Raw genomic sequence first — 57,671 nt, forward strand, 5'->3', positions numbered from 1 at the left:
TGTAAAAGAGTAACTTCCGTAATCATCATGTTGGTGATCATCGTCTGCAGGACTTAATTTGTCGATCACTTCTTGGGTTGCGACATCTTTTAGTTTTTCCGTTAATTCATTTCTGCTTAATGATTTATCAATGGCCAATTGACCGAACTCTTCTGCCGTCTTTCTTTGTGCTTCAGTGACTTCCTCTTTTGCTTTTGTGCCATCTTGTTGCTTCAGCTGATCGATTTCTTGGTTTTTCTCATTGATGGTTTGATTTAACTTGTCGATCTTTGCCTGCGCTGAAGAGGAATTTTTTTTGAGCTTCTCAGACGCGTTTTTAGCCACTTCTTCAATTTTATAGGTATTTGTCGCTTGTTCCTCTTTCAGCTGCCAAAACAACGCGATATTGCCGATTAAACTAACGCTAATTGCAGCTGTTAAGACGATTTTTAAAGTTTTATTTTCCATATTTTTTCTCCTGATCTATTTTTTGCTGCTATTCAAAAATGGTAATGGATCGATCCATGTACCATCATCTGTGAATGCGTGTCCTTGTGCTTGACGCCAATCCATTCGAGTGAAGCCTAAATGCAAGTGTGCTGTATCTCGTATCCCGATTACTTGACCAACTTTCACTTGATCGCCTACTTTCACACGAGAATTTCCTGTACTATTCGCAAATTCTTGATACACCATATTCAAGCCATCGTAATTGATCACGATCACACATGCGCCTAAACCTGAAATACCAGGATTTCCAACGTACACGACTTTTCCACCATGAACCGCATGAATCTCACTTCCTGGATGATCAACTGAACCAAAGTCTAATCCATCATGGAAGCCATTCGGACGGAATTCACCGCCTGGATTCGTTCCAAATAATTGACCACCGCTGAAGGAACTTTTATCTAAACTGCTGCCAGGGAATGGATTCGTCCATTCACCAGTAATTGTGCCATTATCATTACCACCTTCACCCCAATGTTTCATCGCGAATTCATCATATTCGGTTAATTTATTAGAAGTGATAATTGACATACAACCTGTATAATACGGACTATCTTCAGTAATTCCTGCAGCGGCATAACCACCTCGTCCTAAGATCAATAAGCTTGCGCCAGGGCTTTTATTTCCTACACATGCATTAAAATTTGATTGTGTGGCTACCATAAAGCCGTAATAGGAGAATGCAGCTTTTGAGTTGGGAAACTTCATGTACCAGCCCCCTTCAATGCCACCAATTCCTCGTGCAGTTCCTTTAGGAAACAAACAACCATCAAACCAAGTAATCCCAAAATAGTTGAGATCATTTCTTGCGGACGCCGACGTACCAAACGCTGATTCATAACCGTATTGCGAAAGAATCACACTTGGTAATAATTTATATTTCACTGCTGCACCTACAGCATATTGCGCAATCTCATCAGAAAAAGGGCCTCTTCCTTTGATTTCTTTATAAATGGGTAATCCTTCCGAATATTCTCCTGTAAAAGCTTCGCCACCACTACTTGAATCTGAATCAGAATTATCAATCGAACCCGCCGCAAGTATTAGAAAAAGGGTCACGAACACAGTAATCAAAATAGTAATCAAACCTGCAGAAGTACCAAACAACCACAAAAATAAGCGTCGCTTTGCACGACGCTTAACATACTGCTTGATTAAACTTTCATTTTGGTTTTCCATTATTTTCCTCCATCAAACAATTTTAATTGACGTTTGTTCGGACTAAAATGAACACGAATGGTTTCTTTTGAGCCAAAATTGATCACAGCGTCTCCTTGATTTTGTTGAGGAATGGATTCTAATTCTGAGTTCGTCATTGATTTACCAACTAATCCTTCTATATGACGTAAAATAGATTCATCCATACGCATAAAGATCTTCGTAGAAGAAAATTCAAAGACTTTCTTCAGTTTCGAGAAGTTATCAGAAGACATATTTTCTGGCACCATTTCTTGTGGGGATTGTGTAGCTAAAACAGTCATTGCTTCTACTTTACGCATTTCTCGTTGAAAGTTTGTGACATAATTTACCGTTTCAATAAAATCTGGATTAATCGCATTATGGCACTCATCAATCATCGCCAAGAAGCGTTTGAAGTCTTGTTCTTCCATTTGTTTTTCTTTAATTAAACGTCGTTGTCTTCTTCCTTGAATCAATGCCTGATTCCAAATCAACGTCATAGCCATGTACATCTGACATTGTTGTACCCCACGATCTAAACCTGTAATAGAGTCAATGTCAAAAAAGACCAACTGTTGTTGGTCAAGGTGTCGAATCGTACTGTGACCATCAAAAATCATGCCATACGTCTCACATAAGGATTCTACGATGGATTCCATTTCTTCTTTTCGATTCTTTTTCTCTTGGGAAGCACCTGGTAATTCCAGTTGTCCTAAAAAGTCTAAAAATTCTTTGAACGTCGGATAAGCTTCTGGATCTTTCCCTGTGACTTGCGTCTCCGTATTTGAACGCGAATTTGAGGAAGTAAAGCCGCGTGGTACTGTTCCATACTCTTCATAAAAACGATTTAAGTAGGTCTTAAATTCTGCTTTCATCGTTCCTTTTAGCTGAGGACTCACTAACTGTACCTGATAGACCACTTTGTCTAAGTGTGTTTGATAGGACGCTGCTTCATTGATCTTCAAATCTTTGACTGATCCATCGTCATATAAACTGGATGCTTCATCATACGTCCGTGTGGCAAATATTTCTAAAGGATTGATCATCCCGTCAGATCCGTCTAAGCGCACCATAATACCGTTATATTCCTTTAAGAAAGGAATAAAGTCTTTTCCCTTTTCAAAGCCCCAAATAAAGTCTCCTGCAGCTAAATGGGCTTCCGCGATCATTTTAAGAACGGTCGATTTACCAGCTCCCATCATTCCTAGAAGCAAGGTATTAGTAGACAACCGTACACTATTTTTATACGTCGCATTCCAGACAAATGGGCCGCCTGTCATGGTTTCCCCATATTGTGTACCTCCTGGATCTTTTAGCGTTTGGTGGTGGAACGGGAAACCTCCGCCAATGTTTAACGATGGTAGTGATTGCCCTTTGATATTTCCGAACCATTCAGCTTGTTCATCGAACATGGTAAACATCGATTGCCAATCTCGTTTGGTTTTATGCAGATAAGTCACCGCACGATAATCCATCCCTTTGAGATTTTCGATCAGTTCCTGCGCTCGTTCATCTACTTCTTGAATCGTGTTTCCGTAAACATGTACTCTCACTTTGACTTGTTTAGAAATTTCCCCATTAGAAGTCAATTTTCGGGCATATTCCGCTAGTTCCAGGTATTCTTCCGCGCTTTTATTTCGGTCAGTCGCTTTTCGTTCATTATCTGATCGATCATTTAATTCATCTAATGCGCGATTGATTTGATCAATCACTTTTTGCTTTTCATCTGTGCTAACATCGAGTGTGGCCACTGTATGAGGATTGTTCATGAGATTGGCCAACCAAAAAAGAGTAGGATTTTTTGTGTAGTGATAAACTGTCACACACCGTGAATAACCATTTCCATAGGTCACATACTCTTCATCGAAATTTAATCCACCTTGTGGCATCACTTGTTTTAAAAAATCTAAATCATACCCTTTGGATTTTAAAATTTCGATTTCCCGATTTCCTAGTTGTTTTAACGGATCAAGTACCTTTTGATTATCCTGTGGTGCAAAAACTGATTTGATTGTCTCTAGCATCAACGTTCACCTCGTTTGGATGGATTCATTCTTAAATTCACAGTGTTTCCTCTTCCTAATTTGCCTAGAATGAATACGTGTGGATATTTTTTATCCAATTCTTCTTTTGAATCGACTACTCCCCCACTAAATTTACAGTCTATTACATCTAACCATTGAAAATGATTATTCATCTACTTGCTTCCTCCATTCTTATTCATCACCTATCTAAATAGGCTGGGCAATGAACGCCTAAATCAATAAAAAAGAAGCCTATTTAAAATAGACTTCGCTGACTTCTTTTTACGAGTGATTATTTATTTTGAGATATACAAATGAATCATATTCTTTGCCAATTTTAATAACTCTTGATTTCGATTGTCTTCATATTTTTTAGATGAAGCTAAATTTGAAAAGTACACTGATTCAATAGGCAAAGTTTTACTGAATATTATGTCATCTTCTTCCAATCGATTCTCTCTAAAAACTAAAAAATCCATCGTTTCATGTATTTCTTCTTCTACAACGCATGTTTCGTGGTTTAAAAAGGTAAAATACAGTGTAACAAACATTCCTTCCTGATTCTTTATTTGAACGTAATCAGAAGAAAAAGATGCAGGTACGAATTGAACTTCTGGACAATTTTCTTGAATTACCTGATGAAGCTCACTATTTTTTTGAATCATCCTTCCAAATAGAGGAATCGCAGGACTACATTGTCCAAAAATCCATGGAAGATTGTTTAAAGTTGCTTCCTTGTATAACCACCCTTCGTTTTTTAAGTAAGTGATAAGCATCTCTTTTGCTAATTTTTTGTTGATAAGAAGACCAGTTTGTTTTTTTAATATATAAATAATACGATCAAACTGTTCTTCTAATGTTAAAAGAATACGATTTGCTAGTGGGCTACTTGTACTTCTTCTTCCAGACGTTTTTTTCCACTTAGAGTTAGAAAATGGACATTCCAAATAGTCTTCTTCTGAATACTTAGCTAAATATGGAATTGTACCTTTATGATGCTTGCCATATGGTTTTCTTCCAGATTCCCGTGTTTCTTTATATAATCCAATAATTTGAATTGGATTATCGCACTCCGGACAAACGGCATAATAAGAATCCCTTCCTTCTCTTTCTAGTACGTACGGTCTTCTTTTTTTGTTTGTTTTTCATAGTTAGCAGGCGTTATCCTATACACTTTACTAAATCCTACTTTAGTTTTAAAAGAATCCATTCGATCTCCCTTTCCCATCAAATTTGACGAATTTGAAGCCACCAATCATCTGACAAAGGCGGAACATACCCTTCTTTTTCTGCAATTGCTAAACACTTTAAAACAGTTGATAATCCTAAAGAAAATTCATGATATTTATCTTTCATCATAAACATCAATTCCTCCACACATTCTTCACCTTGTGTATGATCCTCTACTTGCCACATTCCTTTTTCAATTTTAGGCATTGCTTTGTTATGATAGCTATTATTCATTTTATCTGACATGTTTTCCTCCATTTTATCACATCCATATAATTGTTGTTATTTTTATATTCAGTCAACTACTACTCATCATTCATATTGTTCATTCGATAAAGAATCTTGATCAATTCTTTTTTGTAGAGCGGTTTTAACCCTAAAATGCCACTGGATCGCATTAATTGACGGTTTCTGGTTTGTAAATCCTTGATTGTCTTTCCTTCAATGATGAAAAAGAAGCTTAAGTCAGGACGTTCCTGTTCTGCTCGTTTCAATTCCTGGATTTCCTCTACTAATTTCTTTTCATATTTTCTTAATCGCTGTAGATTTCTTCCTAAGGATTGTTCCATACGATTCTTATCTAATAACTGCCGCTTTTGTACGATTTGCTCCGTTAGATCCGTTTCTGTGGTCAAACTAACTAACTTAATTGTTGGCACATACGTACGCATGACGGTGGTCAACTGATTCATTCGTTCCAGTTTCTCTTGTTCATTTAATCCCTCCACGTCAGTGGAAACTACACGATAATAACGTTGAAAATGATCTTCTTTAGTAACTAAGACCCCCTCTTCTGTACAGGATTTATAAGGAAATAAATCCAAGATCGATCGTTCTTCTGGTTTTCCAAACTGAAAAATGGATTTCTTATCAACAGAGTTTTGTCCTTTGACTCGCATTTATTCATCCTCCTTATACGTACCATGATAATTTCGGTTAGGATCTAGGGCATGGTAATGGTTCTTGTCCGTAAAAAAAATAGATTCGATAATCGCAAAAATCTGGCGTTGACCTGGGTTATTATAGGGTCGCCAAACAATCACTAGAGCTATCGCAATCCATAAGCCATAATTCAAGAGTGCAAAAAAGAGTGGTAAGTGGACAAGATTATTGACTATTTTCGCCCAAAAAAAGCAACCACCAAGCGTTAATAGATCTAAAAAGAAAAAGGCGAAAAACTTCCATTCCCCACTAAATCTTGGAGGATTTTTCATGTTAATATATTTATCCATAAATGATTTCTCCTTTTCATACATAGAAAAAAGGCCTAACTTGTAGGCCTTTTATGGTTTGATATCCTGTTTGATATCCCGCAATAGTTGTTCTTTCAATTCATTGTTCCTGTTTTTAGTTTCTCGTGTCACTTTTATTTTTGTTGGTGCAGTAAATGCCACATTTGCTGGCTTGTAACCTGTGTGAACTTTTTGAATAGGTTGTGGTGCAGCTTCTCTTGTCACAACATTTTGAACGGACGCATTCCCTGTCTCCCCACTTTCAGATAAATTGTAAGAAACAGTTGTCAGATTTCCATTTTCAGGCAAACGACTTGGTTTCATTTGAACATTACCTGCAGTTGATTGGTGAACAAAGCTTTGATCATTCTCCTTGAATTGATTCCAACGACTATCTTTCATTGGTAAATTTTGTGTCTTAGGCAAACCAATTTTAGTTGATTTTTCAGTTCCAACTTCGATGCCATTATCATTTGGCAGATCGATGGAATCCTCATCCGTTTGTACTTCTTGATTTCGTTTTGGTAAATCTGAAATGCGTTTTTCGTTTTCAGAATTAATGTTAGATTTATAACGATATTGTTCTGGATCGGTTTTTGGTAACTGACCATGTTGTCCTTCTTCTGAATCTTTTTCTCCGATCGAATTTTCGTTAGAATGTAACTCATCTTGGTGATCTTTGGCTGAAGGAATCGCTGCACCTTCTTGATTTTCTTTTTCACTTGTTGTATTTGCCTTCACTGCTGCATTGACTTGTCCTTCACCATACGCATCTTTTAGTCCTTCTTTGACTTCTGAAGCTTTTTCTTTTTGTTTTTCTAGTGCTTCGGACGGATTCTTCACAGCTTCAGCCAATTCTTTGGCTCTCGTGCCGTCTAATTTTTCTTCTAAGGTGTCTTTGGCTTTTTCTGTAAGATCTTCAGCTGTTCCTTTTAACCCACGTTCATTGACGTAACCAAGACCTTCTGCGGCTTTAGAAACACCATTCTTCGCTTTCCCGAACATTTCGGAAACTGTCTTTTTACTATTAGGTACTGTTGTAGCTTTATCGTCTGGTTGTTCTTCCCCGTTATCAGGAGTACCATCTTTTCGATTGCCAAATCCATTTTTACGAATATCATTTAAATTGCTTAAACCACTCTTACCAGCACTTGCAAGGTTTTTAGCCCCACTACCCACATTTTTCGCAATATTTCCTAAGGCAAACATGCTAAGAAGAGAATTGCTGCCGTTTTTCAGACTCGTATCAACGCCGAAAATTTTCGTAACTGATTGAGAGCCTTTGAATAGCGCAATGGTTAGTACAATTAAAGCGACAACATACAAGAATCCATTGATCTTTCCTTCCGCATGCAAATCACCGATACCTGAAAGCATTAATGTATAGATTCGTAATTCTAAAATCGTAAATGCCAATAACAAGAAGGATTGAGAAATATCTTCTATCGCACTTTTCATCCGTTGTCCTGTCTCAAAGTCCGTTGACGCGGCAATCACTAAATAGAATTTTTTAAATACCAGCTCAATAATGCAAGTAACAATCGTAAACAAGATAAATAAATAGGCCACCGCCAAAGAAGATTCACCAGCTAAAATAATCCCTGGACTACTAATGTATCGACGATACCCTGAAGTATAAACATATTTGGCTAAGCCTTCATCACTGATTTGCACAGGAATTTCTTTTCCATTATCATCCAGTTCCAGTCGGTATTGTAACGCTCTTAACCGATCCTTTTGTAAATCTGATAAACCACTCTTATCTTTATCCGCCATTTCTTTAGCTTGTTTAGGAGTAATAATCCCATTGATATTCGCTGTTTTAAAATTTTTCGCTGTTAAAGCATTTCTTTTGTCTGTTGGCAGGGATTCTACTTTATTCGGGTCAGTTGCTAGTAATGTACTGACATCGATCACATTATTTTGAATAATTTGAAAAGCAGGTGAACCCGTTTTATCTGCTTTATTTGCTGCAGTCACGTCTCCGTAAAAGTTTTTACTAATATTTAGCCCTTCATCGATTAAAGAATTACCACCAAAAATCAAAATCATGGCCATAAATAGATTAACCAAGATATTTTTGATTTTTGGTGGATGTTTACTCATAAAAAATTTTAAGCCTAAATAAATTAATGTGACGACACAAAAAAGAGCCAATACCTTACTAATCAAACTTTGAAACAGTTCATTAACACCAGCGGCGTTCAATAAGTCTTTTAAATCAAAGCTTTGATAAATTGTTTTTTCTAGTAAAGTATTGAGATTATATAACCCTTTAATCAAACCCCATAAAAAAGTATTACAAATCCAACTGAATACATCTTGATACTGCAGATAATTACCATAATCTTGTAAGACTTTCGTTACGGTTTTGGGATCTGCATCCCCATCTCCAAATAAGCCTGACCACCAGTCGGCAATGCCGGAAAATATTCCTCCAATGATCATTCTTTCACCGCCTTTTCAGCTTCTAGCAAAAGTCGTTTCCTTATAACCTCTGTAATTTCTTCATTTTGACGCAATTTTTCAAGGTATTCTTGCAAACGATCTATTTGCTTCTCTTCATAAAATTGAATAAGTAACTTTTGTGCCGTTGAGTTGTCTAAAGATTGAACGATTTTAATAAAAATGTTTTCTTTAGCTTCCTCTTCTATTTGATCGTGCATATTGTGATAAAGTCGACGTGCATAGATATCAGGTAGAAAATAATCGTAATCAATTTGTAAAGCCTTAAGATCCAAGTCCGCATGTGTACAATGTATGTCTATATCATTGATATCCCACGATGGATTGAAATCTTCAATATATTGATAAGCATAAGGAAGATTCGTTTCCCCATGATTAAAAATAGGATACGGCCGTATTTTATGACCTTTCAAATCTTGTCGTTTTAAAGGAGCGAGTACAATCGTTTCACCTTCTAAAAAAGTAGAAATTCTTTCAGGAGTTAAGATACGATCTGAATCAACATTGCGATTGATATGAGTATTCATACCTAATGAATTGATGGTACTGTTTTCTTGTTCAACCGTCTTATTCCCCACTTTTTTGGAAAATTCTTCGATGGTATTATCGTCTGTCGACATAATATAAATATGTGTCTGACAATTTTCTTTGATAATCGCTGCGTTTTGTTCCCCATACTTCGCATAAAGTTGCTGATAAGATTGAATAAACAGATCCCACAACATGTTTCTACCAGCTGTGACTGTCATGATTCCTTCCATATTATCCATTGGTGGCATATTCCCAAATTCATCTAAAATAAAATGAATCCTACGGTGACATTTATCTCCTTTAGTCTTAACACATTGCGTAGATAATTCTTTATACAACTGACTAAGAAAAATACTAACAATGATATGGTTAGATGGATCATAATCAGGTGTGAGCATAAAAATAGCCATTGGTTTATCGGTATAGTGCATCCGAATAGACTCTACTAATAAGTTACTTTTATCCTCATCTAATGTTAGAACGGCTTCTTTTTCTAATTCTGGCAAATGGGTTTCTCCTCGTTTTTTTCGATAAACGATATTTCCCTCTTCGTCTTTCAATACTCTTTGAGAAAACTCATACCAAGCAACATATTCTTTTCCTCGATGATCATATTTTAAGCAAACATGATCTCCCTGTTCTAAATGACAATCAAAGTTAATTTCACAAAAACCTCTATAGCCTACTTTGACACGTTCCTCATGAAATTTTTTTCCTTGATGATAAAACTCTACAACAATTCGCTGGTTTAACAGACTCTCGTGTAGTTTGAGATCCAAATACTTCGGAAAACCAATGGACTTATAATCAATGGTTGATTGAGAAGTCATTTTCGCAATTTTCGTCAGTGTAAATGGATTTAGTCCTGTGATCGCTGTCGATAGAATGTTGCCTTTCGCTTTATCAGAACCAATTTTTGTTGCCCCATATTGTTTTTTTGCTATGTTTCCAGGTGGTAACTGATTCATAAATTCATCTAAAGCATTGAGCTGCTTGAATTCATTATCAGGATCTTGGTAATTAAAACCACCAATCTCAGAAAGAAGTTCGACGAGATTATTCGGTGTTAATTTGGAGTAATCCCCTGTCTGATCCGCTTGTTCCAATAACGCAAAAATAAGCGCATTGACAGCTTTTTGCGCATTTTCGTTAAAGTATTTATTGTCTGAAGCGTTGGCATCATAATAAATCGTATTCGTGAAAGTATTGGTTAACTGTGTCGCTGTGTCTATGTCTCCTCGCTTCCAGTATTTCACGATGAGTGCCAATGGATTATCACTCATTGATTGCAGTGGATCGGTGATATTAAATGCATACACATCATACCCTCTAGCTTCTAGTTCATCTTTACTAGCAACATATAATTCTGTTTTTGGATCATTAACAACCATTGAACTTTGTCTTTCTGCACGAGACAAATTGTCAATGGTTGCTAAAACTTCTATCTGTCCTTTCCCTGAACGGGAAGTACCAACAATACAAGTATTTACTGTATCCGTCTGAATATACCAGTACTTTTTATAATGAGTAATTGGTATTCCGCCATAACCAGGAAAACCTCCCTTTGATTCTGGTATTTGCGGATAAATTTGTTGGATTTCCTTTAACGTTTTTAATCGGTTATCTCCTTTTTGCCCATCTGCTAGAGGACGAAACCACATGTCCATTTTCAATCCCATAAGTACAGCTGGAACAACACAAATCGTAGAAACAACTAAACGTGTGCCTAAACTTGTTGTTGGGGTCAAAGGATTCCAAAAACCAGTTGAATCAAAATGGAATAACTGCGGCATTTCTTGTAACTGAAAAATATTCACTCCTTGTAAACTTCCTGGAATAATCTCAAATCGATGAAATGCTTCTGGTATTCTTGTAACAACATAGTTTAAAGGAAGATAAGCTAAGCCACTATAAAAAATCTTTTGAGAAATACGTTTGTCATGTTTTTCTGGTAGCTCTTCTCCTGAAGGAGTATAGCGATAGAAATGAGAAAGATACCTATTCTTTTCTAAATTGAATCGTTTGTCTTTTCGTCTCGTTGTTTCTCTAACACGCATTATTTCACCTCATTTGATTCTGAACTTTCGGAAGTGTTTGATTGTACAGTTGAATCGCTTGATCCTTCTTTAGCCTTACTAGGATCACTCTCTTTGCTATTTTCCATACTTGACTCTGTTGTTGACTGATTGGTACGATTCAATAATTCTTCTAATTGTTGTTCATACTCTTTTCTTGCTTGTTCTTGGGCTTCTTCCTTGATTGACGTCGTTGTGGCCACAGAATCAGCCTGTGAAGATTGATTGATATGATTAAAAGCAAATACTGTTCCTCCACCTAGAAGCAAGCTTAAACTTGCAATACATCCCACCATCCATCCGTTAAAGGAACGCTGTGGTGAAGGAGTTAAATTTGCTTGGTTGTTCACTGGCGTTTGAACAGCAGCTACTGGTTGAGGTTGTGCTAGATAATTTAACTGTGCTTGTCGCAATTTATCCATTTGTTCTTGACGTTCCTTACGAGCAGCTGCTTCTTTTTCCTTTTCTTGCTCTAACCGTTGTTTTTCTATCGCCATTTGTTGTTCCGCAAGATCCTGTTTCCGTTTTTTTAGTTCTAATTGTTCACGCTCTTTTTCTTTTTGCCGTTGTTTTTCTTCTTGTTCTTTCAATTCTTGTTGGTAAATTTTATACTCTTTTTTCCATTTTGGAATTTGTACTTGTAATTCTTGCTGGATCTGCTCGTGTTTTTCCATAAGAGCTTCACTTGTTATTTGATAGAGCTTATTCAGTTGCTCATTTAATTCTTTGCTAATCTTTAGCTTATCTGTACGCAAACCTTGATAAAATTCTTCTTTTCGTTCTCTTATACGTTCTTTTAACAAGTTTTCTTTTTCTTTCGATAACGCTTCTTGATTCGTCTGAGTAAAATTATTGATCTTTTCTACACACAAGGAATACGCATTGTCGCGTTTCTTTTCGTATCGCTCTTTAATTTTTTGTACTTCTTCTTCAATCACTCGCTGTTCTTCTTTATTTAGTTCCTCTTTTGCTTTCTCCCAATTAGACGACTGTTCCGTCGCATACTCATTAATTTCTTGATCTGTTTCTTGTTGACGTTCTTCAAAGGTGGCTAATAAATCTTCTTGTGCAAGCTCATGCCAATTTGTTGATTGGACAGACTCTAACTGTTCTAAAAGTGTGCCTTTACCCTGTGAGATTAATTCTTCTTTACTCTCTAAAAATGCTTGATAGGTTTGGGGTAATTGATATTTCGAATAAAGCTCATTTAAAAATAATTTGTTTTTTTCTTTCATCCATTCATGCTCTGGCGGATATCGATCCAAAATATAATCAAATACAGTTGCCTTTTGTATCTCTATTTCGTTTTTTTCTACTTCTTCACTGATAAGTGGTTCAATATATTCCTGAGAATCCCCTTCAGTCCATGTTGACTCTTCATTAGCTTCAACTGGATCAACTTCTACTTGGGCCGTCTCTTCATCCTCCATTGTTTCTTCAAAGGGATCTACCTCCAACTGACCCATCACATCGTTCTCTTCCTCAAATATCGATTTCTGAGTCGGAATATCAGCTTGTTCGTCAACATAGACTGTCTCTTTTTCTTTTGACTCCTTCTTTGGAAATATTGGTCGTTCCCATGGTACTTCTTCATTTACTTCGACTTCACTCCCTTGATTCACTTTTCTTTGGTCGCTCTCTAACTCTTCTTCTAAAACTTGTAAAAGTTTTTCGTTTCGATAAGACTCTTCCACACTCATAGTTTCATCCGTTTCTTTAAACACATCAAGGCGGATTGAATCCATCAATGTAGGATAGAAACCTTCTGAAATTTGATAATCCAGCGGGCCAAAAACGTATTCTGTACCAGCTTTCTCTATTTTTCCTTCTGTGTCATGTAACGTGAGAGTCAACTTAACAGAAGATCGACTTTCGTGTTCCAGTACTTTCCCTAACACATGTAGCTGTTCTTCCGTTTCAATGACAGAATATTTAATTGTTTTCGGTAAAAAAGAAGTCCGCTTTCCTACTTCCTTCGTTGCTTTTTTAATTAACTCTTTATCTGTTTTGGTATTGCCTGCAATCGTAAAGTACATGAATATTCTCCTTTCATAAAAAAGGAGTAAAAAGTATCGACTACTTCTTACTCCTACTTTTTTACTTTCTTATAATCCTTGAGGTGTTTGCCCAAATAATCCAAATAACGAAGTTATGATAGAAGCAGCCCCTAGAATAACACCTACCCCCATCAATACATAACCTACGTGCATCTTCCCGTTTTCAGCTCCTCTTCGTCCAAATAGGAAGAAAAGCCCCCCAATAACAATGGAAGCAACGGCCGCAACACCAGCAAAAATCATCAAATTGTTTTTTAAACTAGTTGCTGCAGTTTGTAATGCTCTAAAAATATCAACCGCAGCTACTACTTTCGGTTGTGTTAAAAAATTCATTGTAATTGATTCAAACATAAAATTGTTCGCTCCTTTTAGTGTTTAATAATTTCATCGAAAACAAGCTTTTCACGTTCACGTTGATAGATATATCCTTCTAAGTCCTTGTCTTTTCCCCGTAATAGGTCAAATTGTGCTTTTTCAAGGACTTCTTGTTTCCACTGTGTTTCAGAAACACCACGACGTTCTAAGATTTTAGACGCAGCTTTTTCAAATGGCGTTTTAGCTTTTGCCACTGTGATTCCTCCTTCAGGACAAATAAAAAGACTAGCAATCACTCGCTAGTCTTTTGTAATTTGTATTTATTTGATTGTGATCCATCATGAATTAATTTCTCTTTCGTTCGTTTTTCATCCTTACTAGATCCAAGAAAAACCATTTTTTTTACGCCATCTTTCTCGTAAGGAACAACGATAAATAAAGAATCTGGTTTATTGATAAAGTCGCTAATACCTGCATAATCTACTATTTTGTATCTTTCTAAACCTTTATAGTCTTTTTGTCTCTTAACTGATATTTGTACAGGATCTGGATGCCATACACTTTCAGAATATTCCCATGTAGTATCGTCTATAATTTTCAAATTATTAACAAGACCACCTACTTCTTCTTTCCAAACAGTTCCTGGTTGCAATAAACTATTATCTTCTTTAGCTTCCGATTTCTTATTACTTGAACATCCACTTAAAATAATAAAAAATATTGCAAACATAGAGACAAACCATAGTTGCTTTTTCTTCATTTTATTCCTTCTTTCGTTGTTTTATTTTAGTATATCAAATAACGAAAGTAGCAACAAACCTCATTTTGATACACGGGGAACGGATACTCATAATTTCCCACCTTTCTATAAAAACTTTCTCTCTTGATATTGTGATTTATTACAAAAAAGAGCTATAATAAAGAAAAAATCAAGAGGGAGCATTGCAATGTACGCTGATAAAAAGAAAATCGAATGGTTGCTGTTTGATAGTGGTAAATCAGTTCGTTCTATATCTATAGAATCTGGCGTACCTTTAACTACGGTCAGTGATCTCGCAAATAAGCGCTCAAGTATAGACAATATGAGATTCATCAATGCTATAAAATTAAATAAATTAGCTGAAGAAACCATTGATACTAACGCTTCAACTAAGTAACAAATTAAGAAAAGCCAGAAATACATGAGGCTTTTCTTAATTTTTTTATTGACCATATCGGCTTACCGATATATAATGATTTTGTAATCGATTTTAACTAATTTTTAGGAGTTGAAAATGTGAAATTATTAAACCCAAAAACTGTTTTAGCTATTGGAACATTTGCTGCCACACTTGGTTTCGCTGGATCTGCTGATGCTGCTTCAACTAACGTCATGTATCGCCTTTATAATCCAAATAACCATGAACATTTTTACACCTCTAGCACAAAAGAACGTGATCACCTAGTGAAGATTAAGTGGGGGAATTATGAAGGCCCCGCTTGGGAAGCACCGACTAGCGGTGGTCATCTTGTCTATCGTTTATACAATAAAGGTCTTCGTGATCACCATTACACAGCTAGTTGGGATGAAGTGAAATGGTTGACTAAAAATTACGGCTGGACTTATGAAGGGCCTGCCTGGCGTTCTGCCGAAAAAAATAATAAACCGATCTACCGCCTTTTCCTTCCTGGTGTAAAATCTGGCTCACATCACTACACTGCAAGTTGGAAAGAAGTACAATGGTTAACCAAAGACTATGGCTGGAAATACGAAGGTATCGGTTGGTATGGCGCTGACACCTCTAAACCCAAAGTGAATAAATCAGCTTTAGAAGCTCTTTATACGAGCGTTAAGGGAACGAAAAAAGGTGACTATACCGACAATACCTGGAACGCATTTCAAACTGCTTTAAATAATGCTAATAAAGTGTTAAATGACTCAAAAGCGACTCAAAAACAAGTGGATAGTGCTAAAAATAATTTAGATTCTGCTTACAAGGGATTAAAGAAAAAACCAACACCTACTGTGAATAAAGCTGAATTACAAGCTTTATACAACCGAGTAAAATCAACTGCTAAAGGAGATTTTACAGAAGAATCTTGGAATAATTTTCAGACTGCTTTATCCAATGCTAAAAAAGTACTAGACGATTCTAAGGCTTCTCAAGCCCAAGTAAATAATGCTAAAAATAGTCTAGATGCTGCATTTAAAGGGTTGCAACACAAACCTGAAACGCCATATATGGTTACCATTAACCATATTGACAATCAAACAGGTCAAGTGATTGCTACAGATCAAGCAAAAGTAACTTCTGGTTCTACTTACACTGCTAAGGCAAAAGCATTTAAATATAGCGAAGGCGCTAAAGATAATTTTAGCTACAAAGTGATTGGTAATGATACTCAAAGCAGAACAATCACAGGTAATACAACAATCACATTCAATTATAATCAAGTGCATCAAATCAATTTGTTGTGCAATAACAACTACAAAAATGAAGGACGAGTTAATATTTTGAAAGAACAGATAGTCAACGTCACTCACGGTGACAGTGTCACTTTAACTGCGCCTTCTATTCAAGGATATGTTTTAGACGATCGGGTAGAACCAACAAATTCAGTAACCTTAAACAATGTGACTGAAAGTCAAAATTATATTTTCAACTACACTCGTAAATTTAATGTGACTGTTAATCATGTAAATGCTGATACCAACGCTGTTCTCTCTAGTGAATCAAAAACAGTATACGAAGGGGATAGCTTCTCTACTCCTTGGAAAAATATGACTGATCAAAATTATTTCTTGTGTAGAAATGACGATCCTACCATTAGCGTAGATAAAAACGGCCAACGAGTAATCAATAATGTTGACCAAAATCGAACGATCACGTTCAAATACAAAAATATCTCATTAAGTGATTTAAACAACTATGTGCGTCAAAAAGAACTTGTATGGTTAAATAATTATCGTCAACAAAACGGTGCAGCTCCAATGCAATTTAATGATATCGTTCAACAAGCTGCTGATATACGTGCAAAAGAATTACAAGTAAGCTTCAGTCATTATCGACCTGGCGGCGGTACTTTCCAAGATCTCTTAGAAAGTTTAGGCTGCTACGGCGCTAAAGGAGAAAATATCAATAGTTTCTACCTTTACGTTGACGAGATCCTTTCAGATACGGGAGCAGTGAATGCCATGATTATGTGGAAAGATAGCGCTGCTCATAACGCAAACTTACTTTACAACAATCAAAGCATCGTTGGGTTATCTCATGCTTATGAAGTTTCTGCAGATGGATCACTTTCTTCAGACAACGTATTTATTAGTGCCAATCCAATTTTCAAATAGAAAAACAAGGCTGATTTTCAGCCTTGTTTTTTTGTTTAATTGAACTTCAGAGCCACATAACTAAGAGTAGCTAACACAAGTAATACTAAGCTAACCACTAAAATTGTTACTAAATGTGTAGAACCTGTTCTAGGAACAATGACTTGTGGCAAGTTAGGATCAACACCAATTGTTACAACATTCGTTTTATTAGAAACATTCTCTACTGCTGCTACGGCTTGGTTATCAATATTTTTTTCTGACTGTAGTGGAGTTTTAGCTGTAAATATCAGTTGAATTTCTCGTCCATCTAAAAGATTTTTACTTAAGAAATCAGCGGAAGCTTCCCATTTCAGCGTTCTTAAATTGCTATCATAGGTTAGTGTACCTTCTGAAGTAATATCTTTTCCTGTACTCATATCTATCACTCGCGCAGAACCTTCTTTATACGTCAAACGAGCTTCCACTGGATCTTGAATACTAAATTGCTTGTAATGATCTGACGCAATGTCTACACCTTTTGTATGCCATTTTTGTGTGACTAGATATTGTACTTCAGATCCTGCATTTAAAGGAGCTGTAGGCGTTCCTTTTTTACCATCATTTCGACCATCAACATCTTTCCCATCTTGTTCCACTTTTTTATTTGGTTTAAGAGAGAAATAGTTTTCTACTGTATTTGTTTTTTGTGTTCCTTTGTTCGGATCATTGTTAAACGTTACAGTAGCCACATTTGGTGCAATTCCTTTTGCATCATTTTTTGCTTTCATATGGAGCTGCAAAATATAATCCCTACCGTAATTTGCAGCGTTATCTAAAAAGCTGTCAGAAGCAGTATAAGTGACTGTATTACCTGATACAGTTAATTTTCCTCCTGTATCAGCTTTTTTCCAAGTCCCATTCGCTTCAACATACCACAATGCGCCATCATAGTTTTTCCCATCCGATACCATATCAAAATTTTTGCTGTCAAAGGTATCAGTGATTTTAAATGATTTGTATTTGTTCATTGTGTTGACTGTTAATGCATCAAACTTTTGGTGAATATGATAGTAAACATTTGATCCTTGTGGAATCACTTTTTTGTCAATATTGTGTGCTGCCTCTTCAGTATTAGCTTTGTTAAACACTTCTTTTGTAGGCTTCGATGGTTGTGGTGTCCATAGCAATGCAGTATCAAAGCTAAACATCATACTATTCGTATTTGCGCCAATCATGAATGTTGGGGAAGCGCCTTGAAGCGTATACGTTACACCACTTCTGTGATAAGTATCAGCTCCTACAACATCGGTGAAATGATCATTCGAGCTATAAGCCTTTTCTGCACGTCCTCCCACTACTTTTGAAGTTAAATTGTTTGTTGATAACGCAGGAGCTTTGTATTCTGCACATGCTGTATCTGTTGTGACAAAATAAGGTAAGCTACCCATTTTTTCATACCCAACAAATTCTCTCATATCAATATTACGTTCACCGACAGATTCATTATTGTCATTATACCAAGACACACGTTGCTGATACTGTCCATTTAAACTGTAAATAGATAGAAATGTATCATTCAACTCAATACCAGCTGCTCTCATCGATCTCATTTTTGAATTAATTTCTGGCTGTGGTTCACTCAAAGCTACTTTTGTTTTTGATCCTGAATACTTAAAATCTAGTTTTACATTCATAACGTTGATTGACTGCATGAAAAAGCCTCGATAAATGTTTTTATCAAAGAGCAAATAATTATAATACTTTTTCCCATTAATTGTTTTAGCTAATCCGTCTTGGTTAACCCCAGCGTGCGCTACAAAATTAGAAAAAGTTACGTCGCAATCAATTTCTTTTCCTAGATAAGTGCCCACCTTTTGATAATGGGCAACAATTTTTGACGTGCTTTTCAAATCTTTGACTTTTGGCCAAGCAAGTACTTTTTGTTTTTTAGTTGAATACTCATCTAGTATCTTAAATCCATTGATCCCAGTTACTTCGATATTTCTCAATGAATCACTATCATGATAAAGTACCAGATTATTATTTTCTCTGATTTGACTCGGATCAACTTTTTCTAAGGCCTGGACTGCAGTTCCCCTTGCAAAAAGAAGAAGGAACAAAAACAACACTAAAGTAAATACTCTTCCCGTAGTGCAATGAATTTTATTTTCCATAATGCCCTCCATCTATTATTTTGTTAAACGATTGTAAGCTTCTCATTCTTTTTTTCCTAATACCCACGTTACCAATCCTGCAAGAAGAAACAAACTAGCCATAAAAATTGGATTGATTAAGAGCATGTTAATCACTTCTAGTGGCATGGAAGCATGCTGGATATTTAGAAAATGAACGAACAATCGTTGATATCTTGGATAAATTGATAATTGAGAAAAAACTAAACCGCAACACAATATTGTTGCGGCTAAAAAAGATAGATTAAAAGCTAACATTTTTATTATTTTCATCATTTCATCCTAATCGTTAAAAAATAAATGAGTGAAAAAATCCCAACAATTATCAAAAAAGTTTTTCTTTACACCAGTTGATACAACTTTTTTAATTTCTTCTTTCGGCTCTGATTTCTTTGATTTAGGATATAACCAAACATCCGTCAAAAATTCACCCTTTTCATCTGAAATAGGTGTCAATAAAATAATATCTTCGCTATTTGAAATGTTTTCAGGGCTTGATTCATTGACGATATAGTATGCTTGTTTTTTGTTTGCAGGTACTTCAATTGAAAAATCAATCACACCTTCCTGATCATCAATTGTTTTGGTTTCTCCTTCAGTCACTTTTTTCAACTGGTCGTATGAAAGTTTTTTTGCTCGATCTTTCAATTTTGACTCAATTATTTCTACCGATTGATTTTTCTCATTATCATCTTGTGTCATTTCTTCTAAGATATTCGTGATATCGTAGACAATAAACTTTGCGCCATTGACACCTTCTTGCTGAGCTACTTGCCTTCCTTGATTGTTGATTCGATTCGAAGAAATAATTTTTTGAATATGAATGTTTTGCTTGATTACTTGCGTATCTTCTACTTCTTGCAGTTTTTCTGAAGTCTCTGAAGAACTTTCTGACGTTGATTCCGCTGATTCAGTAGAACTCGTACTTGAATCTGCCGTTTCTTCTGCAGTGTTCTTCGAACTGTCCGTGTCGCTTGTTGCAGTTGTTGAACTATCTGTTGTCTGACTGGTAGTTGGAGTGGTACTGCTATCAGCAAAAGATATCTGTGAGTAAGCTGCAGTTGCAAAGAGAGCTGCTACACAAACAAACAGCCATTTTCTCTTATTCATTCCGATCTCCTCCTTATTTTTTTTATAAATAAAAATAATAGGAACGCAAAAAAAGCGAATAGCAGTGCTAATCGCCAATCCAATGAAATTGATTTCCTATTTTTTGCTTTTTTCTGTAGTTTTAAATCTTCTTTACTGAATGAAACTCGTTCACCATACACTAAAAAGCGGTGTGAGTTGACACCTTTTGGCGTGCAGGTCATTAACGTAATCCTATCTTGGTCTTTTTCAGGCATGAGATAATCTAAATAATTCTTTTGTAATTCTTCTGCTTTAACTTCTTCAATTCGATAAATTTGATAGGCATGTTGTTCTTCATTTACCTTAATAAAGAATTTTTGCCCTTTTTTTACTGAAGGCAAATCATCGAAAAGATTATCTTTATAAAGTCCACTGTGCCCTGCGATTAAAGGATTTTTACCGTTTCCTCCTGTAATATCGCCAGTTCCTTCCGTAATCCCTACACCATTCTCTAAAATTTTTTCGGAAGTTCCGTCATAAATTGGTAGTTTTAAAGAAATACTTGGAATTGTAAGAACACCAACAGGATCGCCTAACTCTATTTTCGCAACATCCAAAGAAGAATCTGTTTTTTCAAGATTTTCAATGGCTAAAATTCTTTGCTTTTGTTGAAATTTAGCTACATTTGTTTCCACAACTGGAATTAAATAGACTGCTACTGCCGACAGCAACCAAAAAAATATCATCAGTTTGTGCATGACTCTTCTTTTTGGGGGCTTACGAATAATCATTAGCTGATCCTTCTAGGCTTTCTTCTTAAAGTAAACAACTGCAGAAAGTGCCCCTGCTCCTAGCAACAAGCAAGAGATCAATACATACGTTTGGAAACCATTACTACCTGTTAATGGAATAGCTGCTTTTTGATTATTTTTAACAGTGATTCGATTTTCCTCTTTAAATGAGTTTTTGTTTACTTTAAATGCAATATCTTCTGTTAATTTTTGGTAACCAGTTGGTGCTTTTGTTTCTTCCAGTGAATATTCACCTTCAGTTAAACCAGTGATTTCAAAGTGACCTTCTTTATCTGATTTTAGGATCGCTGCATTTGCTACATCGTCTACCCATACTGCTTCTTTGACACCGTCTTTATCCGTATCAACTAATCCACCATAATATTTTCCTTCTGCGTTTTTAACAGCAAATTCTGCGCCTTCAAGCGGTGTTGCTTTGATTCCTGTTCCAAATAGTCCGCTATCGACTTTTAAGAATTTTGCACCATAAGTCACAACGTCAGCTTTCGTTTTTTCGTGGTGTTCTTCCTGATTAAATGGATTGTTGTTATAAACGAAATCCACGCTATTTGTTAATGGATTGGCAACAGCTGCGCTGTCATTTACATACATGTTATAAGTCATTTGAAGATCTTGTCCGTGTAAACTTGCTACAGTATCACTTACTTGGCCATTATTCACGATAAAATCGATCACAAAGCCATTTTCTGAATTTTGGATTTTATAATCTGTATTTTCTTTTAATACCACAGATCCATCTTTATTTGTTACTTTGATATTTGCTTTAGCAGCGACATAAGAAAGTCCTTGTCCTGCTGTATCCCCCCATTTAAATACACTGTAAGGAGAAGTTTCGCTTTTCACTCCGTTTACTGTGATACCGTCTGCTCCGCCTGCAATGTCTGTTGGGATATGAATCGTTCCTTGATAATTTACTGCGTCACCAATTTGGAAAGAATGTTCTTGTCCTGTTCCATTTGTTACTGTTTTATCGATCACTGGTGCTTTATAGTTTACGTATGAAGCTTTTAAGTCACTTGTCACGCCATCATTCGTAATTTCAAAGGTTAATTTATTGTGCGCATCGTTGCGAGCGTCTGCGCCTAATAAATATTGATCTGCTGTTGGTTCTTTATCTGATCCCACTACAACTTCTGAAGGAACTTCCACAAAATAGTATTTTCCTAACGTCAAATCAGTAGCAGTCAGCTTTCCTTGATCATCCGATACAAGATCTCCTAATTTTGTTCCTTTTCCAGGTTCGCCCTTGTATAACTCAAATTTTGCCCCTTTTAAAGGTGTTTGTTTGCTTTGAGCTGTGCCATCGTCACCAAATTTCGTTAATTCAAAACTCAACTTAGAAACAATATTTTTAGGATATAAGTGAATGTCTTTTAAAAAACCTGAACCTGTATTATCAGTCATTGGCGCAATCACAACCATTGGTTTTGCTTTTTGTGTGACTAATCCAGCAGCGGATTTACTTTCATAAACCACATATACATTCCCTTTGGAATTGACATAGGCTGGTTGATCAGCAAAAGTGATCTCACCATTTTCATCTACAGCTGAAGTAATTTTATTGGTTGCATTCTTAACGTACTCACTGTTAGATCCCTTGTCTTCTACATCTTTAACGATTTCGTCCACTTTCGCGTTGGTTAGATCAGAATCTTCCCTCGGTAATACTTGATCCGTAATATTTCCTAACGTAAACTCAACATCACCATAATCTGCCTTGTTGTATTTCGTTACACCTGTAGGATATTGATCGTGCGTATAACCATCATTTTTGATCCCGTCAATATCAACATTCAATTGCGTTCCTTGATCGTACATTAATTTATGAACCGTGATATTGACCTTCTCTGGTGGCGTTTTTTGCGTGACATCTTCTGCATATGCTCGATATCCCTGAAAGCAGCCTGCAATGATTCCTAACATTCCAACAAGCATTCCAGCTTTTTTTACATACCGATTTATTGCCATTTTTTACTCTCCTCATTTCATATTTCAACGACTCGCGTTGATTACAACCTTGTTATTGTAGTTCTCCCTGTACCACGTATCTTTCTTTTCCTTGTGACGTATAAACACAAGTAAACAACGTTAATAAGGGTTTCTCTCCTTTCTTTGGTAAAGACAAGAAAGAGTTCTCTTCAGGAACGCCATCAATTAATTTAAAGTACTCAGATACGATAAATTTACACGTTACCTTGTAACGATAGACGCCATCGTTACTAACTAAGTCCATCACCTCCCCTAATGACAACTTTTGAATATCTGAAAATAAAACACCTGGCATTTCCATGTTGTGTCCTGCTAGAACATAGTTTCCTTTGCCCATTTCGGCATCCTCATAAAAATAAGTAGCCGCTCCAAGACTCAAAGTGTATTGATTTGCCCCTTTAAAAATCGGCAATGCTAAACCAAGTGCAGGAATCTGAATTTGTGCAAATACTTGTTTATTGACGCCCATTTCGATTGCTTCTTTTTGTATGGACAACATTTGCCCCAAAGACATATCATTATTGACGTTCGTTGCATCCTCCTTATAACTCTTTGCGTGTGCATTGATTTGATCTACGGGCATCTTTTTTTCTATATTTTGCTTAAACACATCTCCTTCATGTTTTTGGTAGCTAACATAGCCAAACACACTGCAAAAGACGATTAAAGCGACTCCTAAAAAACCAAATAACCATTTTTTCATCCATCTGCCTCCTTTCAGACAAAACAAAAAAACTTTTTCTCATTTCCATAGAAAAAGTTTTAAAAATGAATTCTATTAATGAATGTCATGAGACTTCTAACAATAGTTGACAATTAGAACTTTTTTTCACATAAGTTCGTCTCAACTGTTCAAAGTTTTTCATTGAACCTAACAAACAAGCTTTCTCTTTTCCTGTTAACTGCATATCATTGATATATTGCGCGACAGATAATCTTTTAAGGTGTTTTTGTTTCATTGTTTTTAGTAACTTTTCTTCCATTTCTTTCGACACTTTTTTTCTATTTTCGATTTCTTTACAATTCATGAGTTTTCCTTCCTTTCATTATTTTTATCAAAATAAAAAAGCCTATGTACGCCATACGCTTTGGTCTTACTTCTTCAATTTTTTTCGTCTAATAACTGGACGTGCTGGTTTTAAATCTTTTATTCCGTTATGCTCTCTCCAATAGTCGAATTCTTTTCGTAATCTTTCTTTTTCCATATCTGTTCCTTTAGATAGGGCTTTGAATACATCTTTAGGTGAATAACCACGAGCTAACAGCTGTACATACCTTCCTTTTGTCAAAGTATCCATATCCATCGCATCTAAAACTGGTCGCGCCATCTAATTTTCCTCCTAAATAAATTCCTTACTGAATGCCTAAGGTAATACTACCTTTTTATTAATCGCCGTGATTCCTTCTAATCCTTTATCTGTAAAATCTAATTTGTATGGTTATTTTCCTAAGTAATTGGTCTGAGAATCATTACCTAATTTCTTTTTACTTTGAAAAAAATTATAGAATCTTGGATCTATTAAACCAATGTAGAATCAATGCTTAATACACAAGATTTTTGTTCATCAATAATTGTAAAAATGTCTTTTGTAGCTTCCTCCATACCGATTGGTTGTAACGTTTCTTCACTAATTTTTTTCGCATCCTCTTGAATTGCTTCATTTCGATTTAACTCATGCAAACATCGAATAAATTCTTCACGATTTTCGATATCTGTTACTACTTGTTCATACAATTCTGCACATTCTTCTTCATTCTTTGCTGCGATTAACGCATAATAGTATGGTGATTTTACTTCGAAAAATTTCATAATTTATTCCTCCAGTTTTTATTCTTCTTTATCCGCTACAAATTCAATGATTTCAACGCTGACAATATAATCACTCAAATATGACCAAGTATCTTCAACAGATAATTCGTCTCCATTATCATTCATAAGCGTCATTTTAAACCATTCATTACCTTCATCATCTTCAGGTAGCAAGCCGAATCCAATTGGATTATCAGTCAATGTTTGATCGTATAAATCATCCTCGTCTAATGCTAAAACATCTAATCCTTTACAATTTCCGCCTCTTCTAAACGTCACAAATCCTTTGTAATCCCAACGTTGGAAAGAAACCTTAATAGTATGTGTGCCCAATCGTATATTCGGATCATAATTTTTCATTTGTCATTCCTCCATTACGTAAATTTCATTTTCTCTATGTTTTATATCAATTTTTTCACTTTATTCAGGACTCGTTCATATTTTATCGTTTTTCGTTTACTTAAAAATACATAAAAAATATCGACTCGTTTATGGCGTCCGAAACGAGAAACCCTAGTAGAAATCGGTAAATGCTCGATTGATCCAATGACCAACGTCCTCGCAAGTATCTACATGTACTGCAGCACACGACACAATTTCTTGTGCGTCCTCCCCATTACGAGAAGACCTACTCCTTATTCCATGAGTTTGCGTCAAAGCCTAGATCCCTTAGTAGCTGCTCATGATTAATCTAGGCGCTATTCTAACTTATCTAAATTCTAAATTCCCTCTTGTTTACTCTGTGCATATTATTTACACAAATTCATTTCACCACTATCCAAACAAGGGCATTTACTCGATTGACCAATTTTTTACGTTACCAATCGTAAAAACCTACCCCGTCACCCCCCGAAAGGAATTGTTGATAGATCAAGTCTACTCCTTATTTTTCTAGTAATTCTAAGTTCTTTTAGAAGTCTCGACAATATTTTCAAGCAAGCGAAAAACGATAAAATACAAGTTATGAGAATGATCAATTCAGCTGGTTAAACGCCCCATCCCTTTTGCGGTACAACGCAAGACTCCATTTTTTCTTCGACCAATCAGTACACCGTTTTGGTCATAAACATGTTTGATTGTTGGATATAGTTCTTTTAAAGGGGTAGGATCTTTTAAAATTATTTGCTTTTGTTTACCAGCGTAATAAATCATTTCCTCTGAGACTTTGTCTTTCTGGATTATATATTTCTTACACTGCACAACGGTTTTACTTTGGCCAGTTGATAGTTTCTTCGTGATTTTCTCTGTAGCGGTACACCGTTTACCGTAGTGACAAATATCTTCGAGACTCAAAATTCCTGTATATGACATAAAATAATCCACCCACTTACTTTAAATATTTTTAATAAGTTTTTCTTGTTATTTTTCAAAAATAGAGAATTGATTTTCGTTCATGACAAACAAAAAAGAGGGAACGCATCCAAACATGCGTTCCCTCTAATTTCAGCGTTCGTCATACGGCAAAGAGCCACACGGACATTTTTATAACATTATGCTTAGGCATAGATTCATCGTAATATCACGTATTTTTAACCTTAACACAGCCAAAAAAAGTGGTATCACTTTTGAATATCTGTTATACTAAATCCGTTGCGGGTAATACCGTAACACTGAAGGGTAAACGCATTAAGGTGTGAGCTTAATGCCACCTGTGGACGTCGACGAAGGTTACCAGCCTTCCGAGTCTCACAGGGCCTTTCTTTTTTTTGTATTTTCAATTGTCCAAATTTATCGTCCAGAAGTGCAGAACGAAAATCAATTCATCACAAGCATAGCAGACAATTAAATTTAAAACAACTAAATTTATACAAAAAAATGTAAGCGAATAATATTCGTATTGCCTGAAAAGAAGTAATATCAAGGTTTTTAGCTTTTTTAAAAAATGAAATTACCTCTCTTCGCGTATTATTATAACTAAAAAACAGCAACATGCAAACATTTGTTCTCTTTTTTGTGTTGGAAATTAATTATTAACTATTAACACTTATGACGTAAAAAGCTACGTTTGTGATTTTTATCATAATATTTTAACTCATAAATTCTATTAAAATAGCTATTTCTTTGTAACATTTGTAATATAATTAGAATAATAAAAAATTTTTAATTTTAATGTTACTCCATGAAGCAACAATCAATTTGTCAGTAAAATTTCACTCTAACCAGTCTTTCGTAATAGTTTTTGGGAAGCTTTCAGAATTCAAACGTTTTTCACTTGATACTTTAGCAGCTATTGGTTTTTCGATAAACCAATTTTTTACATAGACAAAAATCAGGTTCTGGATATTTTCAACTTTTTCGGTTTTTAATTTTTGATAGGCTTTTAACAGTGTCGTGTATAATTCTTGTTCTGCATTGACATAATAACTATCGAGTTCTTCAAAAATTATTGAAATACCACTTTCTGTTTCGGCTTTTTTCTTTGCATTATGAATAGTCTGGACAGTTTTTTGAGCTTCACTGTAACTTGAAGAAAATGTTTTTATTAAATTTAATACTCGTTCAGGGATAAACGTAGCAATGCTGTCGTTTGTCATAATTGTCTCAAAATTGTCTAACAACAATTGATCTTGTAGGCGGTCTTTTTCAGTGTCTATATTGTGTCTATTAGTGTCTAATATATTATTATTAAGTTCTGGTATGATTTTCATACCCTCTGATTTATCAACGTTTTGGCACGGTATGATTTTCATACCCTCTTGAGCCCCAAGGGATTCAGCATCTGATTTTTCGTCGAGAGTGGGTATGATTTTCATACCCTCTGATTTATCAACGTTTTCCCTATTCTCTCTATCAAATTTTTCGAGTAAGTAGATATCATTTTCTGAGACTTTTAATTCTGCTAGATATAGTCTATTAGGATTATTTTTCCCTAACTGTTTGTTAAATCCCATCTGCTTTTGTAATAATAAACCAAAGGATTCCAACTCTTTTTTGATTGCTATCGCTTTTTGTTTTTGGCAGTTTAATACGCTACATAGTTCATTTGTCGTATAAGTAAAATAAACATTACCTTCTTCATCGATTTGCCGTTTGCTGATTGCGATCTCTAATCTTGCTTTTAAAAGCATATAGGCAATCTTAGTTGAATCTTTCATTTTTTTGTATTCGTCAGAAACAATAAAGACTTTTGGAAATTGATAAAATAATTCGTTGTAAACTCTATCCGCCTTAAAAAAATTAAAATCAGTCATTGTAGATCCTCTACTTTCACGTTGTTTTATTTATGTAAAATTACCTACTCTTTTCGAAAATAGCAAAGATAAATAAAAAATGCAAACGCATTAAAACTGTTTTTTAATTAAATACTACCTAAAATCAGAAATAAAATGAATTATGTACTACCTTTAAAGTCATTAAGAACTACTTTAAATAAATATTATTTATAATTAAATACTACCAGAAGAACGTATGAATAAAATTTAGTTTTAAAATTAAAGATAATTAAGTACTACCAGTGTCAAAACAAAAAATAAATTAAGAACTACCTTATGCATATAAAACATACTACCATTACTAGTAATATATACTACCTTATTTCAGTAGTATATATTATATTATTCTTATAAGACAAGGCTTTAGGCTAGAAAACAATAGATTATATACTACTAAAAAATACAATAAGTACTACCAATGTCAGATATATATAATAATTATGTACTACCATTAAAATTAACTTATTTAATAAGATACTACTGTATTAATCTGAAAAAAATTACTTTAAAGTAGTTACATACTACCTGTTAAATTAGATACTACCATTAATACTTAAATTAGATACTACCTATATTTATATTAAGTACTACCGTTCTAGGAATAAGATAATAAAAAAATACTACCAAATTGCAATTAAATACTACTTAAAATGTAAAAAATAAGAACTACCCAAATTAGGTAGTTCTTAATAAGAGAATATCAGATAAATTTGTACAAGTCATAAAAAAATTAATCTTAAATTTTTTAAATATATATACTTGTTAATTATAAACTACTTTATTTAGGTAGTACATAATTAACAGATAAAACTACATGCTTGTAGTTTGTCTAGCTAATGAGTTGCACATGATTTATATAAAGGTGTGCAGCATAACTTAGTTGAAGTTAAGAGAATAGAATAAATATTTTTTGTTTTGCTAATAATTAAACACTACCTAAATATGGTAGTGTTTAATTATATAATATTCATTTTGTTACAAATAATCGTATTATAAAAGCATAACAATTGAGATAACTATTTTTTAGATTATTTAAGTACTACTTAAATTAGGTAGTACTTAAATTTTGGTTTAAGGTAGTAGGTAATTAAGAAATAATATATATCTTCTTTTATAATAGAAGGGGAGAGGCCTAGTTAAAAGCAGCGACAATTAATAACAATGTATTTAATGCTTCACAAAATCCATTTGGTGGACAATGCATTGTTATTAGCGATGATCTACCGTTCTAAGTAGTTTTTTCTATTGGTTGCATTCGTGACTAATTATGGTATAATTGTGAGTAACAAAGAGGTGTTTCATTATATCACCAAACCCCATCAGCGTGCAGGCTGATGGGGTTTTTTTTACGTTTCTATATTATAGAATTAACTGGTAGGCTTACTGTCTTTTTTGGCAATTTTGCAATCAAGCCATTTGCAGAGGTAACTGCACACTACATCTGCAAGTGGCTTGATTGCAAAAACAAAATCAAAAAGGTATTTCATTATATCTCCTCCTCCCCTTGCCAGATTAGGCCGGGGTAGCAGACAGCAAAACTATTATAACATAACTGAAATACCTAAATGACATATACAGATATGATAATTGATGTATTGATTTTTCTAACAAAAGCACATATTTTAATATATACTACCTATTTTAGGTAGTATATATTTTTAGATACAATATCGATCAGTTTTGAGGAAATGAAATTCTAGATATTTTTTGCTACATAGAGTTACTTTCAATATTTTTTAACGTATTAGGCAGAAGTCACTCATCCTCTATAGGTTTGTGATGAAATTGCTATTGATCCATTTAAGTAAGAGCAAAAAACTGGAGGTTTATCAGGTAATTGGTCTAATGGATTTAAGTATGCGGTCACCGTGTATAGAGTTGCTTATGAGATTCAAGAAAATAAAGTTATTCCAGTATTGCTATATGGAACACATAACAATTTTTATGAATTAGCCGAGAACACTCGCAACTTTATTCGTGTAGATGAATCGGCTTCGGTTGAGTTATAACTTTAGCTATATCAATCAACCGACCGACATATGTTAAATCTATATATAATAAAAATACCTACTTAAATGGATGTTAACGGAAGTGTATGGTGAGTAGTTCACTCGTATTTTGATATCGTTTGTACATGTTTTCAGCGTTCTAAGTGGCTTATTTTGTCCAATAATAATATGGAGTGGAATCCCTTAAGAAACACCGTTGGCAATTGTTGTTATAACATGTTATAATTTATTTATCAAAAACTAAAAGGAGTGTGATAACATGGGAAAAGAACTAAAGGTTAGAAAGATCGGCAATAGCGTGGGAGTGATCCTTCCAAGCTCTCTTGGATTAAAAAGCGGAGACACTATCCAAGCCAAACAAGAAGGCAACTTATTCATATTAGATACTACTCAAATAGCAAAAGAACACGATCGCAAATTGATTGAAGAAAGTTTCCAAGACTTTGAGAAAGGTTTAACAGTTTCAGAAATTGAAATGGTAAAAGCTTTCGGAAAATATGGCTGGAGTGAATAGATGAAAGAGTACACGCTAGTTTATTCTAAAAGTTTCCAGACCAGCCTTGAAACGATAATAGAAGAATGGGAAAATGAGCTTGCTCTTTCTCCAGCCAGCATAAAAAGATTTGTAGGTGCGATCCAGAAGGCTTTAGAACTAACCAAAAATTTTCCAACTATGCATGAGGAAGTTTCCGAAATCTATGGAATGGATATCCCAACATATCGGATCGTGATCGGCAAAAGCTATGCCTTATTTTATCGGATCGACCATGAAAAAAAAGAGATACTTGTAGGACGTATTTTCCAATCTAAACAAATGAAACTAGGCTTTTAACAATAATTAGGCAAAAGTCGCTCATCCTCTACAGGTGGGTGATTAATGCCGCTCGATATGGTTGTTAACCGTCGGTTACTCGAAGATTGATATATAAGACTTAGTACCTTTTTATTTTGCTCCATGTTATGGCCGAAGGTCTAAAGATACAATCATTAGTCTAGAGAAAAATTAAGAACCGTAGGAACTACGGGGATCGCTTGGTGAATAAGAGACACTGCTATTAGTGAAAAAATAAGATATCAAGTACGCTCTATTCCCAAAAATTTCGTGACTTTACTCATGAGAGGTTCAAGTAGTATATTTTTAATCAAAATTGACGTAACTTTTAATAAATACTACCTAAATAAGGTAGTATTTATTTTTGTGTTTTAAAAGAGGAAGTCCAATATATCTATGGGGGTTCTGTTGCAAAGTTTTAAATCTACTATCAAATAAGGTAGAATAATAGAAAAAGATAGCAGGAAGAATGACGATGAATCATTTTAAAGGAAAGCAATTTCAGCAGGATGTGATTATTGTAGCCGTGGGCTACTATCTTCGTTATAACCTTAGCTATCGTGAAGTTCAAGAAATCTTATATGATCGTGGCATTAACGTTTCTCATACGACGATTTATCGTTGGGTGCAAGAATATGGCAAACTACTCTATCAAATTGGGAAAAAGAAAAATAAAAAATCCTTTTATTCATGGAAAATGGATGAAACGTACATCAAAATTAAAGGAAAATGGCATTATTTGTATCGAGCCATCGATGCAGATGGTTTAACCTTGGATATTTGGTTACGTAAAAAACGGGACACACAAGCAGCCTATGCTTTTCTTAAGCGGTTAGTGAAGCAGTTTGATGAACCGAAGGTTGTAGTCACAGATAAAGCCCCCTCTATTACAAGTGCCTTTAAGAAACTAAAAGAATACGGCTTTTATCAAGGGGCAGAACATCGTACCATTAAATACCTGAATAATTTGATTGAACAAGACCATCGTCCAGTAAAGAGACGCAATAAATTCTATCGAAGTTTACGCACTGCCTCTACCACGATTAAAGGCTTGGAAGCCATTCGAGGATTATATAAGAAAACCCGAAAAGAAGGCACTCTCTTCGGGTTTTCGGTCTGTACTGAAATCAAGGTATTATTGGGAATCCCAGCTTAAATCATAGATACCGTAAGGGATTTTATTCTTTATTTAAAACTTTGCAACAGAACCCCCATGGGCCTCACCTCGCAAGGGAAAAGACAGCCACCGCCCTTAAAACTTCCTGCGTAATCCATTATACAGGTGAATTAAGTGTTGACCAAGCACAATAAAAATTAAGTCATGGGGTTTCATAGGATCCTAAATTTGATCAAATTAAGAATCAGCAAAACATCTTTTGTAGATACCCTTTTTTTAGTTCTTGGAGTTTTTCAAGCTTACGCTGATGAAGGGTAATAGTGTCATCAAGTTGTTTGAAGAAGGTACCGATTTTTTGTTGTTCTTCAATACTTGGTACTGAGATAGGCATCTTAGCCATTTGTTTACCTGATACTTCTATAAATGTCGATCCAGCACCATTTATTTCACCGTAACGTTTTAATTCAGAAGTTCGAGAAAATATAAAATAGCTATTAAGCAAGTCTTTGTATGGAACAATTGATTGAAAGCCTTGATTAGTACACCCTTCTTTTGCAAGAATAGCAGTGTTTCCAATACCTGCACGTGATGTAAAGAGCACTGTTCCCACTGGTAATATATGAGCTGAACTTTTTTGTAAACCAAGTCCAGTGATCTTTTTTTGACTTTCATCGATATAAATCTGGTTACCGATTTCAACGGGTGAGTACCAATCAATATCACCGTTCCAGTATTCAGAAACATTAGTGCTTGGAGTTCCACCACCGATAATATCTGCGACTTCTCCCAACTTACGCTGTTCCCAAGCGTCAGCAAACCCTGCAAATCTTAATTGTGGGAACTTGCTACCATTTTTAGGGAACAGTTTCTGCAAATAGCCATGTTTAAGTTCCTTAAGCTTAGCTAACTTACGCTGATGAAGAACGTTACTGAAGAAATCTCGCCAAATTCCACGCGGGCATCATCATTTAAACCGATTTTAAAGTGACCGTCTTCTGAACGGGCTTTCCAGAAATAGCGCGAATCATCAATTTTATCAGCCATGTTTATCATCCTTTCCTGCGTATATACGCTACTTTCTATTATCGGACTTATATTGGAAATTTGATAGTAGGAGATAATTAATTTTTACAAAGCGTGGGCCAGATAGTTGCCTTCGGTGCATGTTTCCAGTCGATAATAATCGTAATAAAAAACAAACAGGACTGAACAAAATTACTTTCGTCTCAGCCCCTCATAGTGACACTATTAATATTATCGAATATCCAACGGTTGCTTACTCGTCGGCTTTGGAAAGGCCTTGTCGATTTTTGCCAAATCATCCTCATTTAAGGTTAAAGAAGCGGCCTTTACGTTGTCAACTGCATGCTTAGGGTCGCCGGATTGTGGGATAGCCAAGGTACTGCCATCGCGAATTGCCCAAGCCAATAAAATTTGCCAAGGGGTTGCCTGGTGGGCCTCGGCGACTTCTTTAACGGCCGGATTATTAATTAGCTGACCGCGTTCGTCACCGGCAGCTACCGGGGTGTAGGCGATTAGCGGAATCCCCTGTTTTCGCTGCCATGGTAATAGACTGTATTCGATCCCTCGACTACCGAGGTTATAGAGATCTTCGTTTGCGGCAACCTGATCACCGCCTGGGAGGGCAAGCAGTTCTTTCATATCGGGGAGGTCAAAGTTGGAAACACCCCAATGTTTGATCTTACCTTGCTGCTGCAAGGACTGAAGCGTTTCGACGGTTTCACTTAACGGCACAGCACCACGCCAATGATATAGATATAAATCCACGTAATCGGTTCCCAGTAACTTTAAGCTGGTATCCAAGCTGTGGGACATTCTGTCGGCGGAAGCGTTTGAAGGCAGTACCTTATCAATCAGGAACAATTTTTCCCGGTCAATATTGGCAATGGCCTCACCAACCAGACTTTCACTACGGCCGTTACCGTACATTTCCGCGGTATCGATCACGGTTGCGCCGGCGTCAATACCAGCTTGAATGGCTTTGATTTCCTTTGCGCGGGTTGCAGTTGAATTGCCCATGTGCCAAGTACCAAGCCCGATTGCCGGCACCGTTTTGTCGCCAAGATGTAATTCTCTCATAAAAATGAAACCTCCTATTAGTAGAAGTCCGTTTTTCAGCATAAAATCACTTTGCCAAAAAACGTGTATGAAAATATCGTACTTGTTTTCATTATAGGAGTCTTGGCTTAGTTGCGCAAATAGTTCCTACGCGTATTTTTCAATTTGATTAAAAGCCTGGTTAAGTTCGACCGTGGCTTTTAATCAAATTGAATTAAGGGTAACCCATTAATCAATAGGGTTACGTCAAAACGGCGATCAGGATTGACATCTTGAGTACCAGCTAACCGTGGTCGCACTGCATGCCGTACCACTTCATAACTAGATTTACCGCCAGCAACGTCCGCTTTCCAAAATAACTTGAGCGTCACCGTGCCCAGCTTAGCATCATCACGTTCACCTTCCACTTTGCCAATGCCATTTTCGGCGGCTAGTAACTTAGCTGCTTCGTAAGGTGTCGGGACCTCAATCGCCCGTTTAACCTGATTAAATTCGGTATCAGTTAAAGGGTGTCCCTGCAATTTAGCATAGTTATTGTTATTTAATTTATCACGAAAATTAGCCCATAATTGATTCGGCGTCGCACCATACAGGTCTTTTCGTTCCACCCATTGATTACTTCCGGTCGTTAAGGTTTTAACAACTTCTTTTTCAAATGACAGTTCCAACATAAAAACATTCCTTCTCCCACCTTTAAATTACTCACTAGTTTATTATACGCGAAACGATTGGCAAATAGGTTTCATAATTTGTTAATAGGGTAGATTGTAAAAGTGGCCGTAACGTTCTACATCAGCATTTTAATGAAACCGTACCTTTCAAAGTATTACATACCGATGTTACACAAGTATGCTTGGCCGATACTAAGTGGGCTTACGTTTCAGCTATTACTGACGAAGCAAGCAAGGAAGTTTTAGCATTTCAAGTAAGTAATAGTCCTAACAGTAAACTAATTATGGATACACTCGATGAACTCACAGAAAATATTCCGGAAGGAATAAAACCAATAATTCATTCAGATCAAGGTTGGCATTATCAATTGAATTACTATACCGATAAACTCTCTGAAAAAAATTTATACAAAGCATGTCTCGTAAGGGAAACTGTCTTGATAATGCGCCAATTGAAAGCTTCTTTCATCTTCTTAAAACAGAATGTCTTAATGGATTTCCACAGTGTAAAGATATTGGAGAATTCAAGGAAATCACAAAGAATTACGTCGATTGATTTAACAATCGACGAATATCACAGAAAACAAAAGGCATGACTCCCTGCGAATACAGGGAACATGCCTTAGCAGTTTAAAAATATTCAATTTTGTCTAACTTTTGTGTTGCACTTTACGGCTCATGCTGTTTTAGACTCTTTTTTATGCAATTTTGTCTTAGTTTTTAATAATTTAATGCGCTTTAAAGTAGTTTTTTATGATTTGCTTTTTATTAATTTGCTGGCTTTAATGAAATCTCGTTGTATCCAGAATGAGATTAGCAGTGCCAATAGATCAATCAAAATAAAGGCAGCTAATGTCAAAGTATAATTGTGGAACAGTTGATGTGTTAATGATAATAGTAATGGTCCAACAACTCCGGCAGCAGCCCATGCTGTCAGTACATATCCATGAATAGCTCCTAATTCTTTAGTACCAAAGACATCACCTAAGTAGGCTGGGATGACAGAAAAGCCTGCTCCATAACAAGACATCAACAAGCATAATGCAATGACAAATAGGAGCGGTAATTTGAAGATGAGCATGGCTGAAAGCATTACAATATCGAGAATAAAAATGGCACTAAAAGTAGCAGGGCGCCCGATATAATCAGACAAAGTTGCCCATATCAAACGTCCAAAGCCATTGAAAAGGCCTATGATTCCAACCATAATTGCGGCTGTTTGGACAGACATGCCGGTCATACTTTGAGCCATGGGGGATGCAGCTGAGACAAGGCCGATCCCGCATGTAATATTGATAAAGAACATTATCCAAAGAAAAGTGAAGGATTTAGTTTTGAGGGCTTGGTTAGCTGTTAGCTCCGGTCCTCGGGTTAGACGTGTTCCCTTTTTTTGAGAAATGCTATTTTCAGTAGTGCTTGATAGTGCCAGATTTGGACGAACAATAAACTGTGCAGCGAGCAGCATAATAACAAAATAAAATGTTCCTAAGAGATAGAATGTTTGTTCAAGACCAACACTAGCCATTAGCTGTTGAGCAACAGGACCAGTCAGCATTGCTGCAAAACCAAATCCCATAATAGCTAACCCCGTTGCTAAACCGCGTTTGTCTGGAAACCATTTAATAATTGTTGATACAGGGGTAACGTATCCTGCTCCCAGTCCTAAGCCGCCTATGACACCATATGAGAGATATAATAGCCAAATTGAATTTTGATGGATAGCCCAACCAGTCATAATGGTTCCAGTTCCGTAAAGAAAGCTAGCAATAGTTCCCGTTAGTCTAGGGCCTATTTTTTCAACGACTTTGCCCATAAAGGCGGCTGACATTCCCAAGAAGAAAATAGCGATACTAAATGCAAGAGCGACTGAGGATTCTGCCCAACCATTTTGTTTTGCAATTGGATTAGTAAAAACACTCCAAGCATAAACGGAACCAATCATTAAATGAAACATGACACCTGCAAACGCAACAACATAGCGATTTGTTTTCAACACCAATTCCTCCATTTTTGGTAGTATACGAACAATTTAAACGTTGTTCACAACCATTGTTGGCATATAATAATAATATCACATTTATTATCACGTTTAAACAATTAAATTTTAGTATAAGACGAATTTTAACGTTGGCTAATGAAAAGTACATTTAAGTTAGCTATAGTACTGGGAAAAAACAAATTACGGTTGCTGTTTTTGAACAAATAAAAAAGCACAGGGAACCTAAAGTGCTCCATAATTGTTAGACAAGAAATCTAACAGTTATGGAGCACTTTAAACCCATCTTTTAGGAGCTGATCTTTTGTCTAGTATAACCTATTCCGAACGAATTAAAATCGAAACCTTTTGTGAACTAGGGCTGTCCAATATCCAAATGGGCGTTCGGCTGAACCGATCACCGTCAACAATTTCTTATGAATTATCTCGATGTCAACCATATCAGGCTGAATTAGCACAAACAGATGCCGAATACAAGCGATCACGATGTGGTCGGAAAACTAAGCTGAGCGATGAGTTAAAGCAAAAAATTCTCAACCATTTACGTCTAAGCTGGTCACCAGGAATGATTGCTCACGAATTTAAACTAGCGACTAAATCAATTTATAATTGGTTAAATCAAGGGAAAATTGAGTTTTCTTTAAATGATTTGCCTGAACATGGCGTGCGCCAACGGCGTAACCTTGACCACCGTTCTAAATATAATCAATCATTAGGACGGTCAGACGGTCAATTGAACAGCGACCCATCGTGGTTAATCGACGTAATCGCATCGGTGATTTTGAATTAGATACAATTGTTGGCCCCCGTGGGCATAGTAAGGCAGTTTTATTAACCTTAATCGATCGCAAATTACGTTTCCTTTGGGCCTACCGATTAAAAAACCGGACAGCAGTAACTGTTAATGAAGCCCTAAATAAGTTTCTAGCAACTTTTAATGGCCCGGTGCATAGTTTTACGGTGGACCGTGGCACTGAGTTTAGCGGTCTAGTATCACTTGAAGCACAATACGGTATTAAGACCTATTACTGCCATGCTTATACGCCAGCTGAGCGCGGCAGTAATGAACGCTTTAATCGGAATTTACACTATTTTTATCCTAAGGGGACTTATTTTGAGCACATTAGTGCTCAAGATTTAACGACGATGTTACTCCAAATTAACCAGCGACCGCTTAAAATACTCGACAGGCAAACGCCGTATCAGGTTATGCTGACAAATTTGTCCAAAAATTCGGATTAAATTTGCAATCTACCTTATGAATAAAATAAAAGGCTAGTCACTAACCAAAAATTGGTCAGTAACTAGGCTTTTATTAATTAGTATATTTTAGAAATATAAGTTCAGTTTAATTGCGCAATGAGGGTTTAAAAACGTCTATATAAAAATCCCCCGTGTTACTAACACGAGGAATAAGTTACTTTAACGGTAACAGTTTAAAAATTTATTTTAAAAGAGGTAAACTCATCAAGCTATAGGTTTGAATGCTTATCAATATCAACATTATAAAGCTGATAGGAAGGCATCATTAAATGCTGGGATATCCTTTGGTTCGCGACTGGTAATTAGATTACCATCGATCACAACAGCTTTGTCTTCAATGCGTGCACCGGCATAATACAAATCAGTTTGTACAGTTAAATATGCTGTCATTGTACGACCTTGCACTAACCCGGTTTGAATCATTAATTGTGGCCCGTGGCAAATACTTGCTGTTAACTTATTAGTTGCTAAAAAGAACTTAGTAAATTCGACAAACCGTTGGTCTGCACGTAATTGATCTGGTGAAAATCCTCCTGGGATGAACAATGCATCAAAGTCTTGAGGACTCACTTCATCAATGGATTTATCAATGTTAATCTGAGTACCATGCTTACCTTCAACAGTGCCTTTTTCAAAACTGATCGTTGTCACTTTGTGTCCTGCAGACTTAAGAGCCTCTACAGGTTCAGTATATTCAACGTCTTCGACTAGATTAGTCACCAAAACTGCAACTGATTTTGCCATAATCAAATTCCTCCTTGATTTATAGTATATAATATATACCTATAAATAATATACCACAATAAGGCACTTTTTTGTGCTATCATGATCTTTAGAAAAATTTGGTTCCGAAAAGAGTTTTGTTGAAAAAAATCGGGCGCCACAATTGAGCAACGTCTAGTTTTTCAAGAAGCATTAAATTTTGTTCGAGAAGAAGATACGTTCATGGTAGAAGCAATTGATCGTTTGGGAAGAAATTATGATGAGGTTATTCAGACTGTAAATTATCTAAAGCAAAAAAATGTAAAAAGGGGACAAAAATAAAGAAGGTTCGTAAACATAAATGAAGTCTTAAGTTATGAAACTAATTGCGTAGGAAAAGGTTATTATTAGTTACCCGTGGTGCTAGTTAATTTTAATATCCTAAAGAATATCTCAAAGTTCCTTCAAAACGTCGTTGTGCTCGACTTAATAGAACACTGTAAGCCAGTAATATGCTTTCAAATCTACTCTCTAGCCCTTTAACAGAACGTGAGTTGAAATTTTGACAACCTAATTTTTCTAAGGAAGAACAAACAGTCTCAACTGTTTTTCTTTGTTTTCCAAGTAAGCTGTGGTCTAGTTTTTCTGATTTATCCATGTTTTTACGTGGCGGAACGGATATAGTAATGCCCTTAAGGGCAAGCTTTTCATGGATTTTATGGCTAATATATCCTTTGTCCCCTAGGATATTGGGAAGATTCGCTTCTTCCGATAAAGTCTCTAACACTTTCACGTCATGGACACCTGGATTCGTGATTGAGTAAGTAATCGGAAAGCCAGTCTTAGTAACGATCATATGAATTTTAAGACCATAAAAATAAGATTTTTTTGTTGAGTTATAGCCAACTTTGGCTATTTGGTTCTGTTGCAAAGTTTTAAATCTACTATCAAATAAGGTAGAATAATAGAAAAAGATAGCAGGAGGAATGACGATGAATCATTTTAAAGGAAAGCAATTTCAGCAGGATGTGATTATTGTAGCCGTGGGCTACTATCTTCGTTATAACCTTAGCTATCGTGAAGTTCAAGAAATCTTATATGATCGTGGCATTAACGTTTCTCATACAACGATTTATCGTTGGGTGCAAGAATATGGCAAACTACTCTATCAAATTTGGAAAAAGAAAAATAAAAAATCCTTTTATTCATGGAAAATGGATGAAACGTACATCAAAATTAAAGGAAAATGGCATTATTTGTATCGAGCCATCGATGCAGATGGTTTAACCTTGGATATTTGGTTACGTAAAAAACGGGACACACAAGCAGCGTATGCTTTTCTTAAGCGGTTAGTGAAGCAGTTTGATGAACCGAAGGTTGTGGTCACAGATAAAGCCCCCTCTATTACAAGTGCCTTTAAGAAACTAAAAGAATACGGCGGCTTTTATCAAGGGACAGAACATCGTACCATTAAATACCTGAATAATTTGATTGAACAAGACCATCGTCCAGTAAAGAGACGCAATAAATTCTATCGAAGTTTACGCACTGCCTCTACCACGATTAAAGGCATGGAAGCCATTCGAGGACTATATAAGAAAACCCGAAAAGAAGGCACTCTCTTCGGGTTTTCGGTCTGTACTGAAATCAAGGTATTATTGGGAATCCCAGCTTAAATCATAGATACCGTAAGGGAATTTATTCTTTATTTAAAACTTTGCAACAGAACCATTGAAACTATACACGCTTTATATAAAATTAGCCAAAGAGACAAAAGTCTCTTTGGCTTTTCAGTGATTCATGAGATGAATACATTAATGAGTATCTAAGCATAAAATCAAAAATTAATTGGAAACTCTTTATTAATTTTTTAACTTTGCAACAGAACCATCTTAAATAATACGCAAGGCTTCCTATTTGAATTATAGGTTTAATTTAATAAAAGATATTGTGATTTAGATACTCATCTAACTATTTAATTTATTTTTCGAACTATTAATAGCAGGTAATAAAATTCGTTTAAACACAGGAACTAATACAAGATAAAAGATTAAATTACCCGTTCCATGGAGGATATCAAAAAATAATCCTTGAAAATAATAGGCCCAAAAAGAAGGTAGTTGATATATAAAGACTTCAACTCTCGATACGATCAATCCGTAAAGAAGGCCACATAAAAATGCAATGATTGCTTGGATAGAGATGTGATGCTTAATCAGGGCACAGTTAGATAAAAAATGAAAAACCGTAACGATACTACTGAAGGCGATCAGTTGGCTGATTGTCCAACTACCCATTCCTAAATAAAGGTTCGTGCCTAATAAGCTTACTAAAGTAACGATTAAAGCATCTGTATAACTTCCATAAAAAGCGAGTAAAAGTAGAATGGCTGTCATGGGTTGTACATTCGGTATCCAATTAAAAAGGATTCTACCAACAATACAGGCGGCACTAAATAAAGCGAGGGTGGTAATCCTTCTGATTGGAAAGCGTGAATTAGAGGTTGGTAACACTAGGAAAACTCCCTTGTTTTAATTGATAATAGTTCTCATTGTATCAGAATAAAAATTAATTACAAGATTGAATTACACTTTATATAGTACTATAATCATTGGTGGGCACAATATGTTGTGTTTGTTAATGGTAAAGGTGGTATTATTTAATGGATTATCCTAAAAAATATATAGAAAAATTAAATCAAGATATCTCTTCTTATAAAGAAGTCGCTAAGATAACTGCAGAAATGACTCAAACATTTGATGGGATTTCAAGATTAATCATGCTTGATCGCTATGCATTTAAAGATATGAGCGGAAAAACTTTGACAGTCGGGGATTTGGTTATTTTAACAACCCATGCTGATCCACAATATCCAGCAAGAGGGATCGGAAAAATTGAAGAAATCAATAAGGAACAGTTGATAATTCGAATTGAGGAAGAATTTCAAAGCTCGTTAACTGATCCAGAAGAAATTGCTTCAGGACGAGTGATTCGAAATATAAATGAGGTTGAGAAACCGCTTGAACTTTATTTTGAACAAATTGCAGCTCGTGTTGCTAGAGGAATCTCTGATATTGAAGGAGAAAAAAAAGCTCAGTTTTTTACCGAGTTTTATCAGCATTTGACAGAGCAAAATCTCATTCCTGCTGGTCGTGTACTTTATGGTGCAGGAACGAATTCAGAAGTAACATACTTTAATTGCTACGTTATGCCATTCATCCATGACTCTCGTGGGGGCCTAGCAAAACATCGTCAAGAAGTGATGGAGATTATGAGTCGCGGTGGCGGTGTAGGAACGAACGGTTCAACGCTACGGCCAAAATCGGCGATCGTCCACGGGGTGAATGGGAAATCATCAGGTTCAGTTTCGTGGCTCAATGACTTAGCTAATTTGACGAATTTAGTTGAACAAGGCGGGAGTCGTCGGGGAGCACAAATGATCATGTTGAATGATTGGCATCCAGATATTTTTGAATTCATTATCTCTAAGATTCAGAATCCGGCCATCTTACAAAATTTGATCCACACTAGCCAAAGTCCGACAGTGCGCCAATTAGCTAGTGAAAAACTGACTTTTGAACCACTGACAGCAAATGAAAAAGAATGGTTAGAATTTTTGGTTGATCATCCGACAAATGATATGGAGGATAAATTTTTAAAAACGGCTCAACAGAAATTAAAAGCGGGTGGTACGTACAGTGTGAAAGACCCTGATTTCTTGACCGGAGCCAATATCTCCGTCTGTTTAACAAAAGAATTTATGGAAGCTGTCGAAACCGACCAAACTTATGAGTTACGCTTTCCAGCAATCGAAGACTATGACGCTAGTGAAATGGCTGATTATGATCAACATTGGATGGAAATTGGAGATGTCAGAGAATGGGCTGAAACAGGGCGTAAAGTAAAAATACATCAAACGATCAAGGCTCGCGAATTGTGGGATTTGATTACTTATTGTGCAACATATTCAGCAGAACCGGGAATATTTTTTATCGATAATGCTAATGAGATGACCAATGCTCAAGCCTACGGACAAAAGGTAGTTGCAACCAATCCATGTGGGGAACAGCCATTGACGCCTTATGCGGTATGCAATCTAGCAGCAATTAATTTAGCCAATATGGTTGATAAAAAAACGAAAGTTGTCGACTTTGAAAAATTAACTGATGTCGTAAGAGCTAGTGTTCGTTTTCAGGACAATGTAATTGATGCGACGCCTTACTTTTTTAAAAAAAATGAGCAGCAAGCTAAAGGTGAACGACGCGTTGGACTTGGGGTCATGGGATTGGCAGATTTATTGATTTATTGTGAAAAAGTCTATGGATCTGAAGATGGAAACCGTTTAGTAGATCAAGTATTTGAAAAAATTGCTGTTACGGCTTATCAAACGTCCGTCGAACTAGCAAAAGAAAAAGGCAGCTTCCCATTTTTAGTAGGCAAAACAGTCGAGGAAACAACCGCGCTTCGTCAACGTTTTATTGAATCGGGTTATATGAAGAAGATGCCGGAATCAATCCGACAAGCGATTCTAAAATACGGTATTCGTAATTCTCATTTACTAACAGTCGCACCAACAGGGTCAACGGGTACTATGGCTGGTGTTTCAACCGGACTAGAACCATATTTCTCTTTTTCTTATTTTAGAAGTGGTCGCTTAGGAAAATTCATTGAAGTTAACGCTGAAATAGTCAGTGAATATTTAGAAAAAAATCCAGAGAAAACTGCGGATAATCTACCACCATTCTTTGTCACTGCCATGGAGCTTTCACCAAAAGATCACGTGAGTGTTCAATGTACGATCCAACGTTGGGTAGATAGCTCTATCTCAAAAACAGTCAATGCACCTAAGGGTTATCAAGTGAAACAAGTAGCTGCGATCTATGAAGATCTGTATCAAGGCGGTGCTAAAGGTGGAACTGTCTATGTGGATGGTAGCAGGGATTCGCAAGTGTTGACACTTGAAGCAGATGACAATGTATTTGAAGAACCTGTAGTAGGGGTGGCAGATAATCAAATTACTCTTGACTCATTAGAATCATCAGAAGCAGAAGAAATATGTCCGATTTGCCATGAGGGTAGAATTGAAGAAATTGGTGGTTGCAGTACCTGCACTAACTGTAAAGTACAACTAAAATGTGGCTTGTAAAAGGAGCTATTCGATGAAAATTTATACTAAAAGCGGCGATAAAGGAAATACTAGTATTATTGGTGGAGAAAGAATAAAAAAATCTGACGCTCGCGTTTGTGCTTACGGTAGCGTTGATGAAGTAAATTCTTGGGTCGGTAAAATTATTTCAGAGTTGGATGATAAAAAGTTTGAGCTGTTGAAAAAAGAACTAGTTGTATTACAAATTTTACTTTTTGATATTGGAACAGACTTGGCTACACCCATCGGGATTAAAGAAATGATTGTAGGGAAAGAAGAAGTAACTAAGATTGAAACGCTGATTGATTTTTATCAAGCAAAAGTTCCAGTCATTGAAAAATTTATCTTACCTGGAGGACATCCGGTGGCATGCGATATGCAAATTACACGAACAGTTATTCGTCGGGCAGAACGTGAAATCACACGATTGATTGTTTCAGATGAACCTATCAATTTACATGCATACAAAATTATGAATCGCTTATCAGATTTATTTTTTGTACTTGCACGTTATGTAAATCATGTTTATGCTACCAAAGAGCCATTTTATGAACGAGCAGGGAAGGTATTCCATTAAGAGAGGGTTTTAAACTTGAAAAAATTAGCAACATTATTAACCGTTTTTATCGGACTATTCATTATGACAGGGTGCCAATCAAATCAAAATGATCAAGCCTCTTCAAAAGCATCCACTCAAGCAACAAGCGAGGTTGCTAAATCAAGCGCGCTGATAAAATTGACTGATAGTGATAAAGAGATCACTTCAAAAACAGTCACTTACAAATCAGGAGAATCATTATTGGTAATTTTAAAGGCTAACTTTGAAGTAAAAGAAAGGGATGGCTTTATTACTTCAATTGATGGTCATGCGCAAGATGAGAGTCAAAATAAATACTGGACATTCACTATCAATGGAAAAATGGGTGAAAAAGGCGCAGGTGAAACTACATTAGATAATGATGATCAGGTAGTTTTCAATTTGGGTGTATTTAAATAAAAATTATCGTTCTTTACAGCAATTGGGCGATAATTAAGTATGAGAAAATTATTAGTTTTTAAAGGAATATGTTAATTTTAAAACACGTTCAAACCAATCATTTCGAAGGGTTTGAACGTGTTTTTTGGTTCTGTTGCAAAGTTTTATCTAAATACCTATTTAGTGTAAAATAGCTGAAACTAAAACATAAGGAGAATTACCATGTCCAATTTTAAAGGTAAACAATTTGAAAAGGATATTATCATGGTAGCCGTATGCTACTATTTAAGATATAACTTAAGTTATCGTGATGTTTCAGAAATCCTTAACGAACGTGGAATCAATGTTTGTCACACGACGGTTTATCGATGGGTACAAGAATATAGTCAAGTTATTTATTGCTTATGGAAGAAAAGAAATAAATCTGTTGGCGATTCCTGGAGAATGGATGAAACTTATATTAAGGTAAAAGGAAAGTGGCACTATTTGTATCGATCCATTGATTCTTCGGGGATAACATTAGATATTTGGTTGCGAAAAAAGCGTGATAAACAAGCAGCTTATGCTTTCTTTAAACGATTGATCAAACAATTTGGAGAACCTAAAGTTCTTGTCACTGATAAAGCCCCTTCACTAAGTAGTGCGTTTAATCAATTGCATTCTGAAGGATTATTTTCTAAGACTGAACACCGAACAAATAAATACTTGAATAATATCATTGAACAGGATCATCGATCCATCAAGAAAAGGCACAAATTATATCAGTCCGTAAGGACTGCTTCCTCAACAATTAAAGGAATTGAAACCATACACGCTTTATATAAAATTAGCCAAAGAGACAAAAGTCTCTTTGGCTTTTCAGTGATTCATGAGATGAATACATTAATGAGTATCTAAGCATAAAATCAAAAATTAATTGGAAACTCTTTATTAATTTTTTAACTTTGCAACAGAACCATTAAAGGTCTTTACCTTTGCGGAAAGCCTGGGTGGTGTGGAAAGTCTCATCACGTATCCAACGACACAGACCCACGCAGATATTCCTCAAGAGGTACGAGAATCTTATGGATTGACGCCGGATCTTTTACGGATCTCCATTGGGATCGAAAGTAGTAAAGATTTGATCGATGACTTAGAAAATGCACTGAAGATATTCAAATAACCCAACCACAGATCAGCTAGTGAAAAACTTACTTTTGTAGAGTAATTTTATTGACAGTTTTAGTTGTATAGGATAATGTTACACTACATATGAATAGTGAGTCCGATGTTTTCGGTTGACGGCAACAGGGATTAACCATTTCTCCTTTGAAAAAGTAGGTTGTTTTGAGAAACAGAGGGGAAATTGGTCTAGTTGGACCATTCGAAAAGGAAATAGGACGATTGATCTGAGGAGGGAACAAAAGGGGAAAAAAGGGATGAAAAGAAATGTAGTAAATGTGTTGACGACAGGAGTGATTGGGCTGCTTGCCTTGTTTAGCTTGGCTGCCTGTGGCACCAACCAAGCGGATGAAGAAACGACCGTCGTCAAATTAGGTGTCGTTGGCGAACAAAATGAAGCCTGGGAACATGTGCAAGAAGAATTGAAGGAAAACGAAAATATCGACTTGCAACTGGTGAAGTTCACCGATTATCGCCAACCAATCGTCGCACTAGAGGATGGGTCAATCGATCTTCACGCAGCATTGACGGAAATTTTTATGGATAATGTCAACGAAGAAAGTGGTTATTCCAACACGACGATTGCGTATACGACATTAAACCCACTTGGTATTTATTCCGATAAAATCACTGATGTCAGCGAATTGGCAGATGGTGCTACGGTGGCTTTACCCAATGATGTGTCAAATGAAAGCCGCGCACTATTACTCTTACAAACGGCCGGTTTGATCACTTTGGATGAATCAAAAGGGTTACTGCCAACAACGAGTGATGTCACTGAGAATCCCAAAGCCTTGAAATTTGAGCTGCTTGATTCCAATCAAACGGCTCGGGCAATGACCGATGTCGACATCTCTTTGATCAACAACGGCATGGCAGTCGATGCTGGCTTGGTTCCTACAGAAGATGCGATTTTCTTAGAACCTGTGGCTGACTCCTCCACGCCCTATTATAATGTCATTGCTGCGCGAGCAGACGAAGCAGAAAATGATGTGTACCAAACGGTCGTAGCGTATTACCAGACCGATGAAGTAAAAGCAATTATTGACGAAGTTACCAAGAAATCAAGTATCCCTGTTTGGGAATAAAAAGCAAAAAATCTACTATAATTATATAGGAACAGGAAGTAGGATGGAAAAATGATCAATTGGAAAAAAGGTTTAGCAAGTGTTGCCGTCGTCGGACTAGGATTCGTTCTAGCAGCTTGCGGTGGATCAAATACAGAGGAAACGGCAACCAGCAGTGCAGCTGGTGCTGGCGATGATGCAACATTCACTTATGCCATCAGCGGGGACCCATCGTCCACCAACCCGATCAACACCAGTGATCGCTGGGGCTTGACAGTGACAAACATGATCTATTCTCCACTCGTTACAGTGGAAGCAGATGGAACAACACAAAATGCGTTAGCAGAATCAGTGGAACCGGCGGAAGACGGCCTTTCATTGACCGTGCATTTGAAACAAGATGTCAAATGGTCTGATGGCGAAGATTTTACTGCCGATGACGTTGTTTTCACGTATGAACAAAAAGTCAAAAAAGAAAACGGCAATGCCGATTCGCTTTGGGTCGACGACCAGCCGATCGCGATCGAAAAAGTGGATGAATACACCGTGAAATTTGTGTTGCCAACACCGAGTGCAGCAGCGATCAGCAATATCGCAACCGAAACATACATCATTCCAGAGCACATCTTTAAAGATGTTAGCGACTTTTCGGTCAGTGAACTGCCTGAAAAACCAGTTGGTACGGGTCCATATCAATTGAAAGAATACAAACGTGGTGAGTACTTTACTTTTGAAGCCAATGAAAACTATTATGGCGGCAAGCCTTCGATTCAAAACGTGACCTTGCGGATCATTGAAAGTACTGATACGGCCAAAGTTGCTTTGCAAAAAGGGGAAGTTGATGCAGCCGTTGTTTTGCCTTCAGATATCGAAGACTTAGATGATACGCAAATTTCTGTTTATCCCTATACAGAAAACCGCATCGGATACTTAGGCTTAAATACTCATTCAGATGCATTACAAGATGTGAAGGTCCGTCAAGCAGTATTGTTTGCTTTGAACAAAGATGAATTAAATCAAGCAGCGTATTTAGATGAAGACTATTATGCAACACCGTATTCATTCTTACCACCGAACAATCCATACGTTACCGAAGATGTCGAGAAATATGAAACAAATGCTGAAAAAGCAAAAGAGCTTTTACAAGAAGCAGGTGTCACTGATTTGTCATTGAACTTGGCGTTCAACTCAACTGACCCAGCTCAAACGATCCAAGCTACGTTGATCCAACAACAATTGCAACAAGCAGGCATTACAGTTACCCTTGAAGGGGGCGATGGTACTGCGATCTTCACTGAGTTGAAAAAACCTGATTCAACGAAATACAACCTGTTCCTTGGCGGGTATATCATGGGGAATGACCCTGACTTATACGGCAGTTTATTCGAAACTGGCGGCAGTGCCAACTACTTCCAAAGCAATAGCGAAACCATTGACAATTTGTTTGCGCAAGCAGCAGTTGAATTGGACACAGACAAGCGTGAAGCATTGTACGATGATCTGCAAAAAGCCATTGCTGACGAAGCGATCATTTACCCAATCGTTGACAACAAGAAAATCTTAGCGGTCAATAACCGAATTGGTAATGTAGAAGATGCAGGCTTGATTCCAATCTATACATTCGAAGATATGTCTAAATTGACAATCAAGTAAATCCATTGGCTGTGATAAAGAGGAATCTTTTTTATCACAGCTTTTTTCTATGAAAAAGAAAGAAGGTCAATTATGTTTCGATATATTGCAAAACGAGTATTGCAAGCAATCCCTTTGCTATTTGTGATCTCTTTTATCGTATTCTCACTTATACATATCGCCCCGTATGATGTGATCGATTCCATCACGACACCGAATATGTCACAAGAGCAAATCGATCTGTTGCGGCAGCGCTATGGCTTGGATCAACCCTTTTTGGTTCAATATTTTCTTTGGATCAGAAATGTTCTTACTGGTAATCTTGGCTTTTCGTTGGTTTCTCAAAGCAGCATTTCACAAGAACTTGCGACTCGGATCCCGAATACGATGCGGCTAGTGATCCCTGCATATTTGACGGCTTTATTGCTGGCGATCATTTTAGGTCTGTTAGCCGCTGCCAACAAAGGAAAGATTTGGGATCGGATCATTGATGCTGTAGCATCTCTAGGGATCGCCGTGCCGACCTTCTGGTTTGCGATGATCTTGATTTATGTATTTGGTTACTTATTGAATATGTTCCCGATCATTGGCATGTATACAGTCGGCAAAGAAGGGGATTTTGGCGATTTTCTGCAGCACTTTATTTTGCCTTATATCACATTGACTGTCGCCTTCTTCCCAGATTTGACAAGGTATATTCGGGCATCAGCGACTCAGCAAGTATCAGAAGACTACGTAATGGTGCAACGGGCATTCCACGCCAGCAAATGGCAGATTTTCAGTCGTCACATTAGTCGCAATATTTTGATTCCCGTTGTCACCCAAATCGGCTTGGCGTTACCGATGTTGGTCACAGGAGCGATTATCACAGAAACGATCTACGGCTGGCCGGGCGTCGGACCTTACTTGATGGGTGCAACGAAAAGCCTCGATTATCCTGTGATCATGGCGATCATGCTGCTGTCAGCAACACTGGTCATCTTAGGGAATTTGTTAGCGGATGTATTATATTCCGTGGTTGATCCACGTATCCGTAAAGGAGGGAGCAAGTAATGAAACGTTTCAAAAAAATCAGTGAAGTCATGCTTGCTTCGCCCATCTATACTTTTTCTGTCGTTTTCTTGACCCTATTGATCGTTCTATCGCTTGTTGCACCTTTGATCCCGATCGATCCCAATGCAACGGATGTCAGCAACATGTCACAGCCACCGAGTTGGTCTCATTTATTTGGGACTGATGAAGTGGGGCGGGATTACTTTATTCGGGTCGTCTACGGCGGTCGGGTGTCCTTGTTTGTAGGTGTTTTGGCAATGATCACTGCGACGTTTATCGGGACCCTTGTCGGTCTTGTTTCTGGCTACTTTGGCGGATGGATCGATAACTTGCTGATGCGGCTCGTCGATGTGTTGTCATCGATTCCTTGGCTGGTGTTAGTGATCGTTTTGAGCGTTTTTTTACGTCCTGGACTAACCACGATCATTATTGTGATCGGCGGGTTTTCATGGATGAACATCGCTCGTTTGATTCGTGGTGAAACGTTAGCAGCGAAAGAACGGGAGTATGTTGCTTACGGGAAATTTATCGGCCGTTCTTCATTCAGTATTATCGTGAAGCATGTTTTCCCAGCAGTACTGCCAACCTTGATCGTTGCGGCATCCGCAAGTATTTCTGGGGCGATCATGACCGAATCAGCGTTGAGCTTCCTCGGATTAGGCATTCAGCAGCCGATGGCTTCGTGGGGCAGTCTGTTGCAAAATGCGCAAAACAGCTTGCAGCGGGCACCATACATGGCGATCCTTCCAGGGCTCTTTGTTATTTTCACCATCTATTCCTTCAACAACATCGGCGACATGATCAAACATGTCTTGCAAAGGGAGGTGTGACCGATGAAGACAGAATTGTTAGCGATCGAAGCGTTGAATGTGACGTTTCACAGCAAAACCGGTCCGAAACCGTTAGTCAAAAAGCTGGATCTAGTGATTCCAAAAGGCAAAGTGGTTGGGATCGTCGGCGAATCTGGTAGTGGCAAAAGTATGACCATGAAAAGTGTCATGGATCTTTTGCCTGATAAGGTGACCGATCACTATGCCAGTTATACATTTGAAGGAGCAGCAGTGACCGATCGTCGAACATTACCGATCGCCATGATTTTTCAAGACCCGATGACTTCGTTGAATCCTTTGCGTACGATTGGCTATCATTTGATCGAAGTGATTCGCCGCTCACAAAACGTATCGAAAAAAGCAGCTCAAGAAATCGCCGTCAAAGAGTTAGAAAAAGTCGGCATACCTTTTCCAGTACAACGTATGAAACAATATCCCCACGAGTTATCAGGAGGGATGCGTCAGCGGGTGATGATCGCCATGGCTTTATTGGCGCAACCGAAATTGCTGATCGCAGATGAACCGACGACGGCTTTAGATGTGACGATCCAAGCACAGATTTTGGCCTTGATCAAAAACCTGCAAAGAGAGAACCAGCTTTCCGTCGTCCTTGTGACCCATGACTTTGGGGTCGTTGCAGGAATGTGCGACTTTATTAAAGTGATGTATCAAGGTCGAGTCGTGGAAGAAGGCACCACGGAAGAGATCTTTTATCAACCTGCGCATCCTTATACGAAACAATTATTGCAAGCGGCACATTTAGGCGACAAGCATGCCGAATTAAAAGTCTTTGACTATCATGAGACATTGGCAAATGAGTTGCAAGAAACGCAGTTATCTAAGACCCATCGCGTTTGGTGCAATCAGGAGGTGACAGAATAATGGAAGAACTGATTCGCGTAGAACATGCGACGAAAACCTTTCGCAGCAAAAACTGGCGCGGCACTGTCAGTGAAGTCCGAGCGGTCGAAGATGTCAGTCTAACGATCCATCGGGGCGAGACATTGGGGCTAGTAGGGGAATCTGGGAGTGGGAAAACCACTTTAGGACGCAGTATTTTAAATTTAGAGACTTTAACAAGCGGGGAGATTTTCTTTGAAGGCAAAGAGCTAACAGCATTGACGGCAGAAGATCGCAAAGCAGCGTATCAGCAAATGCAGATCATTTTCCAAGATCCGTATTCATCATTGAATCCCCGCATGACGGCACTTGAACTGGTGATGGAGCCGTTGTATCATGAAACGAAAGATGCTGCCCGAGCGAAAGCCAAAGAAATCTTAGCGATCGTCGGGATCACGGGTGATGATGTCCATAAACTGCCCCGCAGTTTCAGCGGCGGACAACGGCAACGGATCGGCATCGCTCGTGCGGTGGTCAATCGCCCGGCGTTCGTCTTGTGTGATGAACCGACTTCGGCATTAGATGTCTCCATTCAGGCTCAGATCATCCAATTGCTGCTGCGTTTGCAAAAAGAGTTTTCATTGTCTTATTTGTTCATTTCCCATGACTTGTCCGTGATTCGTCATATCAGTGACCGAACAGCCGTCATGTATCAAGGGAAACTAGTTGAATTGGCACCCACCGACCGTTTGTTTGACAATCCGCTGCATCCCTACACGAAGAAATTATTAGCAGCAGCGCCGATCGCTGATCCTGTGTTAGCAAGAGGTGCGATGGAACAAACGGAGATTCAAAGCACGATTACTTTGACACCATTGTATGAATGGGTCGAAGTTGAACCAGATCATTTTGTGAGGAGAGAAAAACGATGACAGTAGAAACATTGACGATCCATCAAGGAAGCGACAAACTTGAAATGACGACCCCAACTGGCAATTGGGTGTTAGCACGGGAAAAAGGCTATTCGCCAGTCCAAATGCTGGTGAGTGCGGTCGCTGCTTGCGGTGGCTATGTATACGCATCCGTCTTAGAGAATTCAAAAATCACAGCAGAAATCGAAAAGATCGAAGTCAGCTATGACCGAGACGACAACAAAAAAGCCCAACCAGTCAGTGCCATCCACATTCAGTTTTATGCGAAAATCGCTGAAGCCGACCATGACAAAGCGACCCGTTGCCTAAAACTCGTTTCACCAAATTGCCCCGTAATCCAATCATTAGATCCAGCGATCGAAGTGACGGAAACGGTGACGTTTATTTAATCGAAAAAGACTTTGTGTGCCTGAAACCAATAGGCGTACAAAGTCTTTTGGCTCTATAATTTATGGGACTGATGAATCAGAATTGATTCTTCAGTCCCATTTTCATTTTAGGTATTAAAAAACATATCGTTCTCTAGTATGATTAAATCACCACAAAATAAACAACTGAGAGGACGATATGCTATATGAATGATTCTATCAAAAAAATGCTGAGAATAATAGAGAAAGATTTGATGATTACAGAGGTCTCTTACGAGACCCTTCAGAAGAAAAAGACGTTGGTCGTCGATGCTGTTCTCTCGCCTACTCCTCGTGCTTGTAGAAGTTGTGGTTCTACTGTGGTAGATGGAAACGGGAAAGCAATTATAGTGAAAAATGGGAAGAAGGAAACGATTGTCCGTTTTGAACAATAAAATCATATGCCTTTGGTTATGCGCCTAAAAAAGCAGCGCTATACCTGTAAAAACTGTCGCACCCATTGGACTGCTCAAAGTTATTTTGTCCAACCCAGACATTCAATCGCAAATCATGTTAGATATAAAATTGCTTCTTTACTGACTGAAAAAGTATCTTTATCTTTTATTGCGAAAAGCTGTCAGGTATCTTTGACCACCGTTATTCGTACATTGAAAGAGTTTAAAAGCTATTTACCAAAGCAATCTAAGAAGATTCTCCCCAGAGTATTGATGGTTGATGAATTTCGTTCGCATGCTTCTATAGAAGATAAAATGAGCTTTATTTGTGCAGATGGCGAAACAGGAAAATTAATAGATGTTTTGCCTACGCGTAAATTACCTCGATTAACAAGCTATTTCTTAGGTTGTACCAATCCAGAAGAAGTAGAATTCTTGGTGACAGACATGAACGCCGCCTACTTCCAGCTCACCAAACGTGTTCTGCCAAATGCGAAAGTCGTGATTGATCGGTTTCATATTGTCAAACACATGAATCAAGCGTTCAATGAGTTGCGTATCCGTGAAATGAATGAACTTCGTAAAGCCGGACAGAAAAGCCAGGCAGAAAAACTGAAAAAGAACTGGCGCTTTTTGCTAAAAAATCGTGCAAACATCAACCATTATGAATACAAAACATGGAAAAGTTTCCGAGCACCAAAATACCCATTTCTTACTGAAGCAATGATGATTGATCGATTGCTTGAGTTTTCTCCGCCCCTAAAGGAGGCGTATCCCTTTTTTCATGAATTAGTTGAAGCCTTTCGAGACAAAGACCTGACTTATTTTTCTCCTTATTGGCAGAACTTCCCGAAACGTTAGATGACAGCTTTCGGGAAAAGCTTCAAAACCTTCTGACCTATGAAGAAGGCATCACCAACGCAATGATCTATCCTTATTCCAATGGAAAAATAGAAGCGAAGAATACCCACATAAAGACAATGAAACGAGTATCCTACGGATTTAAATCATTTGAGAACATGAGAATTAGAATCTTTTTGATCAATCAATTAATCAATGTAAGATAACAAAAAATCTGAGCCAGAATGTGGTTCATTCTGACTCAGATTTGATTTTGCACAACTCATCAGTCCTTATTGACAAAGAGCCTACTAAGATCTTTAACTTTTACGCCATCCTAATCATTTTTTCGCCCATGAATAATTTTTTCTGTTATTAAGTTAAAACCCTTTTTTAAGATATTGTAAATTAATAAGCATGATTTTAGACTACTGGATTTTTAGAATTGCAACCTAATTTCAATCCGTAACTAGTCTATCTTTTATCAATAATACAAGATAACAAGTGTAGATTAAACGGAGCAGGGACTATAAGTTAAGCTAGATGACGTCTCCCATTAGTTTAAAACTTTATAAGGTGTGAATTGCAATAATCAAGAGGGAAAAAGTTGAGCAAATCTTAAAAAAAGATAATTGAGATTATGATGAGTTTAAAGAGAAGGCTACTAGAAAAAATTTATGACTATTTTACAGCAGAAAATTGCTGTTTTAGATAACGATGATGAAGTGGAAGAATAGGTCTACTCTCTTTTTGTTTTACAGGAAAGAATGATGAATGTGCTGACAAAACTATACTGTTGGATTTTTCTGACATACTAACAACAAGCATCATCCTTAGTAGTTAAATGCAATCAATATAAGCAGTTTAATTTTCACTTGTAACCTGTAAAAATAGGGAAGCTTATGTATATTGGGATATAAAGTATAGCTAGAAATATTGAGCGAATTTTTTATTAGTACACTAAAGATGTTAAGTTGAATCTAAATAAATCAAAGAATTACTTTAGAATTTTCAGTTTAACTTCCGGATCGCTATTCTTCAAATTTGATTTTTAGAGTATAATAGGCAAAAATTCATTTTGAAGGAATGATCAGTATGCCTAAAGTGGCTGTAATGGCGGGAACACCTATTGATACTAGGATGGGAGCTGATCTATTGAACGAAATTTCCTGTGAATTGTTAGAAGTACCTATTTCAGAAAATCCAGCTCAACAGACCTATTTCCAAACACTTCCAGTCTTCGAAAAGATGCACCAAATTGAAGTGAAAATAAAAGATCTACAGAGTAAAAAAATTGATTTACTGTTGGTTTATTGTAATTCACTGAGTGCATCGATTGATTTTGATTTTCTGGCTAAGAAATATTCAATGAAGATTATCACACCATTTCAAGTATATGCGGATTTGGCTCAAAAACACGAGCGTATTGGTGTGTTGACCGCTAATGGTCAAGGAGCGGCTGGAATAGAAAGTGTTTTAGTGCAGCACCATTCAACAATACGAGTTTATAATGTCACGAATCTGGATTGGGTACATGCGGTGGAAGCAAAGATCCACCCTAGTATTATTGTAGAACAATTTGGACTGACGGATTCAATGAGTTTTTTTATGAAAAATCAAGTCGAAGCGATTTTGATCGGTTGTACTCATTTTCCTTATTTTCTTACAGAATATCAGTCCAGAACGAGAATTCCTTGTATCAATCCAGATGATGCATTAATAGAAAAAGTCAAATCAATACTTTAATAAGCATTGGTTTGACACAGACAATAACTTAGGATTTTTTTGTTTTATTTTTTAGCCAAATAAGCATCAATGTGTGTTTTTATTTTTTCAAAGTCTCTCTCCAAAAATAAAATAGTCGGAATCTGAATGACCGGCAAATTACGCTCATTATTAAACGGTCCAAAGGGCTCTGGTAGCACCAATAGATCAATCATATCCTTATCTTTGGTATAATTTGCTGATACGTCATAATACTGAGAGAAAAAAGCTAAAAGATCATCAATGTTACGTCTAGCGCGGGTCGCAAATATTGTGGTAGAACCAACGCCACTATTAGAAGTAAGCATAAAATAGATTTTAGTCATTACGAATTCTCCTTTTTAAATAAAATATAGCGGTAGCTTTATGTTTGACTAACTATGCTTGCAAATAAAGTTAAAATTATAAGAAAAGGGGAATAAGAGCATGTTAAACAAAAGAATAGCAAATAAAAATGATTATAAATTAGTTTTAGAAATTTGGGAGAAGTCAGTAAAGCAAACCCATGATTTTCTAGCTGAAGCAGATTTTAATTTTTATAAAGCAATCATTCCTGAGAACTTAGATGAGGTTAAACTTTATTTATGGGAAGATAACGGAGAAATTGTCGGTTTTAGTGGTGTAAGTGCAGAAGAATTAGTTATGCTATTTCTTGATCCAGATTTTATTGGTAAGCGATATGGTAGTCAAATATTAATTGAGCTGATTGAAACTGAAGATATAAAAAGAATTGATGTTAATAGTCAAAATAAATATGCAAAACATTTTTATTTAAGCCATGGATTTGAAATTGAATCTGAAGAAGACTTAGATGGTTTTGGTAAACCATACCCTATAACGCATTTAGTAAAAAAATAATTCATGAATGGTTTATTACCTGATTGAACATGAATAAAAGTAATATTTTTATTTTGATGGCCTATTTCTAGGTTATGAATTATCCAGATCAAATTTGTGTATTACATTCAGTAATAAGGTGCTTATCTTAGGATCAACTTATGATACTAGCTGACCAAGGATGTACCAGTTATAGAAAATCAGTTAAAGTAAAAATGATAAAAATCTTATGTCAACACTGATTTAGGCTGACCTGTGGGTTAGGAGAAAGACAGGTCGATAGCTTTTAATACAAAAAATGGATTGTATGTATCTAGATAGTTAACTGAAATTAGAAATGTTCTTATTTTTAACGGAGTAAGAAAAATAGGCTGCTTTAGGTCTGAATACTTTTTCAATATAATGAAGATATCAAAGGCGACAGGAGTGTTTTTATGAATAAGAATCCTCATAATCTAAAGTTGGTAGCAGTAGATATGGATGGAACATTTGCTCGTACTGATTACACATACGATATCCCAAGGTTCAAGGCTGTTTTATCGCGAATGAAAGCTGTTGATTGTCAATTTGTTGTTGCAAGTGGAAATCAATACTACCAATTGAGATCGTTATTTCCAAATTATTATGATGAATTAAGTTTTGTTGCTGAAAATGGTGCTTTTGTTAAAGATAAAACAGAGGTACTATTTTCAGCCGATATGCCTAGAAAAGCGATCGAGGTGGTCCTTGATTTATGTAAAGACTATCCTGAAGTAAAAAATGTGATGTGTGGTCTGAATAGTGCCTACTGTGAAAGAGGAAAGGTGAGTCAAGCATTTTTTGATCTAACCAATATCTATTACCATAGATTAGAATGGGTAGCTGATTTTGCAGAAGTTCAAGATAAAATTTTAAAATTTGCTCCGACTATGCCTGTTGAAAAAACCGAATTTTACGTTGAATTGTTCCGTGAAAAATTAGCCGGGCTATTAGTACCTACTAGTAGTGGTCATGGTTCTGTAGACTTGATTCTTTCTGAGTGCCATAAAACTTTCGGCTTAAAAATGTTAGTTGAGCGCTTGGGGATTAATCCTGACCAGTGCGTTGCTTTTGGAGATGGGGGCAATGACATTGAGATGTTGGAGTATTGTGGTCTGAGTTATGCAATGG

52 protein-coding genes and 11 pseudogenes (2 of these 63 cut by a window edge) are annotated in these 57,671 nt (G+C 36.6%); 28 read left to right on the forward strand and 35 right to left on the reverse strand.

The features are described 5' to 3' along the window. The 14 genes from OS139_RS11215 to OS139_RS11280 form a co-directional block, all read right to left on the reverse strand. On the reverse strand, window positions 1–447 hold the 5' portion of the coding sequence (locus tag OS139_RS11215; RefSeq protein WP_002330620.1) for a hypothetical protein. It extends 198 nt beyond the left edge of the window; the window shows 447 of its 645 coding nt (coding positions 1–447); its start codon is at window positions 445–447; its stop codon lies off the left edge, out of view. 15 nt (window positions 448–462) lie between these two features. Then, on the reverse strand, window positions 463–1,668 hold the full coding sequence (locus tag OS139_RS11220; protein ID WP_002314419.1) for a glucosaminidase domain-containing protein: 1,206 nt from the start codon (window positions 1,666–1,668) through the stop codon (window positions 463–465). Then, window positions 1,668–3,692, reverse strand: a complete 2,025-nt coding sequence (locus OS139_RS11225) for a VirB4 family type IV secretion system protein (protein WP_002314418.1) — start codon at window positions 3,690–3,692, stop codon at window positions 1,668–1,670. The genes OS139_RS11220 and OS139_RS11225 overlap by 1 nt, the downstream gene beginning before the upstream one ends. Further along, the gene (locus OS139_RS11230; RefSeq protein WP_002314417.1) at window positions 3,692–3,865 is read right to left on the reverse strand and encodes a hypothetical protein; all 174 of its coding nucleotides are present in this window, start codon (window positions 3,863–3,865) and stop codon (window positions 3,692–3,694) included. Before OS139_RS11230 ends, OS139_RS11225 begins: the two co-directional genes overlap by 1 nt. Before the next feature lie 123 nt (window positions 3,866–3,988). Further along, entirely contained in the window at window positions 3,989–4,639 is a 651-nt protein-coding gene (locus OS139_RS11235) for a hypothetical protein (protein WP_325066927.1), read from the reverse strand. A gap of 280 nt (window positions 4,640–4,919) precedes the next feature. Continuing rightward, entirely contained in the window at window positions 4,920–5,168 is a 249-nt protein-coding gene (locus tag OS139_RS11240; protein ID WP_002332281.1) for a hypothetical protein, read from the reverse strand. 59 nt (window positions 5,169–5,227) lie between these two features. Next, a complete protein-coding gene (locus OS139_RS11245) occupies window positions 5,228–5,821 on the reverse strand; it encodes a hypothetical protein (protein ID WP_002307538.1) in 594 nt (197 codons plus the stop codon). Continuing rightward, window positions 5,822–6,154: a hypothetical protein gene (locus tag OS139_RS11250; RefSeq protein ID WP_002295656.1), complete on the reverse strand. Its 333-nt coding sequence runs from the start codon at window positions 6,152–6,154 to the stop codon at window positions 5,822–5,824. Between the two features lie 51 nt (window positions 6,155–6,205). Continuing rightward, a complete protein-coding gene (locus OS139_RS11255) occupies window positions 6,206–8,602 on the reverse strand; it encodes a pLS20_p028 family conjugation system transmembrane protein (protein ID WP_325066928.1) in 2,397 nt (798 codons plus the stop codon). Further along, a complete protein-coding gene (locus OS139_RS11260) occupies window positions 8,599–11,208 on the reverse strand; it encodes a VirD4-like conjugal transfer protein, CD1115 family (RefSeq protein WP_002305162.1) in 2,610 nt (869 codons plus the stop codon). Before OS139_RS11260 ends, OS139_RS11255 begins: the two co-directional genes overlap by 4 nt. Further along, entirely contained in the window at window positions 11,208–13,262 is a 2,055-nt protein-coding gene (locus OS139_RS11265; RefSeq protein ID WP_174126450.1) for a hypothetical protein, read from the reverse strand. Before OS139_RS11265 ends, OS139_RS11260 begins: the two co-directional genes overlap by 1 nt. Before the next feature lie 69 nt (window positions 13,263–13,331). Beyond that, window positions 13,332–13,634, reverse strand: coding sequence for a TrbC/VirB2 family protein (locus OS139_RS11270; protein WP_002314409.1), 303 nt, complete (start codon window positions 13,632–13,634; stop codon window positions 13,332–13,334). Window positions 13,635–13,651: 17 nt separating this feature from the next. Next, window positions 13,652–13,894 (reverse strand): DUF5415 family protein, encoded by a 243-nt coding sequence (locus tag OS139_RS11275; RefSeq protein WP_002305229.1) that lies wholly within the window; start codon window positions 13,892–13,894, stop codon window positions 13,652–13,654. Then, a complete protein-coding gene (locus tag OS139_RS11280) occupies window positions 13,891–14,358 on the reverse strand; it encodes a hypothetical protein (RefSeq protein WP_325066929.1) in 468 nt (155 codons plus the stop codon). Before OS139_RS11280 ends, OS139_RS11275 begins: the two co-directional genes overlap by 4 nt. Before the next feature lie 187 nt (window positions 14,359–14,545). On the opposite strand from OS139_RS11280, the gene OS139_RS11285 reads away from it, so the two are divergent. After that, window positions 14,546–14,755: a hypothetical protein gene (locus tag OS139_RS11285; protein ID WP_002311538.1), complete on the forward strand. Its 210-nt coding sequence runs from the start codon at window positions 14,546–14,548 to the stop codon at window positions 14,753–14,755. Window positions 14,756–14,874: 119 nt separating this feature from the next. Beyond that, the gene (locus OS139_RS11290; protein WP_325066930.1) at window positions 14,875–16,926 is read left to right on the forward strand and encodes a CAP domain-containing protein; all 2,052 of its coding nucleotides are present in this window, start codon (window positions 14,875–14,877) and stop codon (window positions 16,924–16,926) included. A gap of 35 nt (window positions 16,927–16,961) precedes the next feature. Here the strand turns inward: OS139_RS11290 and OS139_RS11295 are convergent, their stop codons facing one another. The 12 genes from OS139_RS11295 to OS139_RS11350 form a co-directional block, all read right to left on the reverse strand. Then, window positions 16,962–19,061 carry an isopeptide-forming domain-containing fimbrial protein gene (locus OS139_RS11295; RefSeq protein WP_325066931.1) on the reverse strand — a complete coding sequence of 700 codons (2,100 nt, stop codon included), beginning with the start codon at window positions 19,059–19,061 and terminating at the stop codon, window positions 16,962–16,964. Between the two features lie 42 nt (window positions 19,062–19,103). Continuing rightward, window positions 19,104–19,352 carry a hypothetical protein gene (locus OS139_RS11300; protein ID WP_002311534.1) on the reverse strand — a complete coding sequence of 83 codons (249 nt, stop codon included), beginning with the start codon at window positions 19,350–19,352 and terminating at the stop codon, window positions 19,104–19,106. A 9-nt stretch (window positions 19,353–19,361) separates the two neighbouring features. Next, entirely contained in the window at window positions 19,362–20,189 is an 828-nt protein-coding gene (locus OS139_RS11305; RefSeq protein WP_047936599.1) for a pilin N-terminal domain-containing protein, read from the reverse strand. Further along, window positions 20,186–20,941 (reverse strand): class C sortase, encoded by a 756-nt coding sequence (locus tag OS139_RS11310; RefSeq protein ID WP_002311532.1) that lies wholly within the window; start codon window positions 20,939–20,941, stop codon window positions 20,186–20,188. The genes OS139_RS11305 and OS139_RS11310 overlap by 4 nt, the downstream gene beginning before the upstream one ends. 12 nt (window positions 20,942–20,953) lie before the next feature. Further along, window positions 20,954–22,930, reverse strand: coding sequence for a pilin N-terminal domain-containing protein (locus tag OS139_RS11315; RefSeq protein ID WP_002325561.1), 1,977 nt, complete (start codon window positions 22,928–22,930; stop codon window positions 20,954–20,956). 52 nt (window positions 22,931–22,982) lie between these two features. Then, entirely contained in the window at window positions 22,983–23,654 is a 672-nt protein-coding gene (locus OS139_RS11320; RefSeq protein ID WP_002311526.1) for a class A sortase, read from the reverse strand. Between the two features lie 85 nt (window positions 23,655–23,739). Continuing rightward, window positions 23,740–23,979, reverse strand: a complete 240-nt coding sequence (locus OS139_RS11325; RefSeq protein WP_002313093.1) for a hypothetical protein — start codon at window positions 23,977–23,979, stop codon at window positions 23,740–23,742. A gap of 66 nt (window positions 23,980–24,045) precedes the next feature. Further along, on the reverse strand, window positions 24,046–24,279 hold the full coding sequence (locus OS139_RS11330) for a hypothetical protein (RefSeq protein WP_002311524.1): 234 nt from the start codon (window positions 24,277–24,279) through the stop codon (window positions 24,046–24,048). A 191-nt stretch (window positions 24,280–24,470) separates the two neighbouring features. Then, window positions 24,471–24,761, reverse strand: coding sequence for a hypothetical protein (locus OS139_RS11335; RefSeq protein ID WP_002311523.1), 291 nt, complete (start codon window positions 24,759–24,761; stop codon window positions 24,471–24,473). Between the two features lie 18 nt (window positions 24,762–24,779). Continuing rightward, window positions 24,780–25,121 carry a DUF5406 family protein gene (locus OS139_RS11340; protein WP_002314399.1) on the reverse strand — a complete coding sequence of 114 codons (342 nt, stop codon included), beginning with the start codon at window positions 25,119–25,121 and terminating at the stop codon, window positions 24,780–24,782. Between the two features lie 618 nt (window positions 25,122–25,739). Further along, window positions 25,740–26,072, reverse strand: a complete 333-nt coding sequence (gene traE / locus OS139_RS11345) for a type IV conjugative transfer system protein TraE (protein ID WP_262934635.1) — start codon at window positions 26,070–26,072, stop codon at window positions 25,740–25,742. Between the two features lie 839 nt (window positions 26,073–26,911). Continuing rightward, a complete protein-coding gene (locus tag OS139_RS11350; protein WP_002300093.1) occupies window positions 26,912–27,952 on the reverse strand; it encodes a replication initiator protein A in 1,041 nt (346 codons plus the stop codon). Window positions 27,953–29,118: 1,166 nt separating this feature from the next. Here OS139_RS11350 and OS139_RS11355 point away from each other — a divergent pair. The 5 genes and pseudogenes from OS139_RS11355 to OS139_RS11375 all read left to right on the forward strand — a co-directional run. Then, window positions 29,119–29,205: pseudogene (locus OS139_RS11355) on the forward strand (single-stranded DNA-binding protein); the annotation flags it as partial. A 552-nt stretch (window positions 29,206–29,757) separates the two neighbouring features. Continuing rightward, window positions 29,758–29,982, forward strand: a pseudogene (locus tag OS139_RS11360) (type II toxin-antitoxin system RelE/ParE family toxin). Window positions 29,983–30,241: 259 nt separating this feature from the next. Then, window positions 30,242–30,496: an AbrB/MazE/SpoVT family DNA-binding domain-containing protein gene (locus tag OS139_RS11365; protein ID WP_002290397.1), complete on the forward strand. Its 255-nt coding sequence runs from the start codon at window positions 30,242–30,244 to the stop codon at window positions 30,494–30,496. Continuing rightward, a complete protein-coding gene (locus OS139_RS11370; protein ID WP_002290394.1) occupies window positions 30,497–30,814 on the forward strand; it encodes a type II toxin-antitoxin system RelE/ParE family toxin in 318 nt (105 codons plus the stop codon). 475 nt (window positions 30,815–31,289) lie between these two features. Then, window positions 31,290–31,970: an IS6-like element IS1216 family transposase gene (locus tag OS139_RS11375; RefSeq protein WP_325066934.1), complete on the forward strand. Its 681-nt coding sequence runs from the start codon at window positions 31,290–31,292 to the stop codon at window positions 31,968–31,970. A 205-nt stretch (window positions 31,971–32,175) separates the two neighbouring features. On the opposite strand, the pseudogene OS139_RS11380 reads toward OS139_RS11375, so the two are convergent. The 4 genes and pseudogenes from OS139_RS11380 to OS139_RS11395 form a co-directional block, all read right to left on the reverse strand. Continuing rightward, window positions 32,176–32,853 (reverse strand): annotated as a pseudogene (locus OS139_RS11380) (restriction endonuclease subunit S); the annotation flags it as partial. Beyond that, a complete protein-coding gene (locus OS139_RS11385; protein ID WP_002336197.1) occupies window positions 32,835–32,975 on the reverse strand; it encodes a hypothetical protein in 141 nt (46 codons plus the stop codon). The pseudogene OS139_RS11380 and the gene OS139_RS11385, both read right to left, overlap by 19 nt. A gap of 210 nt (window positions 32,976–33,185) precedes the next feature. Then, on the reverse strand, window positions 33,186–34,031 hold the full coding sequence (locus tag OS139_RS11390) for an aldo/keto reductase (protein ID WP_002314393.1): 846 nt from the start codon (window positions 34,029–34,031) through the stop codon (window positions 33,186–33,188). 129 nt (window positions 34,032–34,160) lie between these two features. Beyond that, window positions 34,161–34,681: pseudogene (locus OS139_RS11395) on the reverse strand (type I restriction endonuclease); the annotation flags it as partial. Window positions 34,682–34,863: 182 nt separating this feature from the next. Here OS139_RS11395 and OS139_RS13695 point away from each other — a divergent pair. Both OS139_RS13695 and OS139_RS13700 read left to right on the forward strand, forming a co-directional pair. Continuing rightward, a pseudogene (locus tag OS139_RS13695) lies at window positions 34,864–35,022 on the forward strand (hypothetical protein); the annotation flags it as partial. 74 nt (window positions 35,023–35,096) lie between these two features. Continuing rightward, window positions 35,097–35,315: pseudogene (locus OS139_RS13700) on the forward strand (IS3 family transposase). Between the two features lie 117 nt (window positions 35,316–35,432). On the opposite strand, the gene OS139_RS11400 reads toward OS139_RS13700, so the two are convergent. Further along, complete coding sequence (locus OS139_RS11400; RefSeq protein WP_025476815.1) at window positions 35,433–36,674, reverse strand: L-lactate MFS transporter; 1,242 nt, start codon at window positions 36,672–36,674, stop codon at window positions 35,433–35,435. Window positions 36,675–36,981: 307 nt separating this feature from the next. Between OS139_RS11400 and OS139_RS11405 the strand changes: the two are divergent. Then, window positions 36,982–37,919: pseudogene (locus tag OS139_RS11405) on the forward strand (IS30 family transposase). Between the two features lie 261 nt (window positions 37,920–38,180). Here OS139_RS11405 and OS139_RS11410 read toward each other — a convergent pair. Beyond that, window positions 38,181–38,684: a type 1 glutamine amidotransferase domain-containing protein gene (locus tag OS139_RS11410; protein ID WP_002316746.1), complete on the reverse strand. Its 504-nt coding sequence runs from the start codon at window positions 38,682–38,684 to the stop codon at window positions 38,181–38,183. Window positions 38,685–38,772: 88 nt separating this feature from the next. On the opposite strand from OS139_RS11410, the pseudogene OS139_RS11415 reads away from it, so the two are divergent. After that, a pseudogene (locus OS139_RS11415) lies at window positions 38,773–38,969 on the forward strand (recombinase family protein); the annotation flags it as partial. A 106-nt stretch (window positions 38,970–39,075) separates the two neighbouring features. On the opposite strand, the pseudogene OS139_RS11420 reads toward OS139_RS11415, so the two are convergent. After that, window positions 39,076–39,564, reverse strand: a pseudogene (locus tag OS139_RS11420) (IS982-like element ISEfm1 family transposase); the annotation flags it as partial. 70 nt (window positions 39,565–39,634) lie between these two features. Here OS139_RS11420 and OS139_RS11425 point away from each other — a divergent pair. Continuing rightward, entirely contained in the window at window positions 39,635–40,318 is a 684-nt protein-coding gene (locus tag OS139_RS11425) for an IS6-like element IS1216 family transposase (RefSeq protein ID WP_002329884.1), read from the forward strand. A gap of 291 nt (window positions 40,319–40,609) precedes the next feature. On the opposite strand, the gene OS139_RS11435 is transcribed toward OS139_RS11425, so the two are convergent. Next, window positions 40,610–41,155 (reverse strand): hypothetical protein, encoded by a 546-nt coding sequence (locus OS139_RS11435; protein ID WP_002314384.1) that lies wholly within the window; start codon window positions 41,153–41,155, stop codon window positions 40,610–40,612. Between the two features lie 149 nt (window positions 41,156–41,304). On the opposite strand from OS139_RS11435, the gene OS139_RS11440 reads away from it, so the two are divergent. The 14 genes and pseudogenes from OS139_RS11440 to OS139_RS11505 all read left to right on the forward strand — a co-directional run bounded on the left by OS139_RS11440 (window position 41,305) and on the right by OS139_RS11505 (window position 55,667). Further along, entirely contained in the window at window positions 41,305–43,788 is a 2,484-nt protein-coding gene (locus OS139_RS11440; protein ID WP_002314383.1) for a vitamin B12-dependent ribonucleotide reductase, read from the forward strand. A gap of 13 nt (window positions 43,789–43,801) precedes the next feature. Continuing rightward, a complete protein-coding gene (locus OS139_RS11445) occupies window positions 43,802–44,365 on the forward strand; it encodes a cob(I)yrinic acid a,c-diamide adenosyltransferase (protein ID WP_002334645.1) in 564 nt (187 codons plus the stop codon). Between the two features lie 15 nt (window positions 44,366–44,380). After that, the gene (locus tag OS139_RS11450) at window positions 44,381–44,785 is read left to right on the forward strand and encodes a DUF4430 domain-containing protein (RefSeq protein WP_002314381.1); all 405 of its coding nucleotides are present in this window, start codon (window positions 44,381–44,383) and stop codon (window positions 44,783–44,785) included. Window positions 44,786–44,986: 201 nt separating this feature from the next. Then, window positions 44,987–45,661 (forward strand): IS6 family transposase, encoded by a 675-nt coding sequence (locus tag OS139_RS11455; protein ID WP_002314380.1) that lies wholly within the window; start codon window positions 44,987–44,989, stop codon window positions 45,659–45,661. Between the two features lie 61 nt (window positions 45,662–45,722). Next, window positions 45,723–45,926: pseudogene (locus tag OS139_RS11460) on the forward strand (PLP-dependent transferase); the annotation flags it as partial. Window positions 45,927–46,182: 256 nt separating this feature from the next. Beyond that, window positions 46,183–47,013, forward strand: coding sequence for a MetQ/NlpA family ABC transporter substrate-binding protein (locus tag OS139_RS11465; RefSeq protein WP_002307592.1), 831 nt, complete (start codon window positions 46,183–46,185; stop codon window positions 47,011–47,013). Window positions 47,014–47,064: 51 nt separating this feature from the next. Continuing rightward, window positions 47,065–48,645: an ABC transporter substrate-binding protein gene (locus OS139_RS11470; protein ID WP_002314378.1), complete on the forward strand. Its 1,581-nt coding sequence runs from the start codon at window positions 47,065–47,067 to the stop codon at window positions 48,643–48,645. Window positions 48,646–48,717: 72 nt separating this feature from the next. Beyond that, a complete protein-coding gene (locus OS139_RS11475) occupies window positions 48,718–49,677 on the forward strand; it encodes an ABC transporter permease (RefSeq protein WP_002314377.1) in 960 nt (319 codons plus the stop codon). Beyond that, window positions 49,677–50,507, forward strand: a complete 831-nt coding sequence (locus OS139_RS11480) for an ABC transporter permease (protein WP_002314376.1) — start codon at window positions 49,677–49,679, stop codon at window positions 50,505–50,507. Before OS139_RS11475 ends, OS139_RS11480 begins: the two co-directional genes overlap by 1 nt. Window positions 50,508–50,510: 3 nt before the next feature. Further along, a complete protein-coding gene (locus tag OS139_RS11485; RefSeq protein ID WP_002307601.1) occupies window positions 50,511–51,389 on the forward strand; it encodes an ABC transporter ATP-binding protein in 879 nt (292 codons plus the stop codon). Continuing rightward, entirely contained in the window at window positions 51,389–52,279 is an 891-nt protein-coding gene (locus OS139_RS11490) for an ATP-binding cassette domain-containing protein (RefSeq protein WP_002316738.1), read from the forward strand. Before OS139_RS11485 ends, OS139_RS11490 begins: the two co-directional genes overlap by 1 nt. Beyond that, entirely contained in the window at window positions 52,276–52,668 is a 393-nt protein-coding gene (locus tag OS139_RS11495; protein ID WP_002307605.1) for an OsmC family protein, read from the forward strand. Before OS139_RS11490 ends, OS139_RS11495 begins: the two co-directional genes overlap by 4 nt. Window positions 52,669–52,853: 185 nt before the next feature. Beyond that, window positions 52,854–54,148 (forward strand): annotated as a pseudogene (locus OS139_RS11500) (ISL3-like element ISEfa11 family transposase). A gap of 868 nt (window positions 54,149–55,016) precedes the next feature. Next, the gene (locus tag OS139_RS11505) at window positions 55,017–55,667 is read left to right on the forward strand and encodes an aspartate/glutamate racemase family protein (protein ID WP_002332339.1); all 651 of its coding nucleotides are present in this window, start codon (window positions 55,017–55,019) and stop codon (window positions 55,665–55,667) included. 44 nt (window positions 55,668–55,711) lie between these two features. Here OS139_RS11505 and OS139_RS11510 read toward each other — a convergent pair whose 3' ends face one another. Beyond that, complete coding sequence (locus OS139_RS11510; RefSeq protein ID WP_002293555.1) at window positions 55,712–56,011, reverse strand: hypothetical protein; 300 nt, start codon at window positions 56,009–56,011, stop codon at window positions 55,712–55,714. A 100-nt stretch (window positions 56,012–56,111) separates the two neighbouring features. On the opposite strand from OS139_RS11510, the gene OS139_RS11515 reads away from it, so the two are divergent. Together OS139_RS11515 and OS139_RS11520 are read left to right on the forward strand one after the other, a co-directional pair. Further along, a complete protein-coding gene (locus OS139_RS11515) occupies window positions 56,112–56,543 on the forward strand; it encodes a GNAT family N-acetyltransferase (RefSeq protein WP_002293556.1) in 432 nt (143 codons plus the stop codon). 413 nt (window positions 56,544–56,956) lie between these two features. Beyond that, window positions 56,957–57,671: the 5' portion of a Cof-type HAD-IIB family hydrolase gene (locus OS139_RS11520; RefSeq protein WP_002316734.1), read on the forward strand. 104 nt of this gene lie beyond the right edge of the window; 715 of the gene's 819 nt are visible here — the first part of the coding sequence; it begins with the start codon at window positions 56,957–56,959; its stop codon lies off the right edge, out of view.

This window comes from Enterococcus sp. E4-223 (genome assembly GCF_035727065.1).
Taxonomy (GTDB): domain Bacteria; phylum Bacillota; class Bacilli; order Lactobacillales; family Enterococcaceae; genus Enterococcus_B; species Enterococcus_B faecium.

Bases quoted from the DNA above. Each gene is read 5' to 3' on its own strand.
- OS139_RS11220 (WP_002314419.1), bottom strand. From the start codon at position 1,668: ATGGAAAACCAAAATGAAAGTTTAATCAAGCAGTATGTTAAGCGTCGT.
- OS139_RS11225 (WP_002314418.1), bottom strand. From the start codon at position 3,692: ATGCTAGAGACAATCAAATCAGTTTTTGCACCACAGGATAATCAAAAG.
- OS139_RS11230 (WP_002314417.1), bottom strand. From the start codon at position 3,865: ATGAATAATCATTTTCAATGGTTAGATGTAATAGACTGTAAATTTAGT.
- OS139_RS11240 (WP_002332281.1), bottom strand. From the start codon at position 5,168: ATGTCAGATAAAATGAATAATAGCTATCATAACAAAGCAATGCCTAAA.
- OS139_RS11245 (WP_002307538.1), bottom strand. From the start codon at position 5,821: ATGCGAGTCAAAGGACAAAACTCTGTTGATAAGAAATCCATTTTTCAG.
- OS139_RS11250 (WP_002295656.1), bottom strand. From the start codon at position 6,154: ATGGATAAATATATTAACATGAAAAATCCTCCAAGATTTAGTGGGGAA.
- OS139_RS11255 (WP_325066928.1), bottom strand. From the start codon at position 8,602: ATGATCATTGGAGGAATATTTTCCGGCATTGCCGACTGGTGGTCAGGC.
- OS139_RS11260 (WP_002305162.1), bottom strand. From the start codon at position 11,208: ATGCGTGTTAGAGAAACAACGAGACGAAAAGACAAACGATTCAATTTA.
- OS139_RS11265 (WP_174126450.1), bottom strand. From the start codon at position 13,262: ATGTACTTTACGATTGCAGGCAATACCAAAACAGATAAAGAGTTAATT.
- OS139_RS11270 (WP_002314409.1), bottom strand. From the start codon at position 13,634: ATGTTTGAATCAATTACAATGAATTTTTTAACACAACCGAAAGTAGTA.
- OS139_RS11280 (WP_325066929.1), bottom strand. From the start codon at position 14,358: ATGAAGAAAAAGCAACTATGGTTTGTCTCTATGTTTGCAATATTTTTT.
- OS139_RS11285 (WP_002311538.1), top strand. From the start codon at position 14,546: ATGTACGCTGATAAAAAGAAAATCGAATGGTTGCTGTTTGATAGTGGT.
- OS139_RS11295 (WP_325066931.1), bottom strand. From the start codon at position 19,061: ATGGAAAATAAAATTCATTGCACTACGGGAAGAGTATTTACTTTAGTG.
- OS139_RS11300 (WP_002311534.1), bottom strand. From the start codon at position 19,352: ATGAAAATAATAAAAATGTTAGCTTTTAATCTATCTTTTTTAGCCGCA.
- OS139_RS11305 (WP_047936599.1), bottom strand. From the start codon at position 20,189: ATGAATAAGAGAAAATGGCTGTTTGTTTGTGTAGCAGCTCTCTTTGCA.
- OS139_RS11310 (WP_002311532.1), bottom strand. From the start codon at position 20,941: ATGATTATTCGTAAGCCCCCAAAAAGAAGAGTCATGCACAAACTGATG.
- OS139_RS11315 (WP_002325561.1), bottom strand. From the start codon at position 22,930: ATGGCAATAAATCGGTATGTAAAAAAAGCTGGAATGCTTGTTGGAATG.
- OS139_RS11320 (WP_002311526.1), bottom strand. From the start codon at position 23,654: ATGAAAAAATGGTTATTTGGTTTTTTAGGAGTCGCTTTAATCGTCTTT.
- OS139_RS11325 (WP_002313093.1), bottom strand. From the start codon at position 23,979: ATGAATTGTAAAGAAATCGAAAATAGAAAAAAAGTGTCGAAAGAAATG.
- OS139_RS11330 (WP_002311524.1), bottom strand. From the start codon at position 24,279: ATGGCGCGACCAGTTTTAGATGCGATGGATATGGATACTTTGACAAAA.
- OS139_RS11335 (WP_002311523.1), bottom strand. From the start codon at position 24,761: ATGAAATTTTTCGAAGTAAAATCACCATACTATTATGCGTTAATCGCA.
- OS139_RS11340 (WP_002314399.1), bottom strand. From the start codon at position 25,121: ATGAAAAATTATGATCCGAATATACGATTGGGCACACATACTATTAAG.
- traE (WP_262934635.1), bottom strand. From the start codon at position 26,072: ATGTCATATACAGGAATTTTGAGTCTCGAAGATATTTGTCACTACGGT.
- OS139_RS11350 (WP_002300093.1), bottom strand. From the start codon at position 27,952: ATGACTGATTTTAATTTTTTTAAGGCGGATAGAGTTTACAACGAATTA.
- OS139_RS11365 (WP_002290397.1), top strand. From the start codon at position 30,242: ATGGGAAAAGAACTAAAGGTTAGAAAGATCGGCAATAGCGTGGGAGTG.
- OS139_RS11370 (WP_002290394.1), top strand. From the start codon at position 30,497: ATGAAAGAGTACACGCTAGTTTATTCTAAAAGTTTCCAGACCAGCCTT.
- OS139_RS11375 (WP_325066934.1), top strand. From the start codon at position 31,290: ATGAATCATTTTAAAGGAAAGCAATTTCAGCAGGATGTGATTATTGTA.
- OS139_RS11385 (WP_002336197.1), bottom strand. From the start codon at position 32,975: ATGGCTGATAAAATTGATGATTCGCGCTATTTCTGGAAAGCCCGTTCA.
- OS139_RS11390 (WP_002314393.1), bottom strand. From the start codon at position 34,031: ATGAGAGAATTACATCTTGGCGACAAAACGGTGCCGGCAATCGGGCTT.
- OS139_RS11410 (WP_002316746.1), bottom strand. From the start codon at position 38,684: ATGGCAAAATCAGTTGCAGTTTTGGTGACTAATCTAGTCGAAGACGTT.
- OS139_RS11425 (WP_002329884.1), top strand. From the start codon at position 39,635: ATGAATCATTTTAAAGGAAAGCAATTTCAGCAGGATGTGATTATTGTA.
- OS139_RS11440 (WP_002314383.1), top strand. From the start codon at position 41,305: ATGGATTATCCTAAAAAATATATAGAAAAATTAAATCAAGATATCTCT.
- OS139_RS11445 (WP_002334645.1), top strand. From the start codon at position 43,802: ATGAAAATTTATACTAAAAGCGGCGATAAAGGAAATACTAGTATTATT.
- OS139_RS11455 (WP_002314380.1), top strand. From the start codon at position 44,987: ATGTCCAATTTTAAAGGTAAACAATTTGAAAAGGATATTATCATGGTA.
- OS139_RS11465 (WP_002307592.1), top strand. From the start codon at position 46,183: ATGAAAAGAAATGTAGTAAATGTGTTGACGACAGGAGTGATTGGGCTG.
- OS139_RS11470 (WP_002314378.1), top strand. From the start codon at position 47,065: ATGATCAATTGGAAAAAAGGTTTAGCAAGTGTTGCCGTCGTCGGACTA.
- OS139_RS11475 (WP_002314377.1), top strand. From the start codon at position 48,718: ATGTTTCGATATATTGCAAAACGAGTATTGCAAGCAATCCCTTTGCTA.
- OS139_RS11480 (WP_002314376.1), top strand. From the start codon at position 49,677: ATGAAACGTTTCAAAAAAATCAGTGAAGTCATGCTTGCTTCGCCCATC.
- OS139_RS11485 (WP_002307601.1), top strand. From the start codon at position 50,511: ATGAAGACAGAATTGTTAGCGATCGAAGCGTTGAATGTGACGTTTCAC.
- OS139_RS11490 (WP_002316738.1), top strand. From the start codon at position 51,389: ATGGAAGAACTGATTCGCGTAGAACATGCGACGAAAACCTTTCGCAGC.
- OS139_RS11495 (WP_002307605.1), top strand. From the start codon at position 52,276: ATGACAGTAGAAACATTGACGATCCATCAAGGAAGCGACAAACTTGAA.
- OS139_RS11505 (WP_002332339.1), top strand. From the start codon at position 55,017: ATGCCTAAAGTGGCTGTAATGGCGGGAACACCTATTGATACTAGGATG.
- OS139_RS11510 (WP_002293555.1), bottom strand. From the start codon at position 56,011: ATGACTAAAATCTATTTTATGCTTACTTCTAATAGTGGCGTTGGTTCT.
- OS139_RS11515 (WP_002293556.1), top strand. From the start codon at position 56,112: ATGTTAAACAAAAGAATAGCAAATAAAAATGATTATAAATTAGTTTTA.